At 35.6% G+C, this 56879-nt stretch carries 64 protein-coding genes (1 of these 64 running past the window's edge); 20 read left to right on the top strand and 44 right to left on the bottom strand.

Translation table 11 applies throughout. The features are described from left to right. From ABIQ27_RS06690 to ABIQ27_RS06705, 4 genes are all read right to left on the bottom strand, one after another. The coding region (locus tag ABIQ27_RS06690; protein ID WP_348033008.1) for an SRPBCC domain-containing protein at positions 1-465 on the bottom strand (465 nt) is incomplete at its 3' end. Between the two features lie 22 nt (positions 466-487). Continuing rightward, positions 488-928, bottom strand: a complete 441-nt coding sequence (locus ABIQ27_RS06695) for an SRPBCC domain-containing protein (RefSeq protein ID WP_348033009.1) — start codon at positions 926-928, stop codon at positions 488-490. 8 nt (positions 929-936) lie between these two features. Beyond that, positions 937-1416: a DinB family protein gene (locus ABIQ27_RS06700; protein ID WP_348033010.1), complete on the bottom strand. Its 480-nt coding sequence runs from the start codon at positions 1414-1416 to the stop codon at positions 937-939. Positions 1417-1443: 27 nt separating this feature from the next. Further along, the gene (locus ABIQ27_RS06705) at positions 1444-1746 is read right to left on the bottom strand and encodes an EthD family reductase (protein WP_348033011.1); all 303 of its coding nucleotides are present in this window, start codon (positions 1744-1746) and stop codon (positions 1444-1446) included. A gap of 149 nt (positions 1747-1895) precedes the next feature. Here ABIQ27_RS06705 and ABIQ27_RS06710 point away from each other — a divergent pair, with 149 nt between their 5' ends. Continuing rightward, entirely contained in the window at positions 1896-2870 is a 975-nt protein-coding gene (locus tag ABIQ27_RS06710; protein WP_348033012.1) for a helix-turn-helix domain-containing protein, read from the top strand. Here the strand turns inward: ABIQ27_RS06710 and ABIQ27_RS06715 are convergent, their stop codons facing one another. The 9 genes from ABIQ27_RS06715 to ABIQ27_RS06755 form a co-directional block, all read right to left on the bottom strand. Next, entirely contained in the window at positions 2871-3041 is a 171-nt protein-coding gene (locus ABIQ27_RS06715) for a hypothetical protein (RefSeq protein ID WP_348033013.1), read from the bottom strand. 78 nt (positions 3042-3119) lie between these two features. Beyond that, entirely contained in the window at positions 3120-3287 is a 168-nt protein-coding gene (locus ABIQ27_RS06720; protein WP_348033014.1) for a hypothetical protein, read from the bottom strand. A gap of 107 nt (positions 3288-3394) precedes the next feature. Next, positions 3395-5041 carry a PAS domain-containing protein gene (locus ABIQ27_RS06725; RefSeq protein ID WP_348033015.1) on the bottom strand — a complete coding sequence of 549 codons (1647 nt, stop codon included), beginning with the start codon at positions 5039-5041 and terminating at the stop codon, positions 3395-3397. 83 nt (positions 5042-5124) lie between these two features. Then, positions 5125-5625: a GNAT family protein gene (locus ABIQ27_RS06730; RefSeq protein WP_348033016.1), complete on the bottom strand. Its 501-nt coding sequence runs from the start codon at positions 5623-5625 to the stop codon at positions 5125-5127. A gap of 15 nt (positions 5626-5640) precedes the next feature. Beyond that, on the bottom strand, positions 5641-6072 hold the full coding sequence (locus ABIQ27_RS06735; RefSeq protein WP_348033017.1) for an SRPBCC domain-containing protein: 432 nt from the start codon (positions 6070-6072) through the stop codon (positions 5641-5643). A gap of 92 nt (positions 6073-6164) precedes the next feature. Continuing rightward, positions 6165-6761 (bottom strand): hypothetical protein, encoded by a 597-nt coding sequence (locus ABIQ27_RS06740; protein WP_348033018.1) that lies wholly within the window; start codon positions 6759-6761, stop codon positions 6165-6167. Between the two features lie 104 nt (positions 6762-6865). Next, a complete protein-coding gene (locus tag ABIQ27_RS06745) occupies positions 6866-7408 on the bottom strand; it encodes a hypothetical protein (protein ID WP_348033019.1) in 543 nt (180 codons plus the stop codon). Positions 7409-7414: 6 nt separating this feature from the next. Next, positions 7415-8890: an alpha/beta hydrolase-fold protein gene (locus tag ABIQ27_RS06750; protein WP_348033020.1), complete on the bottom strand. Its 1476-nt coding sequence runs from the start codon at positions 8888-8890 to the stop codon at positions 7415-7417. A 124-nt stretch (positions 8891-9014) separates the two neighbouring features. Further along, positions 9015-10082: a branched-chain amino acid aminotransferase gene (locus ABIQ27_RS06755; RefSeq protein ID WP_348033021.1), complete on the bottom strand. Its 1068-nt coding sequence runs from the start codon at positions 10080-10082 to the stop codon at positions 9015-9017. Between the two features lie 281 nt (positions 10083-10363). On the opposite strand from ABIQ27_RS06755, the gene ABIQ27_RS06760 reads away from it, so the two are divergent. The 6 genes from ABIQ27_RS06760 to ABIQ27_RS06785 all read left to right on the top strand — a co-directional run bounded on the left by ABIQ27_RS06760 (position 10364) and on the right by ABIQ27_RS06785 (position 13057). After that, on the top strand, positions 10364-10906 hold the full coding sequence (locus ABIQ27_RS06760) for a DUF4920 domain-containing protein (protein ID WP_348033022.1): 543 nt from the start codon (positions 10364-10366) through the stop codon (positions 10904-10906). Positions 10907-10958: 52 nt separating this feature from the next. Beyond that, entirely contained in the window at positions 10959-11399 is a 441-nt protein-coding gene (locus tag ABIQ27_RS06765; RefSeq protein WP_348033023.1) for a hypothetical protein, read from the top strand. A 2-nt stretch (positions 11400-11401) separates the two neighbouring features. Beyond that, entirely contained in the window at positions 11402-12064 is a 663-nt protein-coding gene (mnmD, locus tag ABIQ27_RS06770; RefSeq protein ID WP_348033024.1) for a tRNA (5-methylaminomethyl-2-thiouridine)(34)-methyltransferase MnmD, read from the top strand. A 125-nt stretch (positions 12065-12189) separates the two neighbouring features. Beyond that, on the top strand, positions 12190-12390 hold the full coding sequence (locus ABIQ27_RS06775) for a hypothetical protein (protein WP_348033025.1): 201 nt from the start codon (positions 12190-12192) through the stop codon (positions 12388-12390). Between the two features lie 107 nt (positions 12391-12497). Next, positions 12498-12713, top strand: a complete 216-nt coding sequence (locus ABIQ27_RS06780; protein WP_348033026.1) for a hypothetical protein — start codon at positions 12498-12500, stop codon at positions 12711-12713. A 149-nt stretch (positions 12714-12862) separates the two neighbouring features. Beyond that, positions 12863-13057: a hypothetical protein gene (locus tag ABIQ27_RS06785; RefSeq protein ID WP_348033027.1), complete on the top strand. Its 195-nt coding sequence runs from the start codon at positions 12863-12865 to the stop codon at positions 13055-13057. A 34-nt stretch (positions 13058-13091) separates the two neighbouring features. On the opposite strand, the gene ABIQ27_RS06790 is transcribed toward ABIQ27_RS06785, so the two are convergent. Continuing rightward, positions 13092-14033, bottom strand: coding sequence for a LysR substrate-binding domain-containing protein (locus tag ABIQ27_RS06790; RefSeq protein WP_348033028.1), 942 nt, complete (start codon positions 14031-14033; stop codon positions 13092-13094). Positions 14034-14147: 114 nt separating this feature from the next. Here ABIQ27_RS06790 and ABIQ27_RS06795 point away from each other — a divergent pair, with 114 nt between their 5' ends. The 3 genes from ABIQ27_RS06795 to can all read left to right on the top strand — a co-directional run bounded on the left by ABIQ27_RS06795 (position 14148) and on the right by can (position 16869). Continuing rightward, positions 14148-14435, top strand: a complete 288-nt coding sequence (locus ABIQ27_RS06795; RefSeq protein WP_348033029.1) for a hypothetical protein — start codon at positions 14148-14150, stop codon at positions 14433-14435. Positions 14436-14490: 55 nt separating this feature from the next. Further along, on the top strand, positions 14491-16146 hold the full coding sequence (locus ABIQ27_RS06800) for a SulP family inorganic anion transporter (protein WP_348033030.1): 1656 nt from the start codon (positions 14491-14493) through the stop codon (positions 16144-16146). A gap of 87 nt (positions 16147-16233) precedes the next feature. Then, the gene (gene can / locus ABIQ27_RS06805; RefSeq protein ID WP_348033031.1) at positions 16234-16869 is read left to right on the top strand and encodes a carbonate dehydratase; all 636 of its coding nucleotides are present in this window, start codon (positions 16234-16236) and stop codon (positions 16867-16869) included. A 42-nt stretch (positions 16870-16911) separates the two neighbouring features. Here the strand turns inward: can and ABIQ27_RS06810 are convergent, their stop codons facing one another. The 4 genes from ABIQ27_RS06810 to ABIQ27_RS06825 all read right to left on the bottom strand — a co-directional run bounded on the left by ABIQ27_RS06810 (position 16912) and on the right by ABIQ27_RS06825 (position 19878). Then, entirely contained in the window at positions 16912-18117 is a 1206-nt protein-coding gene (locus tag ABIQ27_RS06810) for an LETM1-related biofilm-associated protein (protein WP_348033032.1), read from the bottom strand. 55 nt (positions 18118-18172) lie between these two features. Next, positions 18173-18748, bottom strand: coding sequence for a YdeI/OmpD-associated family protein (locus ABIQ27_RS06815; RefSeq protein WP_348033033.1), 576 nt, complete (start codon positions 18746-18748; stop codon positions 18173-18175). Between the two features lie 6 nt (positions 18749-18754). Continuing rightward, positions 18755-19285: a superoxide dismutase family protein gene (locus ABIQ27_RS06820; RefSeq protein WP_348033034.1), complete on the bottom strand. Its 531-nt coding sequence runs from the start codon at positions 19283-19285 to the stop codon at positions 18755-18757. A gap of 68 nt (positions 19286-19353) precedes the next feature. Beyond that, entirely contained in the window at positions 19354-19878 is a 525-nt protein-coding gene (locus ABIQ27_RS06825) for a hypothetical protein (RefSeq protein ID WP_348033035.1), read from the bottom strand. A gap of 113 nt (positions 19879-19991) precedes the next feature. Here ABIQ27_RS06825 and ABIQ27_RS06830 point away from each other — a divergent pair, with 113 nt between their 5' ends. Next, positions 19992-21248 (top strand): hypothetical protein, encoded by a 1257-nt coding sequence (locus ABIQ27_RS06830; protein WP_348033036.1) that lies wholly within the window; start codon positions 19992-19994, stop codon positions 21246-21248. Here the strand turns inward: ABIQ27_RS06830 and ABIQ27_RS06835 are convergent. From ABIQ27_RS06835 to ABIQ27_RS06850, 4 genes are all read right to left on the bottom strand, one after another. Continuing rightward, positions 21245-21715, bottom strand: coding sequence for a nuclear transport factor 2 family protein (locus ABIQ27_RS06835; protein ID WP_348033037.1), 471 nt, complete (start codon positions 21713-21715; stop codon positions 21245-21247). The two genes, ABIQ27_RS06830 and ABIQ27_RS06835, sit on opposite strands and share 4 nt — an antisense overlap. An 18-nt stretch (positions 21716-21733) precedes the next feature. Further along, positions 21734-22198: a hypothetical protein gene (locus ABIQ27_RS06840; RefSeq protein WP_348033038.1), complete on the bottom strand. Its 465-nt coding sequence runs from the start codon at positions 22196-22198 to the stop codon at positions 21734-21736. Between the two features lie 4 nt (positions 22199-22202). After that, entirely contained in the window at positions 22203-23177 is a 975-nt protein-coding gene (locus ABIQ27_RS06845; RefSeq protein ID WP_348033039.1) for a YitT family protein, read from the bottom strand. Positions 23178-23254: 77 nt separating this feature from the next. After that, complete coding sequence (locus tag ABIQ27_RS06850) at positions 23255-23734, bottom strand: hypothetical protein (protein WP_348033040.1); 480 nt, start codon at positions 23732-23734, stop codon at positions 23255-23257. Between the two features lie 190 nt (positions 23735-23924). On the opposite strand from ABIQ27_RS06850, the gene yaaA reads away from it, so the two are divergent. Then, positions 23925-24683 (top strand): peroxide stress protein YaaA, encoded by a 759-nt coding sequence (gene yaaA / locus ABIQ27_RS06855; RefSeq protein ID WP_348033041.1) that lies wholly within the window; start codon positions 23925-23927, stop codon positions 24681-24683. Positions 24684-24742: 59 nt separating this feature from the next. Here yaaA and ABIQ27_RS06860 read toward each other — a convergent pair whose 3' ends face one another. Beyond that, positions 24743-25168, bottom strand: coding sequence for a response regulator (locus tag ABIQ27_RS06860; protein WP_348033042.1), 426 nt, complete (start codon positions 25166-25168; stop codon positions 24743-24745). Between the two features lie 191 nt (positions 25169-25359). On the opposite strand from ABIQ27_RS06860, the gene ABIQ27_RS06865 reads away from it, so the two are divergent. After that, positions 25360-26091: a hypothetical protein gene (locus ABIQ27_RS06865; RefSeq protein WP_348033043.1), complete on the top strand. Its 732-nt coding sequence runs from the start codon at positions 25360-25362 to the stop codon at positions 26089-26091. Between the two features lie 162 nt (positions 26092-26253). On the opposite strand, the gene ABIQ27_RS06870 is transcribed toward ABIQ27_RS06865, so the two are convergent. The 15 genes from ABIQ27_RS06870 to ABIQ27_RS06940 all read right to left on the bottom strand — a co-directional run bounded on the left by ABIQ27_RS06870 (position 26254) and on the right by ABIQ27_RS06940 (position 41767). Next, complete coding sequence (locus ABIQ27_RS06870; protein WP_348033044.1) at positions 26254-28596, bottom strand: mechanosensitive ion channel domain-containing protein; 2343 nt, start codon at positions 28594-28596, stop codon at positions 26254-26256. Positions 28597-28712: 116 nt separating this feature from the next. After that, positions 28713-29063, bottom strand: a complete 351-nt coding sequence (locus tag ABIQ27_RS06875; RefSeq protein WP_348033045.1) for a hypothetical protein — start codon at positions 29061-29063, stop codon at positions 28713-28715. Between the two features lie 100 nt (positions 29064-29163). Further along, positions 29164-30750: an MDR family MFS transporter gene (locus ABIQ27_RS06880; RefSeq protein WP_348033046.1), complete on the bottom strand. Its 1587-nt coding sequence runs from the start codon at positions 30748-30750 to the stop codon at positions 29164-29166. 63 nt (positions 30751-30813) lie between these two features. Beyond that, entirely contained in the window at positions 30814-31896 is a 1083-nt protein-coding gene (locus ABIQ27_RS06885; protein WP_348033047.1) for an HlyD family secretion protein, read from the bottom strand. A gap of 13 nt (positions 31897-31909) precedes the next feature. After that, complete coding sequence (locus tag ABIQ27_RS06890; protein WP_348033048.1) at positions 31910-33238, bottom strand: TolC family protein; 1329 nt, start codon at positions 33236-33238, stop codon at positions 31910-31912. Further along, positions 33228-33851, bottom strand: a complete 624-nt coding sequence (locus ABIQ27_RS06895; RefSeq protein WP_348033049.1) for a TetR family transcriptional regulator — start codon at positions 33849-33851, stop codon at positions 33228-33230. The genes ABIQ27_RS06890 and ABIQ27_RS06895 overlap by 11 nt, the downstream gene beginning before the upstream one ends. A gap of 159 nt (positions 33852-34010) precedes the next feature. Continuing rightward, entirely contained in the window at positions 34011-34772 is a 762-nt protein-coding gene (gene trpA / locus ABIQ27_RS06900) for a tryptophan synthase subunit alpha (RefSeq protein WP_348033050.1), read from the bottom strand. Positions 34773-34774: 2 nt separating this feature from the next. Continuing rightward, the gene (gene trpB, locus ABIQ27_RS06905) at positions 34775-35962 is read right to left on the bottom strand and encodes a tryptophan synthase subunit beta (RefSeq protein WP_348033051.1); all 1188 of its coding nucleotides are present in this window, start codon (positions 35960-35962) and stop codon (positions 34775-34777) included. 3 nt (positions 35963-35965) lie between these two features. Continuing rightward, the gene (locus tag ABIQ27_RS06910) at positions 35966-36592 is read right to left on the bottom strand and encodes a phosphoribosylanthranilate isomerase (protein WP_348033052.1); all 627 of its coding nucleotides are present in this window, start codon (positions 36590-36592) and stop codon (positions 35966-35968) included. Continuing rightward, the gene (gene trpC, locus ABIQ27_RS06915) at positions 36592-37377 is read right to left on the bottom strand and encodes an indole-3-glycerol phosphate synthase TrpC (RefSeq protein ID WP_348033053.1); all 786 of its coding nucleotides are present in this window, start codon (positions 37375-37377) and stop codon (positions 36592-36594) included. Before trpC ends, ABIQ27_RS06910 begins: the two co-directional genes overlap by 1 nt. Then, the gene (gene trpD, locus ABIQ27_RS06920) at positions 37374-38372 is read right to left on the bottom strand and encodes an anthranilate phosphoribosyltransferase (RefSeq protein WP_348033054.1); all 999 of its coding nucleotides are present in this window, start codon (positions 38370-38372) and stop codon (positions 37374-37376) included. Before trpD ends, trpC begins: the two co-directional genes overlap by 4 nt. A gap of 5 nt (positions 38373-38377) precedes the next feature. After that, positions 38378-38947, bottom strand: coding sequence for an aminodeoxychorismate/anthranilate synthase component II (locus ABIQ27_RS06925; protein WP_348033055.1), 570 nt, complete (start codon positions 38945-38947; stop codon positions 38378-38380). 44 nt (positions 38948-38991) lie between these two features. Beyond that, positions 38992-40386, bottom strand: coding sequence for an anthranilate synthase component I family protein (locus tag ABIQ27_RS06930; protein WP_348033056.1), 1395 nt, complete (start codon positions 40384-40386; stop codon positions 38992-38994). 278 nt (positions 40387-40664) lie between these two features. Further along, positions 40665-41231: a YceI family protein gene (locus ABIQ27_RS06935; RefSeq protein WP_348033057.1), complete on the bottom strand. Its 567-nt coding sequence runs from the start codon at positions 41229-41231 to the stop codon at positions 40665-40667. Positions 41232-41311: 80 nt separating this feature from the next. After that, on the bottom strand, positions 41312-41767 hold the full coding sequence (locus ABIQ27_RS06940) for a MarR family transcriptional regulator (protein WP_348033058.1): 456 nt from the start codon (positions 41765-41767) through the stop codon (positions 41312-41314). Positions 41768-41933: 166 nt separating this feature from the next. On the opposite strand from ABIQ27_RS06940, the gene ABIQ27_RS06945 reads away from it, so the two are divergent. Genes ABIQ27_RS06945 through ABIQ27_RS06955 form a run of 3 tightly spaced genes read left to right on the top strand, consistent with a single transcriptional unit; the run spans position 41934 to position 44257 of the window. Continuing rightward, positions 41934-42254, top strand: a complete 321-nt coding sequence (locus tag ABIQ27_RS06945; RefSeq protein ID WP_348033059.1) for a rhodanese-like domain-containing protein — start codon at positions 41934-41936, stop codon at positions 42252-42254. A 10-nt stretch (positions 42255-42264) separates the two neighbouring features. After that, positions 42265-43569 carry an NAD(P)/FAD-dependent oxidoreductase gene (locus ABIQ27_RS06950; RefSeq protein WP_348033060.1) on the top strand — a complete coding sequence of 435 codons (1305 nt, stop codon included), beginning with the start codon at positions 42265-42267 and terminating at the stop codon, positions 43567-43569. Positions 43570-43573: 4 nt separating this feature from the next. Further along, the gene (locus tag ABIQ27_RS06955) at positions 43574-44257 is read left to right on the top strand and encodes a M15 family metallopeptidase (RefSeq protein ID WP_348033061.1); all 684 of its coding nucleotides are present in this window, start codon (positions 43574-43576) and stop codon (positions 44255-44257) included. Here the strand turns inward: ABIQ27_RS06955 and ABIQ27_RS06960 are convergent. From ABIQ27_RS06960 to tsaD, 6 genes are all read right to left on the bottom strand, one after another. Beyond that, a complete protein-coding gene (locus ABIQ27_RS06960; RefSeq protein WP_348033062.1) occupies positions 44254-44823 on the bottom strand; it encodes a hypothetical protein in 570 nt (189 codons plus the stop codon). The genes ABIQ27_RS06955 and ABIQ27_RS06960 overlap by 4 nt on opposite strands. A gap of 3 nt (positions 44824-44826) precedes the next feature. Continuing rightward, complete coding sequence (locus ABIQ27_RS06965) at positions 44827-46005, bottom strand: class I SAM-dependent methyltransferase (RefSeq protein WP_348033063.1); 1179 nt, start codon at positions 46003-46005, stop codon at positions 44827-44829. 88 nt (positions 46006-46093) lie between these two features. Next, complete coding sequence (locus ABIQ27_RS06970; protein WP_348033064.1) at positions 46094-47053, bottom strand: zinc metalloprotease; 960 nt, start codon at positions 47051-47053, stop codon at positions 46094-46096. A gap of 159 nt (positions 47054-47212) precedes the next feature. Further along, complete coding sequence (locus ABIQ27_RS06975) at positions 47213-47851, bottom strand: DUF4159 domain-containing protein (RefSeq protein WP_348033065.1); 639 nt, start codon at positions 47849-47851, stop codon at positions 47213-47215. Between the two features lie 13 nt (positions 47852-47864). Continuing rightward, positions 47865-48572 carry a 16S rRNA (uracil(1498)-N(3))-methyltransferase gene (locus tag ABIQ27_RS06980; protein ID WP_348033066.1) on the bottom strand — a complete coding sequence of 236 codons (708 nt, stop codon included), beginning with the start codon at positions 48570-48572 and terminating at the stop codon, positions 47865-47867. A gap of 5 nt (positions 48573-48577) precedes the next feature. Continuing rightward, positions 48578-49600: a tRNA (adenosine(37)-N6)-threonylcarbamoyltransferase complex transferase subunit TsaD gene (gene tsaD, locus ABIQ27_RS06985; RefSeq protein ID WP_348033067.1), complete on the bottom strand. Its 1023-nt coding sequence runs from the start codon at positions 49598-49600 to the stop codon at positions 48578-48580. 100 nt (positions 49601-49700) lie between these two features. Between tsaD and ABIQ27_RS06990 the strand changes: the two genes are divergently transcribed. The 4 genes from ABIQ27_RS06990 to ABIQ27_RS07005 form a co-directional block, all read left to right on the top strand. Beyond that, on the top strand, positions 49701-54221 hold the full coding sequence (locus ABIQ27_RS06990; protein ID WP_348033068.1) for a translocation/assembly module TamB domain-containing protein: 4521 nt from the start codon (positions 49701-49703) through the stop codon (positions 54219-54221). Between the two features lie 141 nt (positions 54222-54362). Next, a complete protein-coding gene (gene pfkA, locus ABIQ27_RS06995; protein ID WP_348033069.1) occupies positions 54363-55349 on the top strand; it encodes a 6-phosphofructokinase in 987 nt (328 codons plus the stop codon). 93 nt (positions 55350-55442) lie between these two features. Continuing rightward, positions 55443-56453, top strand: coding sequence for a type I glyceraldehyde-3-phosphate dehydrogenase (gene gap, locus ABIQ27_RS07000; RefSeq protein ID WP_348033070.1), 1011 nt, complete (start codon positions 55443-55445; stop codon positions 56451-56453). Between the two features lie 58 nt (positions 56454-56511). Then, positions 56512-56879 carry the 5' end (the start) of a BadF/BadG/BcrA/BcrD ATPase family protein gene (locus ABIQ27_RS07005; protein WP_348033071.1) on the top strand. Its footprint extends 484 nt past the window's final position, so 368 of the gene's 852 nt are visible here — the first part of the coding sequence; it begins with the start codon at positions 56512-56514; its stop codon lies off the right edge, out of view.

Below are 56879 nucleotides of genomic sequence, written 5' to 3' on the forward strand. Positions count from 1 at the left end.
TACTATTTCGGCATTAAAGCCCTCGGTATCTTTTGGATTAGGATTTCCTTTACCGGTAGTAATAAGATTGAAAAGGCTTTTTTTGATATAATTAGTCCACGAATCATTGCAGATATGATAGCATTCATATTCAGGCACCAAACCTTCATGAGTGAATTTTACTTTTGTTTTGTTGGCTTCTGTCGAAATCTCAAAAATAAGTTTCGTATTTATCCACTCTGTTTTGTCTTCAGTAAAACTGAATTCATTTTCCAGAACTAGGTACACTAATTTTTGGTTGGGTACGATTTCAATAAGTTTGATTTTGCACAGATGTACATCTCTGTAATGATAAAAAAATACTTCATCAAGTTTGTCTGTGTTGCCTTCAATTTCTTCTGACCACCAGCCACGAAAGTTTTTAATTGCATTGAATGCTTCTGTTGGTGTGTTATCAACCAATATGGTTGCTGTGTAATTGTCCATGGTTTTATTTTTTATGGTTTGACTATTTGCTCATTAATTGTAATGGCATTAGAAATTTTTGCATATACTGGCTCCATGCAGAAGAACAAGAATCGTAACATTCAATTTCGGGTGTTAAACCAATATGAGTAAACGCTACTTGTGTTTTATTATCTTGTTTTGAAATCTCAAAACAAATCTTCGTTCCGGTCCATTCGCTTTTATCTTCAAGGAAAGATAGATTACTTTCGGTAACCAACCAAACGATTTTTTGATTAGGAATCAATTCTACTAATTTATGTTTTGTATAGTGCAAACCACCACCAGCACTAAAAGTAAACTCATCATTGAGCTTGTCGAAGTTTCCTTTAATTTCTTCTGCATATAATCCTGACCACCAGGCAGGGACATTTAAGATAGTATTGAATATTTCAGATGGAGATTGGTCTATTAGATAAGTCGTGGTAAAATTTGATGCTGCCATTTAAATAATTATTTAAGTAGTACTAATTGCCCCATATGGTATTGCAAGTGGGAAGTTCTTGTTATGATTATATTTAATTTATTGCGATGTGGCTCTTTTGCAAAATCTTCGGCAGAAACAGCAGTATGTCTTTCAAACCATTGTTCAGGTTTCAAACTGTCAAATTTTTGTTTTAATACCTCACATTGGTTAGTCCAAAAACTTCTCAATTCAGCTGCCAGTGGAAGTTGCACTACTGCTTTATCCGGTGATTTTATAAACGGCTCATTTAATTCAGGATATAGTTTTTCGCCCAAATCCAGTAGTATCAGCATATCATCATGTACAGCGATAAGATGTCCTAATAAATAAATTCCTCTGTTCTTGCCCGGAGCAATTTCTTTTTGCAGATTTTCATTACTCAAATTATCAAGCAGCGTATCGCAACTTTTTATCGATGCATACCAACGGTCGAATACCATTTTTAAGCTAATTTCTGTGGTTGTCATTTTTTTGTTTTTTAATGGTTATGAAAATTAAACATTTTTTGTGTCATACAAATAAATCTGAACTTCTTCATCACTTGCTAAAATTCTTCTGTCGACAGTGCATTGTTGTCCTATTTCTGAACGAAAAGCGGTCATCATTGTTTCAAGAGATTCAAAATACAAGTTGGCTATGCGATAAGGTTCTGGATGATCTGTTATTGAGGCAATTGGACCATCATTTATTTCATATTTTAATAAACCAGGTAATTGGTTTGCTAATGGGATGTGTACTTCAAAATAGTGTTTTTCAAAAAAATCTTTGTCTTTAGGTGTTTTGTATATCACAGTCATTTTTGCCATTTGAATCATAGTTTAAGAAGTTGTTATCTTTTACAATACAAATCTAGTGTCTAAATATTACTTATGTAGGGTGTGAAATAGACTTTTTAATGGGTTGATTTGGACATATTATTTGTATATTTTTGTAAAAAATATTTAGTATGAAATCAATAATCATTTTGATTCCCGAAGGAGAAAATAATTTAAGCAGTATTGCAGGCGCTTATGAAATTTTCAGCAAAGCAAATCAGTATTGGAAACAAATTGGCAAAAAAGAAATCTATACCATTCAATTAGTTGGTGTTTCTAAAGAAGTGTCATTGCAAAATGGTTTATTTTCTATTACACCACATTCTACTATTTCGGATGTTACTAAAGCTGACTTAATTATCATTCCTTCAATGAATCATAATTATGAGAAGGTTCTTAAAACTAATAAAGTATTGGCTGATTGGGTAGCAAAGCAATATAAAAATGGTGCTGAAATTGCAAGCATTTGCACTGGTTCTTTTTTGTTGGCATCCACAGGTTTGTTAGATGGTAAAAGCTGTTCCACTCATTGGGCTGCTGTTGCTAATTTTAAAACCATGTTTCCAAAAGTTAATGTACAAGCGGATTACTTGATTACGGATGAAAATGGAATTTATACTAATGGTGGGGCCTATTCTTTCTTGAATTTGATGATTTATTTAATTGAAAAATATTTTGACAGACAAACAGCAATCTATTGTTCCAAAATATTTCAAATTGAAATGGATCGCAACAGCCAATCAGAATTTATCATCTTTACCGGCCAGAAGCAACATGGTGATGATATGGTATTGCAAGCGCAAGCCTATATCGAAAGCAACCTTGACGAAAAAATATCTGTGGAAAATTTGTCTGACAGATTTGCTATTGGCAGACGGACTTTTGACAGGCGATTTATAAAAGCTACCGGAAATACGCCTTTAGAATATTCGCAACGGGTAAAGATTGAATCAGCCAAAAAAGCTTTGGAAACTACACGCAAAACCATCCATGAAGCTATGTATGATGTTGGTTATTCTGATGTAAAAGCATTTCGGGAAGTCTTTAGAAAGATCACTGGAATATCACCATTGGAATACAAATCAAAATACAACAAGGAAAGCTAATTAATATTCATCTTCAAAAATATCATAATCATTCTTTAATAGAGGGTTGTATTCCCTTTTTAAAGAATCATTAAATTCTTTTTCCTTTTTATAAGCGATCTCCTGTTTAATAACCATCACAATTAAAGCGATTCCAATTAGTATAAAAATACCTGTAATTATCAAATTCATAGCGGTCTGTTTTAAAATCAAGGTAAAAATACACCACATTAAAATCACAAACGTTTTGTAAATGTTATAATAAGATTACTATTTATTATCATTGAGTTCGCCTTCGTCGTCTTTTTGATATTCGGGTTCCTGATTGAAAAATTCCGTTACCTCTTTTTCGTCTTTTAAATTTTTAATAATAAGGTAAGCAACCAAAGCGATTGCTGCAATCACAACAATTCCTATAATCATCCAGTTAGTTTCCATGATTTACTATTTTACTTAAAAATAAGGTAAACATTTTAAAATGAGCAATATGGTAAATTACCAAATTGTTATTTCTTAGTTTTCAGGAGATATAAAAGAAAACAAAATCACTTAAATAAAGCACTTCTTTTATCGAGTAACGAAGACACATCAATATTGAGATTTGTATTTTGTCTTTTCTGATTATAAACCATGTTTAGCTCAATCATAAACCTGTCCATTTCTTCTGAAATTTGATGTAGTTTTTTGGAGATTTCCCTAACCTCATTCTCGCTAAGTTCGTGGTCAATAATCAGAATAGATAGTCCCATCATCGTGGAAATTGGCCTGCGGATGACATGACTGATATCAAAGATGATTTGCTCAATGGAGGCGATATAATCTACTAAAGGAGTGATGTCCTGAGTTGCTCCGTACCATATCATTTTTCCATCATCGCTTTTTTCGGGGACAGCCTGTAACCAACGCCATCTCACTTGTCCTTTAACAAGCATTCGATATTGAATGCTAATTAGTGACTGTGTCAGAGAAGCTTCTTTCATGTGAGCCTTGAATTTAGCTTTATCGTCCTCATGGATTATTTCTCTGAGTTTTCCTGGTAGTTCTTCGAGATCCTCCAAACCGATGGAATGATTAAAATTGTCCGTTCCACGGTTCATAAAAAGCATATTGGCCTCTCCGTTCTCATCTAATTCAAACATATAGGTATTACCAGGAACCTGACTGGTGACTTTTTTTAATAATTGTTCACTTTGTCTGATTTTTTCCTCAGCATTTATCCGTTCGGAAATATCAATGTGACTGCCAAGGGTTATATTGGTTAAATTTCCATTGGTATCCCGAAGCCTTCTGGCACGTGACCAAATCCAGACCCAATCCCCATTTTGATGCAGCATGCGAAAATAATTTTCGTATAACCCCATTGAACCACCTTTTAAAAATTCATCGAAAAACTTTGTGGCAGACTCACGGTCATCGGGATGGAGCCTTTCAATCCAAGTGGTAGCCATAGTGTCATCCCAGGCGCCATCTGGACGGTCAAGCCCAAGCATCGCAAAATATTGTGAACTATACCATACGCGATTTGTATCGAGATGGTATTCCCACGCTCCTGTATTTGAAACTGTAATAATTGATTTATATCGCTCTTCGCTTTCTTTCAAGTTCTCTAATGCTTCCTCTTTTTTTAATATTTCCTTTTGCATAGCTGTTAAACCGTTACGCAGGTGATTCGTTGCATAATATTGCAAAGCCAGGATGGTACCAAAAGGAATGATGGTGCCAATCCACCGGGTTATTGGTGTATGTACCACAGATGGAGTTGGTAATTGACCGATGGATTCCAGATAAGCCAGCCAAAAGTCTGTCCCCAGCGATAATAAACCAATAGCCAATCCGCCTCTCCAGCCCAATAAAAAACCGGCTGTTAGGATGACACTCATTTGCGAGAGTATGCCTGGCGCAAATATTCCTCCGGCAGTGTAACAGGGAATAGTCATATAGAGCCATACCATAATGGTTAGCGACCAGCTTGCCTGACGCGTATAGCCAAAACGGTTTAAGCTTAGATTAAAAACAGCTATAAAGAATGAAACACAAAGAAATGTCAGCCATCGATACCATACCTGAGGATAGTAAATAAATCCTGCCGAAACAATTACACCAGTTACTACTGACCATATTATTGTCAGTACATATACCATATAACTTTGGTAGTCCTTTTCCTTGTTGGGTATGGTAAAAACGTTGGTCATAAAACGGTTTAGGATAGCTTAGTTGTGCTTTGTAAAGTTAAAAAAAAATTCGGCTATTCTACATATCCGACATTGTAACTCAATTATATACTTCGCTTCAATTCATAGTCAACACTATCATCGTCAAATTCAGAAATTTTTGTAAAGCTAAGTCTTTCCAGAAGCTTGATTGCGCTTTTGTTTTCCTGATTTGTTTTTGCCCAAATGCGTTTGAGTAGAACCGTATTCAAACCAAAGTCAATTGCCAATAACATTGCAGAAGTCATATAACCTTGTCCTCGGAATTGAGCTAACAGAATGCAGCCCAATTCGCCTTCACCTTTGTCGAGTCCACGATAGTAACCACAGGTTCCGACTATTTTATTGGTTGTGTTGTCGGCAATTCCCCAGTGAATAGAGTTGCCATCATTATAATCATTTATGATTTTGGTATTCATTGCAACTGCTTGTTCCAATGTTGTAGCCTGAACTCCATCATAAAAGGAAATTTCGATGAGGTCAACAATGTCGGAAGCTGTGATTTCACGCAGCGTTATTTTGTCGCCAGCAATAGTGGGGAAGTTTTTGTAGGGTGGAAGTTTCATTTAGCGAAGTTATGCTCAATTTTCAGATTCAACAAGTTCTTTTAAGCCTTTTAGGATTTTGTCCCAGCCTTTTACGGATTTTTTATAGCGCTTTTCGGCGCCTTCTTCTTTACCAACATCGTCAGTTATAGATAAGGTGGTTTTGCCATCTTTATATTCCAGCGTATCCGTTACCGTTGAATGACCCGGAGAACCATGATTGGCTAAGGTATATTGCAACAATTTCTCTGGCTCAATTTTTAGTATTTCGCCTTTTAGTTCAATCTTGAAGAAGAAGAACATTCTGCCTTTAAACGTTATGGGGCTTCCGGATTTCCATTGAGAAATAACCCTGCAGTTAAAAAAGTATTGCTGTGTTTTCTCGGGATTAGTCAGCGCATCCCAAACCGCTGAAGGTTCTGCTTTTATTACAATATGTTTCTTTACGATGTGATTAACATTTTTCATTTTTTTCTTAAAGTTAAAAAACTTTGAGTAATAAATGTTACAAGATTATAAGGTGGTTTAATTAGCACAGATTATAAATCAGCGCCATCATTTTATAAATTTAGTTCTTTCTTTTGTCTTTTAATCTCATTTACATATTCATTACTGTATTTCTTTGCTCTCAAGTAAAAAATCAATAAAAGGAAAATGCTAATCACTAAATAGTACCAATCCAATTTATAAATTGTAAGAAGAATTATAATCAGTTCTATTATTACTAAACCTTTAAATGAATCTGATAGCACATAATATCTGTCTGCATGTTCAATTTTTCCAGCATTTCTAATCTTAACGCATATCTCATTGAAATCTCCATCTGTTTTTGCCCATTTTATATCTCGGACTCCAACAATCCTATCTCCAAATATTAATATATGAATCCATTTAAATTTTTTAGACTTAGACAATTTTTGCCTGAATTTTTTAGAGAATAAATTCATAAATATCAAATTGTCAATGCTCAATATCACATGACCAATTATATAGCAAATTGGAATGGAAAGAAAAAGTAATAATCCTTCATTATGAATATCTTCTGCGAAAAGAAATCTTTTCAAATCTTCTCTAAAGACTAGGGAAATTAAGACTAGTCCAATTAGTCCATTGAAGGTATAAACTATTAAGTCCCGATATGTAAGTTTGTCATTCATTGATTGGTATTTGGTTTATTGGTTACGTGATAAATAATTGGTGATAACTCGTGCATTGGTCTCCGTCTTTTAAAGTTTCAGTAGTATTGGTTTTCATAGTTACGTTATTTAATTTTTGACATATACATATACCAGTTCCATTCCCAGGTTTTTCCATTGTCATCAGAAAACGCCTGACTCCAAACAGGATTCTCAACATCTCTTGCATCCCAACGGAAAATAACCAATATAGGTTTGTCGTTAAAGGTGTCTTTGGTAACAAAATGCCCAACCTTATTTTCAAACGAACCAAGAACCGGCGGATCTAATTTTCCTAAGTTGGAATCTGCCCAATAAATGCTCCATAACTTTGTTTCGGGGCTGAAAAGCCTAACGGTCATTCCTTCAAAAGGTTTTCCGTCAAAGCTTGCGAGGAAATTGTCGATATTCCCGAGTCCGTTGAGGATGCGATACATTTCCTGTGTCGATTCAAATTCTATCCATTCGGTGCAATTCGATAACCGACTTTTTAATTTTTTGTTTTTGAGATTCCATTTACCTTCAAAGAAATCAAAGTCGTGTTTTGATGAGGTAGTGCTTGGTGTGATAAGTAAATCTCCATTGGAAGTGAAGTTTATTTTCGGGATTTCTAGGTCTTTCGTGGCCATAATATTTTATTTTTTACCTGCATTAACTTTCGCAATCCATTCCATATATTTCTGCTTCAGAAAGGTAAAACCCTCTTTTCTATACTCTGGTGTATGAATGGTAAAGTGATCTCCCGGATAATAAGCAAACTGAAAATCAGCTTTCAACTCATTCATTTGTGTTTCCAATAGTTTTACGGCATGGTTTAAAAGGAAATTATCTCCATTACCAACTGTTACTCTGATTTTTCCCTGTAAGTTGGGTTTTAGTATTTCCCAATCTCTTTTTAGGTTAGCCGAAATATCATACTTTTTCCAATGTTCGAAAACTTTGGAATCTATTTCTCCTGTTGAGGTGTTGCATATCCTTTCAGGTTTGCCGTCTATTCCTTTCTTACTAAAGACAGCATTAAAAGAATGTATTTGTTCGCCTCTATAAACCACCTCTTCCATTTGATAAATAGTTTTCATAGTTCCCCACGGAATAAAACCAGCTACAGTTGCAACTAATCGTTGGTTTCCATCATTGTCATAAAACATGTTTTTGTCTTCGTATAAGTTTATCTTTTGAAAATTTCTAAAGTCAACCGGATCCGGTGAACTCGACCAACAGCCATCAAAGACTTTTGGATATTGTGTCTGAAGCCATAAAACTGTCCAGCCGCCACTGCTATGTCCGGTTAATAATCGGGCACCGTTGCATCGGAATTTATTTTCTAAAGCTGGAATGAATTCGGTTGTTAAAGCATCGCCCCAAGGACCATTGTTATCACTATTGGCATACACACTATGACCTAACGGACAATTTCCATCCAAAAAAACTGAGATAACAGATTCATCTACAAGCTCTGGTGCCGTAGTTTCTTGTCCTGAAAAATAATGATAATCTGCGCCATAACCAAAAACAGTAAACACCACTGGGAATTTCCTATCGGGTTGGGTGTAATATTCATTTGGAAGCACCACCGCTGCATCGACCGTCATCGGTTTATTATGAAAACTACTAAGTAATGCCGAACTTACTTTAAGCTCTTTTACATGTTCGGTTTCTTTGAAAGTCTGCTCGGGAACGACTTTATCCGCTACGACGCTGAAAGTTTTTTTGATGTCTTTGGTAAGCTCAACCTTTATAGTTTCATTATACAAATTGCCTGGACTATCGGCTATTGAGCGACCTCCAAGATTTCTGTCCCATACTATCTGAATGTAGTATTCACCTCGTTCAATATCGGACAGCGCAGTAGGGTAGGAAACCGCTTTGTCATCTATGATGATGTCTTGTCCCGGTTGTATGTTTTTTACGGCAACTGCAAAGCAGGGAAACTTATCCAAACCAACTGAACCTGTTCTGGGTTCTTTGTTTTCTTTTGATAAATAGGCAATGACATTTCCGGTAAATGGTTTGTTATAAACGGCAGCGGTGTAACTGACTTTGAATTGTTGACTATAGCCATTGGTTACAAATAAGAATACGATTAAAAGAGAGCAAAATGATTTTTTCATGATTGTGATTTTTGATTGTGAATTTCTTGTTTTGTAAATGTAGCTAAAATAATAATGCACAAAAAAACTCCGGGTTTCCCCGAAGTCTTTATATATTCTGTAAACTGCAAACTGTGACTGAATACTAAACCTTCACTGTCCAGTCAAAAGTATCTTCGGCAAGGTTGTATTGAATTTTAGTTAGTTTTTCTTTTAACTGCAAAGCAATAGAGTTTTCAATTTTTGGCAACTCATAATAATGTTCCTGATATTGGAAACCTACAATTGGGCTAACCACAGCGGCGGTTCCTGCTCCAAAGATTTCTTTTAAGCTTCCGTTTTTAGCACCTTCAATTAATTCAGAAACCAAAACCGAACGTTCTTCCACTTTGATACCGTCGCGCTTGGCGATAGCAATCAAACTCTTGCGTGTTACACCATCCAGAATTCTTTCGCTTGTTGGTGCGGTGCAAATTGTATCATTAAACCTAAAGAAAACATTCATTGTTCCTGCTTCTTCCAGTTTGGTATGCGTTGCATCGTCTGTCCAGATGATTTGTTGGAATCCTTGTTCCTGTGCTAATTTTTGAGGATAAAATTGAGCCGAATAATTTCCGGCCGCTTTTGCAGCACCAATTCCACCATTTGCAGCACGGCTGTAATGTTCAGCTATAATCACTTTCACTTCACCCGAATAATACGAACGGGCAGGCGAGAGGATAATCATAAATCTGTATTGTGTTGATGGTTGTGCAATAACGCCCGAACCAATCGCAATCATAAATGGTCTGATATATAAAGTATTTCCCAATCCTTTCTTTACCCAGTCTCTTTCCATATCGACTATGGTTTTTAAACCTCCGAGAAAAATGTCTTCAGGAACTTCGGGCATTGCCATTCTCACTGCAGATTTGTTGAAGCGATCCAGATTTTGGTCTGGTCTGAAAAGCCAAACATCATCGTTTTCGTCTTTATAAGCTTTCATTCCTTCAAAAATGGCCTGAGCATAGTGGAATACTTTTGCTGAAGGATCAATTAAGAAAGGTTCGTAAGGTTTGATAACTGGTTTTTGCCATTTTCCATCTTTGAAATCACAAATCAGCATGTGGTCTGTAAATATGTTTCCGAAAGCAATGTTTTCAAAATCGACTTCGCTAATTTTAGAAGAATTTGCTCTAACTATATCGATTTCGCTGGTAGTTTTTAACATCATTTAATAATAGGTTTTACTTCAGAAAACAATTCAAAATATTCATAATCAATCTGTTACAATTAGTTCTCTGAAAATTATAATTGTGTTGTTAGTTTTTGTAAAACTAATAAAAATATGGTTGCATTTTGCATCACTAAAAAAAATTGAAAACTTTTTTCAAAATGGCATTTTTTTGACTATTTGAGGGATTGATTTCACAATGAAAACTTAAAATAATTGTTAATTTAGTAATTGAATTTTGCTAAACTTCTTATATTCGCAACACTTTAAAAACCACTCTCATGAAATCAACGATTCACGAATACCAACTAAACAATAATTTAATAATGAGTAAAAAATTAAACATTATCCTGGTTATGCTATTGCTATGCGTTGGAACCACAGTAATGGCCCAGAAAAAAGCCAAAGCTTTTAATAGCAAAGAATACGCTTTATTTGGCGACAATTTCAAAGTAACCAAAATTTATACTAAAGACCAAATGTTGAAAAAGTATAAAACATTAAAAAAAGGTGATACAATCAACGTGCAATTTCAATCTAACATTAAAGCTGTCTGCAAAAAGAAAGGCTGTTGGATGAAAATGGGATTAGCCGGTGATGATGAATCATTCGTAAAATTTAAAGATTATGGTTTCTTCGTTCCGTTGAATGCCGATAACAGCGAAGCCATTGTAAACGGTAAAGCATTTGTTGATGTTGAATCTGTTGAATCATTGAGACATTATGCTAAAGATGGCGGAAAATCTGCAGCTGAAATTGCAAAAATCACTAAGCCGGAAGTAACTTATTCGTTTTTGGCGGATGGTGTTTACATCAAGAAATAGATAAGTGAGATGAGATGCTGAAATAAATTCAGCATAAATAAATTCAGCATAAATGAAAAAAATAATCGCGATTGTTCTGGTTTTTGGTTTGTTTTCCTGTCAAAAGAAAGAAGAGAAAGTTAAAGAAGAGAAATGTTCTCCGGGCAAAGAAAAGAAACTTGAAATGTATCAGATGTCAGAAATGGCAGCTTTGATGGAACAAATGTACGTTGATAATAAACGACTGAAGGAACGTATTCAAAAAGGGGATACTCTTGGACAATTTCCCAAACATTTCTTGAATATTTATAATGCTAAATTTACAGATGAAACAGATAATGATTTGTTCTTTAAAGAAAAGGCTAAAGAATTTATAATCACACAACAGTTAATTTACAGCGATCCTAAAAATGCGGAAAAACATTTCAATGCTGGAGTTGATGCTTGTTTGAAATGCCACGAAAGTAAATGTGGCGGACCAATTCCTAGAATCAAGAAATTGTATATAAAATAATTTTGAAACGCGAAATTATCCAAACCAATGATGGTTCTACAACCATTCATCTGCCGGAATGGAATGAAAGTTATCATTCAAAACACGGCGCCATTCAGGAAGCATATCATGTATTCATAAAAAATGGGTTTTCACTCTTCGGAGGAAAACCCATTGCTGTTTTGGAAATTGGTTTTGGCACAGGCTTGAATTGTTTTATCACGTATTTAGAATCCAAAAAAAATAAGCAACAGATTGATTATGTTGGGTTAGAAGCGTATCCGGTTGATTTGGAGGAAGCGATGCAAATGAATTATCCTGAAGAAATTGATGCAGATGAGACAGTAATTTTTAAACAAATGCACGAATGTCTTTGGGAACAGAAGAATACAATTTCGGAAAATTTTACGCTAACCAAGCGTAAACAGTTCTTTCAGGATATTGAGAATGTGGCTACTTTTGATTTGATTTACTTTGATGCCTTTGGTTTTAGGGTGCAGCCCGAGCTTTGGTCGGAAGAAATATTTGTAGCTATGTTCAAAGCATTAAAACCAAATGGTGTTTTGGTAACTTATGCTTGTCGTACTTCTATAAAAAAAGCGATGTTATCGGCAGGTTTTTCTGTAGAAAAATTGCCAGGAGCTCCAGGCAAAAGAGAGATGTTGCGCGCCACTAAAGCACTTTAAAATTTTAACAGTTTTAGAGTAGTAAATTTAACCTCAATTTTGGTTTGTGAAAAACAATATTCTTTACATTTGATACACCAAACCGTTCTTACATTATTATTTTAACTTAAATCTAATATTTTTTTATGTCTAAATCTATGTTAGACCACACTAAGAATGTGTTGAAAAGAGTAAGCTTTGATGTTTCTCTTTTCTGCAAAGAACTTGAAAAAGCATGTAAAGTTTTGCTACCTTTTGAAATAGAAGAATTAGCTTCATGGCTTTCAAAATTTATCAAGGAAAAACCAGAACTGCAGCATTGTATGTTGCTCATTGATAATAAATAAAACTAAAAGGAACTTAAACGGTTCCTTTTTTTATTTTTTTAACTTTTTATAAAAACTATTCCCCTTTTTATTTCGTAACTTTAAGTACACATTTAATACTTATTGCTATGGGACAGATGATGTATGATTACACGAAATCTTCGATTGCTAAGGTTAGTAAAAACAAAGACCTTTTTGTGAAAGAACTAGTTAGGGCATCCAAAACGCTTTTACCATACGAAAGGGATAATCTAATCAATTGGTTGTTTTATTTTACTGCTGATAAACCTGAAGCTCAAAAATGGCTTTATGAACTGTTAGACAAAAACATTTTAGTAAGTTAAAACCTTAAAAATATTCTAATACTTGCATTTCGTCGATTAAAATAGTGTTTTGACGATAATTTAAGGCGTTTTATTTTGTTTGAGAACTTTTTTTAATATACATTTACTAAACGTTCTTACAATAAGATAACCCCAAATCTTAACCAACTATGCCTAGAATGATCTACGATTACACGAAATCTGTGCTTGAAAGAGTAAGCTTCGATCCGGTACTTTTTGCCAAAGAGCTTAAAAAAGCCATTAAAAATTTATTGCCGTACGAAGTTGAACAGTTAAAAAAATGGCTGCAATTCTTTACGAGTGAGCATCCCGAATTAAAACAATGTTTGTCTGTAGTTAGTTAGCAGAAAGAAAATAAGGAGTTTGTGCAAAGGCTCCTTATTTTTTTTGTAGTGGACTTATGATTTGTACATTCTGAAAAACAATTGCGCCTTTTACGACTCCGGAGATAGTACTTCTCAAGGCATCAATTATGTGAATTTTCAATTCGTTTTTAGGAAAAATTAAACTAACTTCTCTTGCTGGTTTTGGTTCTTTAAAATGACGCAGTTTAAGTTGGTCTTTTTCTTTTAAATCCAAAGTATGCAAATAGGGAAGAAGTGTCGTTCCCAAACCTTCATCAGCCAGTTTTATCAAAGTTTCAAAACTTCCGCTTTCAATTTGAAAATGCGCTTTTTCATTGGCAGCCACATTCTTGCACAAGTTCAAAATACCGTCTCTAAAACAATGTCCGTCCTGAAGCAATAAGATATCATCTATATTCAAATCATCGACTTCAATTTCCTGTTTTTGAAAATTGCTGTGACCTTCGGGTATATAAGCAACAAAAGGTTCAAAATAAAGGACAACTTCTTTTATTTTTTCTTCTTCCAAAGGCGTTGCGGCAATCGCAGCATCTAAATGACCGTTATTGAGTTTTAGTATGATTTCATCCGTGTTCAGCTCTTCGATGATGAGTTTTACTTTTGGATATTTTTTGATAAAATTATTGAGAAACATCGGTAACAATGTCGGCATTATCGTTGGTATAATTCCCAAACGGAATTCACCGCCAATAAATCCTTTTTGCTGGTCTACAATATCCTGGATTCTATCTGCTTCGTTAACGATATTCTTGGATTGATTGACAATCTTTTGCCCGATTTCTGTAAGCTGAATTGGTTTTTTGGTTCTGTCAAAAATCTGAATCCCAAGTTCTTCTTCTATCTTCTGAATTTGCATGCTTAGCGTAGGCTGCGTAACAAAACATTTTTCAGCAGCTAGTGTAAAATTCTTGTATTCGGCTACTGCCAAAACATATTTTAGTTGTGTAATTGTCATTATATAGTAAAATTTGATACAAATATAAAAACTATAAGTTTAATTTATAGTTAATGAATGTTAAATATTTTATAATCCTTTTTCAAACCTATTTTGAATAGTTACTTTTGTGGCATGAAATTACTTTCAAGACTATTATTAATCGTGTTTATTGCTTTTCTTTCAACACCAACCTTGGTTACGTTGATTAAGAAAAATACAGACACATCTATATTTTATAGTTTTGCTGAAGAAGAAATCCATAAACAGGTAAAAGAGGTTAAAGCAGAACTAAAACAACAGTTTGACTATCCTTTTTTAGATTTAAAAATCGATAAAAATACCACAATCATTTCTGAAAACTTATCACGACACGATAACGTTGCTTCAGAAATCATCTCGCCACCGCCTGATTTAGCTTAATAATTTCGAGCCATCAACTTTTGATGGAACATTTTTATTAAACTAAATTATAGGTATGACAAAAAAAATCAATCTTTTTGCGAACCTCAAATCTGATTTTGCTTCAGGTTTAGTGGTTTTCTTAGTAGCACTTCCGTTATGTTTGGGAATTGCTCTGGCTTCCGGCGCGCCATTATTCGCCGGTATTATTTCAGGAGTTGTTGGCGGATTAGTAGTAGGTTATCTTAGCCAATCCCATCTTAGTGTTTCCGGTCCGGCTGCGGGTTTAACAGCTATAGTGCTAACCGCAATTAGCGACTTAGGAACATTTAATGCGTTTCTGCTTGCGGGTTTAATTGCCGGAATTATTCAATTGGCGCTCGGTTTTATCAAAGCAGGAAGTATTTCCAATTATTTTCCGACTAATGTTATCGAAGGTATGCTGGCCGGAATTGGAGTGATTATTTTTCTGAAGCAAATTCCACATGCTTTTGGATATGATCCAGATCATGAAGGTGATTTTGGCTTCTTTCAACCCGATGGAGAAAATACTTTTTCTGAAATTTTTCATATGGTAAATCACGTTCAGCCAGGTTCAATAATCATTACGTTGATTTCATTAGCGATTTTGATTGCGTGGACAAAAGTCAAGTTTTTAAAAGAGCTGAAATTGGTCCCAGCCGCTTTAATTGCGGTTGTAGTTGGTATTCTCTTGAATGAACTTTTCATCCAAACCGGAAGCAGTTTGGCTATTGGAAGCGCACATTTGGTTGGATTGCCGGTGCCAGGTTCGTTTGAAGAATTCGCCAGTGTTTTTGTAGCTCCCGATTTCTCAGCCGTTACCAATAGCAAAGTTTGGATTGTCGGAATCACCATTGCTGTTGTGGCATCGATAGAAACACTATTGTGCATCGAAGCTTCGGATAGGATGGATGTGCAAAAAAGATATACGGACACTAATATGGAATTGAAAGCGCAAGGTGTCGGAAATATTATCAGTTCATTGCTTGGCGGCTTGCCAATGACTTCAGTAGTCGTTAGAACTTCGGCTAACAACAATGCAGGAGCTAAATCTAAAATGTCAGCGATTATTCATGGCGCTTTGTTATTGATTAGTGTTTTGGCAATTCCGGCACTTTTGAATAAAATTCCGTTGGCGACTTTGGCTGCGATTTTATTATTAGTTGGTTATAAATTGGCCAATCCAAAAATCATTAAGCACTTTTGGGAAAAAGGAAAGTATCAGTTTGTCCCGTTTGCTGCGACTTTTATTGGAGTGGTTTTTACCGATTTGCTAAAAGGTGTGGCTTTGGGAATTGTAATCAGTATTATTTTTGTTTTGAAAGGCAATTTAAAGCGAGCTTATAATTTCAGAAAAGAAGAGTATGCCGACGGCGATGTAATCCACATCGATTTGGCACAGGAAGTTTCGTTCCTGAACAAAGCCGCTATTAAATCCACTTTAAGTGAAATCCCGGAGAATTCCAGAGTAATTATCAATGCTCACGATACCGTTTATATTGCTCATGATATTCTGGATTTGCTTCGCGAATTTAAAACAACAAGAGCCAAGGATGAAAATATCAAAGTAAAGCTCAAAGGTTTCAAAAAAGCATATCAGCTTGAAAACAGTAAAGAAACGCCCAACAAAGTTACCATTGAGCATTATTATGATGCGATGAAAAGAAAAACGGTGAAGAGAGAATTGCCAACAGAAGATTTTAACGATTAAAAAAATTAGTAAACCTAAATTGTAATTACTTACTTTTATAATCTAATTGTAAAAGGGTTTTTTGCAATTAAAAAACAACAAAAAACAATGGAAGATTTTTATAAAAAGATATTAGACAACAACAAAGAATGGGTTGAAAGAACCTTAGAAAAAGACCCAAATTATTTCAAGGATTTAGCGAAAGGACAAACGCCACCATTATTGTGGATTGGTTGTTCTGACAGCCGTGTTCCTGCAAATGAAATCATTGGTGCCAAGCCGGGAGAAGTTTTTGTACACAGAAACATTGCCAATATGGTTGTCCATTCTGATATGAATATGTTGAGTGTTCTGGATTATGCAGTGAATGTTTTGAAAGTAAAACACGTGATTGTTTGTGGCCATTATGGTTGCGGTGGAGTTAAGGCTGCGATGGGAAATGATTCCATTGGGATTATTGACAACTGGATTCGTCACATCAAAGATGTATATCGCCTGCACGATACTTATTTGGATTCTATTCTGAATGAAGATGATCGTTTCAATGCTTTTGTGGAATTGAATGCAAAAGAGCAGGTTTTTGATTTGGCCAAAACATCAATCGTCCAGTCGGCATGGAAAAGCGGGCAGGAGCTTACTTTACACGGTTGGGTTTATGGTTTGAATTCAGGATACGTAACCGATTTAAAAGTCAACATCAGTTCCAACAAAGATTTGGATGAAGTATATCAACTAAAATTCTAAAAACAAAAAATCGCCTTCGGGCGATTTTTTTATTTATTCTGTCTATGGAATTGGATCTCTTTCTTCATTTTCGTTAAAAGCTGATGGCAATAACTGTGGAATGAACTTTATCAGAATTGGCAGCAATAAAGCTCCGCCAGGCAAAAGAAAAATAGTCAATGACGGCACCGATTTACAAATGTCAAGCAGCTGGATTTTGATTTTTTTCTTTTCTTCCTTATCCAAATCCTTATGAGTTGATTTGGCTAACAGATGCATTAATTCTTTGCTTTGCGACAATTCTTTGACTAATCTTTTTTTGTTTCTGTTGATTAGGATTTGTACGCTTTCCGTAGTGTGGTCGTAGAAGTTTTTAACAGGATTGGAATTGTTGAAATACGGAATCTCCTTCTTATACTTTACAATGAAATTATTAATAAAATGAATGCTTTCGATAGTAAATGCTTCGGAAATGTTTAATTTTTCTCCAAGCTTGAACAGAAAATAACGCTCTTCATTTTCCACTTTTGCATCGCTCCACAAACTGATTCCGGCCAAGTCAACCATATAGAATTTTTCTAAATCATTGCTCAGATAACTCAAATCCAAGTCATCAATCGTTTTAATTTTGTCATTGGAAAACTTATTGTAGCGAACGGATGATTCAAAAAGTTTAATCAATAAATCATCATGAACCGAAATTCCGGTTTTAGATTTCAGCGAAAGCGAAACGATGCTAATAACTATATCTTCAATCTTATTGAAATATTTTTCAGGAAGTGAACCTTTTTGCAAGTATTTTTTGAATGCCAAAACATCTACAAAAAGAAGCGCATTGGTAATCACATGAGAGAAGTTTTTGCTAAACAAATCTTCGTTAGTCTGGACTCTGTCGTGTATTATTTTCTCCAGTTTGCTTGAGTTTGAACTGCTTGGCAATATTTTTTGCAAAGGATTAAAACCTTTTGGCGTAAGCAAATTATAGAATGCAACAGCTTCGGCAATGAAATGATTGGCATCAGTATCATTTTTGGTCAGGCAATACATTTCATAAAGTGTATTGAGCATGCCAATTTTTGAAATTTCTTCAGGAAGTCTTTCTGTAAATGAAATTGGATTAGGAACGTCAAAGCTAACGATGTGTCCAAAAATAAAACCTGTAGCGCGTGTATGTATATAGAACTCTTCTTCAGAAAGCAGAATCTGATCCGCAGTTTTCTGTTCTATAAAGAATTTTTCAATCCAACCTGGTGCAGAAGGGTTAATCATTTGAGTTGCTTTTACAATGCAAAACTAAATCTTTTTTATGATTGTTCTATCAAATTTAGAATGTATCTCTGGATTTAATGTTTTGTTCACAAAAGCTTATAATTTGTGTAATACGTGAAGCTCGGGTTTCTTCTCTTTTGGCTTGATTGAGCCAGTACAGATAGCTTTTTCTGTAGGATGGACTAAATGAATTGTAATTGTTTAAAGCTGTTTTATTTTTGGCAAAAGCCGCTGCTAAATCTTTGGGCATTTCTAAATTCTCGACACCATCAAGTGTTGTCCACGAACCATTTTTCTTGGCAGTTTCAATCTTCTTTAAACCACTTTCGTGCATTAAATTATCATCGATAAGCTTTTCGATATAGGTTTTGTTGAGTTTGCTCCAAACGCTTTTGTCTTTGCGCGGCGTAAACATTTGTTTGCGTCTTTCTTCATCAATTTTTCTCACAGTAGAATCTATCCAGCCATAACAAATCGCCACCTGAACAGCGTCTTCCCAACGCATGCTTTCTTTGTCGCTGTTAACTCTATAAAAAATAAGGTGAACTCCTTTTGACGAATGATGATTGTCATGCAACCATTCGCGCCATTCCTGAGCATTTTTGAAGTATAAAAGTTCTTTTTCTTCCAAGGTAAATTATTGTATAATCGCCGTACAGGCAACTCTTGCACCAGCATTTCCAGATGGCTGTGAAACGAAATCATCCGGTTTGTCATGAACAATCAAACCTTTTCCTAAAATATCTTTGGTAGCATCACCACAACCAATACACCATTCATCTGTTTTGAAAAGCACGGTTGCATTTCCGTCTGTATCTGAAGTGAAATTCCCAATGTCGCCTTTATGATATTCGGCATCGCCCCATTTTCCGTGTTTTTTGAACGTTGGATTCCAGTGCCCACCAGCGGAAGCAGCGTCACCAGCAGAGCAATCTGCTTTTTCATGAATGTGGATTGCATGAACTCCGGGATTTAATCCGGTTAATTTAGCTTCCAAGTAAACTACACCATCTTTTTCAGTAAAGACGGCGTTTCCTTGTACCTTGCTGCCACTTTTTGATTCAAATTGAATACTGACTTTTTTTGATTTATCAACAGTGCTTGAACTTTTACAACTGAATATAATTACACCGAGGGCTAAGATTCCCAAAAATATTTTTGATTTCATGACGTTTGTTTTTTAGACCAATAAAATTAAACAATTTAAAAGCGTAATGTCTTAAAGAAAGTTTAAAGTTATTTTGTTTTTTCGCCTACAAAATAATCACTCTGCGATTTGAATAAAACGTTGAACGTTGTCAAACTACCATAAATACGGGTAATGTATTGTTGCAGTTCTACTTTTTCGATTTCTTCAATTTTGCTTGCATTGATTTTTTGTTCCATTACTCTAAGACGATCACGAAGCATTACGATTTTGTGAAAGAACACATCTATCGGCACATCTTTATGTGCTAATCCAGCTTGTCCCGGTTCCAGTTTCATATTGCCACCTTTCCATTTATCTCCAATAGCAACAGGCTCTCCAAGTCCGTTCCATTTTTTAAGAATCGAAAGCAAACTTTGCTCAACATCATAGAAACTAATCGTGTCAACTTCGTTTTCTGCTGCTTCGATTACTTCAAATTCGCTATTGAGATCTATCGTTTCTAATCCGCCCTCAATAAAGGTTACCCAATATTCTTTTGTGGATACATTTGTTACAACGCCTTTGCCATATTCTGCGTGATTTATTCTGGAGCCAATTCCGAGTAGTTTCATTTGTTTATATATTAAGCCACTAAAATAGAAATTTCTTCGAAATAAAAAACTCTAAAACTGTAATAAACAAATCATTTGTGCGTCATACCAACTACGCAACAAAACCCAACACTATGAAACATTGGTACATAATCCTAATAGTTCTTATGCTGAACAGTTCATTAACTATTGCCCAAACACAAAGAGAAATATACAACTCAAGTGTCAAAGCATACGAAAGCAAAGACTATAAAACCTTTCTGCAGCTTACCCAAAAATTAGACAGCCTGCGACCTTTTCATCCTAATTACACCTATAATTTAGCTTCTGCCTTTGCTTTGAATGGCAATACGGAAAAAGCATTGACCACATTGCAAAAGCTGGTTATGATGAACAATACCACTGCTTTTGAAACTGATGAGGATTTTAAATCATTACAGGAAACAGAAGGTTTTAGAACTGTTCTTGCATTAAAGAATGCTCAAAATACTATTGTGGCGAATTCCAAACTAGTAGTAACCTTAAGCGAAAAAGAATTGCATCCTGAAGGTTTGACTTATTTATCAAAATCCAAAACCTGGTTGGCATCAAGCATTCATAAAAGAAAGATTGTTGCTTTTGATTTTAAAACCGGTCAATGTAACGATTGGCTTTCCGCGAATAATATGCTTTCTGTTCTGGCTATGAAAGCTGATACTAAAGAAGCATTTCTTTGGGTTGCCACTGCTGCTTTCCCTGAAATGGAAAACTTTACTAAAAACATGAACGGAAATGCAGAGATTTTGAAAGTAAACATAAAAACCAAACAAATAGTAAATCGATTTGCAATACCAGGCAATCATGTTTTTGGCGATTTGATTCTCGATAGGAATGGCGTTGTGTATGTTTCCGATAGCGGAAAGCCGATGGTTTACAAAATTGAAAAGGATGTAATGACCGAATTTGTTTCGTTTGAAAACGATGGTTACAATATGCAGGGATTGGCATTCAATGATAATCAAAGCAAACTCTTTATCGCCGATTATTTAAAAGGAATTACAATGATTGATATGCAAACTAAAGCGAAAACTTCACTGATTTTTCCGGAAGGCACAACAGCCAAAGGAATTGACGGTTTGGTATTTTATAACAACACTTTGATTGCCATACAAAACGGAGTAAAACCGATTAGAGTGACAGCGCTAAAACTCAATGAGCAGCAAAATCAAATCAGCAGTTTTAAAATACTGGATAATAACAGACCCGAGTTTGATGAACCTGCCTTGGGAACAGTTGTTGGAGACAAAGTGTATTTCTTTGCTAATTGTCCGTGGAAAGCTTATGACCAAAATGGCGTTATGGATGCGGGTAAGGTAAGTAATCCAATACTATTTGGTTGTAAACTGGATTAATGATCATAGCTGATAACTCTGGAAATTCTCCATTTTCCGTCTTTCTTTTCCCAAATCATCAGGAATTTAAAAGTTCCAATTTCTTCTTTTCCGTTTTCGATATGGCGGAATTGATGGCTGCCGATTTCTATCGCGCCATAATCTTTAATTGGATGAACTTCGAGAGTTCCTTTGACTAATGTCCGCGTAAGTTTATATTCTTTATGAAACATCGTGTCAAAGTTTTTAAACACGGTTTCATAGTTAAGCAATCCGCCATTATCCTGAAACCATTCTAAATCTTCGCTAAAGTATGCTTTAAAAACTGGCATGTTTTGGGTATTGAAAGCATCAAATACAACAGCATCCATTTTTTCAATTTCATTGAATAATTCGGATGATGTCGGTGCGACTTTCTTTTCCTGCGCCTGGCAAATGATAGTAAAAAAGAATACTAGAAACAGGCTGATTATTGGATTGTTTTTCATGATGATTTGGTTTTTGATTTATTCAGGACAAGCAACTTTATCCAACGGCATAGTTGAACTGAACTCTAGTTTGGAAACATCTTTAAAACGTGTTCCGTCTTCGTTCATTTCGCCATAACCTTCAACTAGTTTATCGCCCTGTAACTGAAAGGCAATCTGACGTACACTTTCTGTACCTTCTGATTGAAAAGTATAGTCTAACAAAAGAATATTGTTTTCAAACGTACCGGTAAAAGTCCCTTTATTACTATCTTTTTCAGCAATAACATAATTCAGTGTTCCAGTTACATCATTTCCGTTGTACTGAATCTGCATTTCAATTTTGTTTCCGGTTGCATTATAAGCATAACATTCTTTCTTTAAAACTTCAGTTTTTGTTTCTTCAGTAACGGTTGTAACTGTTGTTGCTTCTACCGGAGTTTCTTTTTTACAGCTTATAAAAAGCATTGCAAAAACTATGGAAAATAAGATTCTTGTTTTCATGATATTAATGTTTTAATGGTCTTTTTTTAATCATCCCGCCTTTTGTGTCTTTGATACTGTTCATTACGACAAAGGCTGTTGGTTCTATTTTTTCAATTTCGGTGTTGAGTTTGTTGAGTTCTAATCGGGTGATTACGGTATAAATAATATCTACTTCTTTGGTTTCACCACGTTTTCCATAGCCTCCTTTTCCACTGTAAATCGTTACGCCACGACCCATTTTATTTACAATCATTTCCCGCATTTTTTCGCTTCGTGAAGAAACTATCGTCACACCAATATATTCGTCTATACCTTCTACAATAAAGTCGAGTGTTTTGGATGCAGCCAAATACGTAATCATCGAATAAAGCGCGACTTCAATACCGAGAAAATAAGCTGCCGCTCCAAAAATAACTACATTAATAACTACGATGATGTCGCCAATGGTTGTTCCAAATTTCCGACTGAGATAAATGGCCAAAACTTCCGTTCCGTCAATCACTGCGCCACCACGAACAGAAAGTCCAATTCCAGCACCAAGAAAGAAACCTCCGAAAACTGCAACCAGCAAATTGTCGGTAGTTACATCGGGGAAACTCACCGTTGCCAAACAAACAGAAAGTCCGGTAATAGCTAAAGCTGTTTTGATAGCAAACGCTTGTCCCATAATTCGGTAACCCAAAATAATAAAAGGAATATTAACTCCAATAATTAAAAGATACAAAGGAATATCAGTCAGCGCGGAAATCAGCAACGAAATTCCGGTTGCGCCGCCATCAATAAAATGGTTGGTCAGCAGAAAACCTTTGAATCCGAACGTAGCCGAAAAAATCCCCAGTGTGATTAAGAAGAAATCTTTGACATGACGCTTTGCCAGAATTGCAAACTCACGATAGCCTTTAGCCAAAGCATAATTTGAATAATCAGAATCTTCACCACTTTTTAAAGGTTTATGAAATATGGTTCTGATTATTATTTTCTGCCAAAATGAATTCATACAATTGTTGTTTTAGACTCGTTAACGCTTGGTCAATATACAACATTTTACCCGAATTCCAGCGCCTAATTTGGTTTTTACAATGGTTTAGCCGGAACTTCTTTTGTGGAAATGGCAGAAACCTTATTCTCGGCATTAATCGTTACAAAGAGCTCTCTTTTATAAAGTTTCTTTTCATAATCAATACTGTATCGAAAAAGATACTCATCAGTCTTTTTATTATAGGTAATCTCAACGATATCGATTCCACGGAATCTTCCATTTCGTTGATTGATTTTTTGGCAAACGTTAGAGATTTTTTCTTTGGTAGCATTTTGCCGAACCTTATCGGTAGCTTCATTTGAGCTGAAACCTCTGAATCTGGAAACATTACAGGTTTCCAATAATCGTGTTCCCAAATCATCGGCTCGTTTTTTCTTAACTATTTCCGCGTCAGTTAGTTTTAGTAAAGTGATATTTGTGATTTCAGTGGCTGGCTTTTTGTAGACAACTGCCGGCTTTTTGCTTTTACACGACACTATGAGTAATACGCAGCAAAATAAAACAATTCTTCTCATAAGGTTTGGTTTTAGAAAATAGGCGATATAGATTCGGGTGTTACAAAATTAGAATAGACAAGAATTCAAATGTTATAGAATTTTGCAGAATCGTTATAAAATTTAACAATTGTTTCATGGTAATAATTCATTTTCCCGTAGATGGTTTTCAATATTGAATTTGTATTTTTGGGACTGAAACAAGTACAAAATGAAAATCGTCATATCGCCAGCCAAATCGTTGAATTTTGAAAAAGAACTGCCAACCACAACTTTCTCAGAACCGCAGTTTTTAAAACAGTCTGCAACCATTCAGCGTACGTTGAAAAAGAAAAAACCAAAAGCATTATCGCAGCTAATGGATATTTCTGAAAAGCTGGCCGATCTAAACTGGCAACGCAATCAGGATTGGAAAACACCTTTTACAACATCAAATGCGCGTCCTGCGGTTTATACTTTTGATGGCGATGTATATCATGGTTTGGATGCATATAGTTTGCCCTTGGATAAATTAGGCGATTTGCAGGACAAACTCCGAATCCTTTCGGGTTTGTATGGTTTATTGAAACCGTTGGATTTAATGCAGGCGTATCGTTTGGAAATGGGAACTTCATTACCAATTGGAAAAAACAAAAACCTGTATGAGTTTTGGAAAAAGACAATCACCAAAGAATTAAACAACGAATTGAAGAAAGGCGAGTTGTTTATCAACTTGGCAAGCAATGAATATTTCCATGCGGTTGATGTCAAAGCGTTGAAAGTTCCTGTAATTACGCCCGAGTTTAAAGATTACAAAGACGGCAACTTAAAGATGATAAGTTTTTTTGCCAAAAAGGCGAGAGGCATGATGGTGCGTTATATCATTGATACGAATGCCGAAACGATTGACGACCTAAAAGGATTCAACTTTGAAGGGTATGGGTTTGATGCGAATTTGAGTAAAGGGAATACGTTAGTTTTTACGAGGTAGAAAAGCACGGATTGTAAATCCGCGCTATCGGGTATATATTAAACTGTTATTTGTTGTTCTTATTTAACATACTTAGGAGAAACGCATTTTTGCCAATATTCTATAATCGTTTTCATGGTTTCTCTAATGTCATTATAGTTTCTTGGTTTTACAAAAAATCCCTGAATTGATTTTGAGTAGGCATCTATTACATTTTCCTGTTCAGCACTTGTAGAAAAAAACAAGTAGGGGATGGATTTCAATCTCAAATCTTCATTTTCATGTATTTTGGCCCGCAATTCCATACCGCCTAACTTAGGCATGTTGATATCTGAAAAAACTATAAAAGGTTTTTCCTTCGTTTTAATAAGATATTCTAAAGCTAATTCTCCATCTTTAAAAAAAAGGACTTCATTTTTATAAGCTAAATCTATAAAAACATCCCGAAAGATATCCTGATCATCCATATCATCTTCAATCATTACTATTGGACCTGCCTTATTCATTATAAATTATTTATTGTTATCGGGTGAAGGTAGGTGTTTAATACTTACCATTTTGTTTATTCTGCAATACTTGTTGTTAATGCAAAAAAGACACTCTTTTTAGGCATGGATCATAAATCCGCGCTATTGGGAATACGTTGGTTTTACGAGGTAGTTATTTGTATCTTAGTACGCTAATCTACAAAACTGCAATGAAGTCATTTGCTATTCTTTTTCTTGTCTTTTTATTTCAGCATCCCGTTTTTGCTCAGCAGGATAGTGTACGCGATTTACGTCAGCTGACTTCGCTTACGATAAAGGGTGTTGTGCAGAACATTGAAGACGATTCTATTCTGAAAAAGATTATAAAGATTGAACTTATTGATAAAAAAACCTTTCTGGCAAAAAAGAAGCTCGCAGTAGGTGATTACCTGACGGCTAAAAAAGCTGTAAAAAAAGTAAAAGGAAAAATAAAACTGCCACTCCTAAAAGGGGCTTTGACTTTGACAGACAGGCATCCTCTAGATGAATCAAGAGAGAATTACGAATATTTAGGATGTATTGATTTCCTGGATGTATATGTTATTTTAGGCTCTTACTGGGAAGACCTTGATTATAAATTCATAAGCAGAAAGAGTGGGAAGGAAGTTCAGAGCTTTTCCTATTTTCCCTATATATCGGCAGGCAAAAAGAATATCATTTCCATTTATGATTATGTTTATGATAATGAGGCTTATTTTGATTTATATAAAATAGTGAATAAGAAACCCGTTAGTATTTTGGGAGCCACTTTTAAAAATTGGATTCCGGCAACGGAAAAGGAAAGGATGTTTTGGGGTGATGATGGCAATTTTTATGTTCCTATTTTGTATTCAGATAATTATCTCAACAAAGATGGTAATTACAGCACCGATTATAAATACATCCGGATTTCGATGTTGTGATTCCGCTCCCGCACGAATCGCTGCTCCCGCGCGAATCCTTTTGCGTGGTTCTTATAATTTAAAATATTAAAAACTCCGCTACCGCACGAATCCTTTCGTGTGGTAATTGTTATCCTTATAATGAAATAGAACCACGCAAAAGGATTCGCGCGGGAGCGGGGGCTAATTTGCATCCGAATATCCCGGTTGTATACCAGCGGCTTTCAGGGCTTCATAAATTTCTAACATCATGTGGCTTCGCACCGATGTTGCTGTTGATAAATCGGGTACCCAGAACAGCACTTTTATTTCTACGTTTTTTTCGGTGAATTCATTTAAGACTATTTCGGGTGAAGGGGTCTGTAGAATCCGGTCGTTTTTTGAAATGGTTTCTTTTATTATTTTCCGCACTTGTACAATATCGGAATCAAAGGATAAACCAATGGCAAATTCAACCCTTCTGTTCCTGTCCTGAAGTGTCCAGTTTATTAAATGCTGTGACAGTAAATCGCCATTAGGGATAATGATATCGGCACCGCTTGAACTTTTAATCGTACTGCTGCGAACGCCGATTTCTTTAACAACACCGCTTTTATTTCCCACTTCTATCTGATCTCCAACCTGAATTGGCCGCTCAAAAGCAATGATGATACCCGATACCAGATTATTTACAATTGTCTGTAAACCAAACCCAATACCAACACTCAAAGCGCCAATCATAATAGAGAGCTTGTCTAAAGGAATGCCCGATGCCGCAACGGCTACAAAAAAACCAACAGTCCAAATGGACAATCGGATCAACAATAGCATGGAGCCCAGAGAACTTCGTTTTCCTGTTGTTTTTTCGACCGTCTGACCAAAGAAGAAATTGATAAAACCGGATAGTAAAGTTGAAACCCAAATGATGAGAAAGAAAACCCCAACATTTTTAAAATTGAACGCAAGACTGCCAATCCGGCGCCCTTTACTAAGGAAATCATTAAGCATGCTTTTAAAGAATTCGTATAATGCTAAATCCCTTGCGAGATAAACTGCCCAGACTACCAGGGCAATAATCAATAAGACGTGTTTGAGTTTATGCTGTAGTTCCTTAAAATTAATGTAGGCTGAAAACCGGCTTTGCTGATAGGCTTCCGATTGTATATAGATGGCTTCTGTAACAATGGTGCAGAATACTTTTAATGCCAGTGCCAATTGTAAAGTCTGTATGGCAGTTACCCCGCATATCTTGGCAAGGGTCACGCGTCCTAAAAGATTGAACAGGACGGACAGCGATGCCAAAAACAGTGTAAACAGTACCACATATTTTATCATTGGAGATTCTTCTAGACCAATAAAGAAATTCTCTTTCCTGAAAATCAGTGGTAAACAAACTACTATTAAAACAACCGCCATAATTAAAAGCCACCAACGTTCTCCGTATGCCGACTGTAACAGCAAATCATCTACAGCATATAAAAACCACAGTGTACATAGGATGAAGAAAATTGGTTTACAGGATTTAGCAATAAAGGGCGTTACTAAAAATATCAGTGAAAGCAGCCTGAAAAGCTCGAATGTGTGCAGGAAGGACATCGTAGGACTTGGAAAAAAGAACGGCGCATAGGTAAAAAAGCCAAATAAATTGACAAGGATAATGCTTCGTCTGTATAAAAATATGTTGTGTAATTCTAATGGTGCAACCGGTAAATTTTTAAGGTTCCTCATATTTATAAAACTCCAGACCAGCATAAAAATAAAGAGCAATAACGTGAGTGCTAAAACGTCGAAATTGTTTTTATAGTAGCGCTTTAATGATTTATTAAGCCTTTTAAATGCTTCTTCAATAACGGTTGCAAAGGATTTTTTATAGGAAGACGCTTTTGAAGTAAGTAATGGTGCTTCTTCCGGTCCCCACATATTTCTTTTTTCGGCAAGGCTCTTTTCCGCAAGATCTGAAATGATGTCATTGGCCTGAAGCAAAGCAATAGTAACCCTGTTCCGCAATATATTCACGCTGGTCAAAACCTTTTTTTGATTGCTGTCCAGAACAATGGATTCTTCCTGGATATCCTGCAATTGCATATTCAGGATTGAATCCTGCAGCGATGCCTGCATTAAAGGATCTTTAAGGATTTTTTTTAATTCGGCACTGTTCTTAGTTAGCGTGGTACTGTAAGTAGTAAGGGTGTTTTTATACTCTTTTAAATCGGAAGCTGTACCTTTCAATAAGATAGAGGTGCTGTTCAGTCCCCTTAAATTCCAGCTTCTTTTGCCACTATCCAGCGAGCCTTTAATTCGTTTTACCAGTTTCTCAACACCCGGAATGGTAGTGATTATTTCATTTAATTTTATTCTTTTTTCTAAGTAGGCTGTATTCTTATCTATAATTATGGTGTAAGTCCCAATCTTGTCTACCAGTTCAGGAATCATTGCTGCGTTATTGGAAGAATTATGCTGGATAGAATCCAAAATCATTTTTTGTTTGTCCTGCGCATGGAGATGAATGGTTATGGTTATTATCAAAAAGAGGAGCAGGTTCTTCATAGTATAAGTTTATGATAAAGGTAAGTGTTTTTTTGTGAATTAGAAATAGGTTCCCGCCATCACGGGAATGACAAATATGACAAATAAAAAAGCCCCAATTCCCGGGGCTTTATATTTTATTTTGCGTAGAAATATTCTTCATATTCCATCCTGGTTTCACTCGTGACTTTGCGCTGGTCGCGTGCCAATTCTCTCATGGCCTCAACGCCTTTTTTAGCACAGCGTTTTACTTTATTTAATCGTGATGAAAAGTCCATCAGTTTGTGTGCATCTTCCGGACTAAGTTTTGTTTTAATCTCATCTACGAACGAAGAAAATTCGTTGATTACTTCATCGTTTTCATCGTAGTCTGTTCTCAAATCGTCTAACAGCTCATTTATTTCTTTGCTGATTTCCTTGCAATGATCTTCACTTTTCTTGTGAAGGTCTTCGATGATTTTCTTCTTGTTATTTCCAAAAAGTCCCATAGCGATTGATTTAACGGTTTATTTTAAATAGACAGAAATCAAATTTAGGAAATTGTTTTTAAAAAGTATGCAAATTGTTAATAACTTGCAAATCTGTTAATTAGTGCATGGCTTCGCTAATGTCGACTTTCTTTTTCCCTTTCTTAACCAGCAGTATAAACGGAATACAGAACAAAAATAGTAAGCCTAAGTATAGGAAAATATCCATGTATGAAAGTACAGAACTTTGTTTGGTAATGCCAAAATCTAAAACCTTATACGCTTTTTGCAACGCCACATCAGGACTAAATCCTTTCGACATAAACCCTCGTTGCAATCCATGCAATCTGTTTTGAACTTCCACTCGTGTTGGGTCTAAATGCGCAATTAGATTCACTCTGTGTGATTGTCCAAAACGGGCAATAAGCGTAGTAATAATTGCGATTCCAAATGAACCACCAAGCTGACGCATCATTCCGGTGAAAGCGGCTCCTTCGCCAATGCTTTTTCCTTTAAGATTAGAAAGCGACAGCGTAGTAATAGGTACAAACAATAATCCCAAACCAATACCACGGACAATGAGTGGCCAAAACATATGCTCGGCACCAGTATCCGGTGTCATGATGTTGTGCATCCAATAGGTGAAGATAAAGAACGATAGGAATCCGAGCGCTACCAAATAGGTTTGAGGCACGCCGTTTTGTATCATCTTACCAATAAACGGCATAAAAATAGCGACTGTTATTGAACTCGGAACTAATAGTAAACCAGCATCAGTAGCTGTCCAGCCCAAAATGGATTGGGTATAAATCGGAACAATGAATGTAGTTCCGTACAAACCAAATCCCATGATAAAACTCATGATGACACCAACTTTCAGATTGCTGTCTTTGAGGACGCTTAGATTTACAATTGGATATTTATACGTGAGCTCCCGCCAAATGAAAAAGAATAAGCCAAGGAAACTAATTACAGCTAAGGTGGAAATGGTTGAATCATTAAACCAATCGTCTTGTTGTCCGTGCTCCAAAATGTATTGCAGCGCACCAATAAAGGCTGCTAATAAACCAATTCCGAGCCAGTCAACCTGATTGGCTTTTAGTTTTTCACCGTATTTCGGGCTTCTGACGAATGTTAATGTCAGTAGTGTTGCTACAACTCCGATTGGCACATTGATATAGAAAATATAAGGCCAGGAGAAGTGATCCACAATATAACCACCCAAAGGCGGACCAAGTGTTGGGCCAACGATAACTCCCATTCCGTAAATAGCCTGAGCCATTCCACGTTTTTCGAGCGGATAACTTTCGGTGATGATGGTTTGTGCTGTAACTAAAAGCGCTCCACCACCCAAACCCTGTATGAATCGGAATGCTACTAATTCCCAAATGTTATCGGCGTTCCCACACATGAATGAGGCAACGGTAAAAATGATAATCGAAGCGGCAAAGTAATTTCTACGACCAAATTGCTGTGACAGCCAGCTCGTCATCGGAATCACAATTACGTTCGCAATTGCATAAGCGGTAATTACCCAGGCAACATCAGTCAGCGTTGCGCCAAGGCTTCCACGCATATTGTTTAGTGCAACGTTTACAATCGTTGTATCTACAATTTCAAGCAATGCACAAAGCACAGCCGTAATCGTAATGATTGTCCGGCGAAAACCATATTCTACTAAATCTTCCTGAACTACTGGTTTTGACATTTTGTTATTTTAAATTTTAAATTCTAAATTTTGAATTTGTAATCTTGAATTTGTAATTCGTAATTATTTCAAAATCACATCTACATCTGCATTCATTCCTGAACGCAATAATTGCAGCTTGTCTTTCGGATTGTTTTCTGTGAAATTAATTCTAACAGGAAGTCTTTGCACGGTTTTTACAAAGTTTCCACTGGCATTATCTGGAGGCAAAAGAGAGAATTTAGAACCGGTAGCCGGAGAAAACGAAGTAATTTCGCCTTCAAATTCAGCACCTGGAAACGCGTCGATTTTTAGTTTTACTTTTTGACCAGCGCGCATTTTGTCTAATTGTGTTTCTTTGAAATTAGCAATTACCCACGTTTCCTGATTATTGATGATATAAAATAACGATTGTCCGGCCTGCACTAATTGTCCAGGCTGAATGTCAACTGTAGAAACCTGTCCGTCAATAGAAGCAGTAACAACAGTGTAACCCAAATTCAGATTTGCTGCGTCTAATGCGGCCTGAGCTCTTTTGATATTCGCATTCGCCACGCCAACTTGTTTGTTACTTACGTTAGTTCTTGCAGCAGCAACATTCTTTTGAAAAGAAGATGCTTTTTGTTGGTCAATCAGAATATTCAATTGGCTTTGTGCTTCCTGTTTTGCAGCTTCGGCTTGCTCGTATTGTTGTTTTGTAATCGAATGATTATTGTACAAATTGCTGTACCGCTCAAAATCGGCTGAGGCTCTTCGTAATCTGATTCGGGCAGTTTCAATGTTTCCGCCTGCAGATTGTACATTCGCTTCAGAAACAGAAACTCCTGCTTGAGAAGTTCCGATGTCGGCTTTGGCTACTTCAGCATTGTTTTCGGCTGCAGCCAAATTAGCTTTCGCTTCTTCCACTTTTACGATATAATCGTTGTTATCGATTACGAAAAGTGTATCGCCTTTCTTAACGATGTCGTTATCTTTTACCAAAACTTTGGTGACATAACCGGCAACTCTTGGGATTATTGGATTCATTTTCTTTGCAACCTGAGCGTCATCAGTCGTTTCGTGCGACAAAGAATGAATGTATTTATAACCACCGTAGACTACTCCTAAAACCGCAAGGGCAATGAATATCAAACGGAATTTTGTATTTGTTTTTTCTTTATTTTCCATAGTTTTGAATATTTTATTTTTGATTGATGTTTAATGATGCCGTTAATTTTCCTGAGGCAAATTGTAATTCGTAATATTTTTGAGCGACATCGGCTTTTGATAATGCTTCATTGATTTTAGCCTGCAATTGTTGATAATCCGCTTCCAATAAATCATTGGTATCCGAAAGGCTGTTGTCATATTTGTCTTTTACGATTCTGTAATTCTCTGTCGATTGAATTACCGCTTTGTCATAAACCAAACTTTGTTTCAATGAAAGATTATAATTTTCCTGCGCCTGAAATACTTCTTCTCGGATATCGTCATTAAGTTGCGATATGGCGAGTTCTGTTTGTTTAACGCGGCTTTGTGCCAGTTTTACATTTTTGCTGTTTTTGAAAATACTTGATAAATCGTATGACACGCCAACACCAAAATTCATAGCATTGGTAACCGTTATCACATTATGCAAATCCATAGCGATATAACCACCACTTAAAGCTAATGAAGGATAATAGTCTGCTTTGGCAATTTTGATTCCACTTTCGGCTGCTTGTTTCTTAAGTTCCAGTGATTTCAAATCGTTTCTTTCGCCTTCACCAGAATTGCCCTGATTGCTCATCATATCTCTTTTTATGGCTTCAATATCGATTTCAATCTGAGTACTTTCAGGTAATTTTAGCAGCGTTATCAATTTATGATTGGCGATAGCTGCATTTTTTTTTGCGTTGTCCAATGATAATTGCACGTTAGATTGTTGCAGTTGTGATTTCAGCAAATCATTTCTGGCAATCAAACCGTTTTCTTCCATCGCGGTAAAATCTTTTACACGTTGGTCAGCCGATTTCAAATTGTCTTCGATTAAGGCAACCATTTGCTGTGCTTTGTAAAGATTGGAAAACAGTTCAACGACTTCAAGCCCAATTTGCTCTTTAGAATGCTTCTCAGAGAACGTTTCTGCTTTATACATACTTTCGGACTCTTTGATGCTGTTCTTTAGCTTAAATCCGTTAAAAATCGGCATCGATGCATTTACTTGTCCCAAAGCCAGCCAATCTACTTTCAAAGGTTTTGCCGGTTCAGCAGACGGATCATCGTTGGATTGCAGATTCGAATCAACATTAGCACTTGATAATCTCAGGTATTGCGCTGATGCTTTTACGCTAGGATAGCGATTGTTTTTGGTAACGTCTAATTCGAGTCTAGCCGTTTCTACTTTGGCTTTGGCTGATGAAGCTGGACCGCTGTTGGTCACAGCCATTTCAACGGCTTCTTTCAAAGTAAGTAGTTTTTTTTCTTGCGCCTGATTTTGGTTAAATGCCAAAAGGAGCAAAGCGAGGATAATTATTTTATTAATCTGCATAAACTAAAAGTGCTTTTATGGTTTTTTGAATGTGTTGTGTGAGTGTAGTAGCAACATAATTCTCGTATTCTTCTTCCGTTTTCAAATCAAATATTTTCATATATAAAGGCTTGTTCATGTGGAATTGGAAATACGTTCCCATGATAATAGGAGGAAGCAGGGCTACATTGATGTCTTGTTGGAATTCGCCAGTATCTTGTCCTTCTTTGATGATTTTTTTGAAAGTCTCTAAATTGCTTTTCTTCATTTCAGTGAAACCTTCAAAGTTCAGTTCTCTTTTTTTTGTCGAAAACTCAAAGTGTAGAATTTGATAGATGCAACGGTTTTTGTTGATACGGCTGATATAAAGGTCAACCATTTTGTCAACTTTGGCGAAAGGCGGGATGTTTTCGTGATACAGGCTTTCCAATTGCAGACGCATGATGGAAATCCTATTAAGTACTAAAGCCTCCAACATTTTTTCTTTGGAACCAAAATAATAAGATATCATGGCAATGTTGACATTTGCTTTTTTAGCAATATCCCTAACCGAAGTCCCATCAAAACCTTCTTCTGCAAATAGCTGTTCGGCTACCTGAAGAATCTCTAATTGTTTTTCATTAAATTCAGTCATGATTATGTTTCTTGTAAATCGAATGCAAAGTTAAACACTTGTTTAAATTAAACGTTTGTTTAATTTAATTTTAACATAAAATTAACAAAAAAGTTGTCATAGATAAATTCTATATTGAGTATTTATAAAATTAATTATCAATACTATATTGAAAATTATCTAAAGTATATTTTGGATAAATGTAGAAATGCTTGAAATTGGGTTGTTTGCAATAAACTGGATAAAACTGCTGCCGATGATGGCTCCTTTTTGGTGTTTTGTTGCTTGTTCGAAAGTTGTTTTGTTGCTGATTCCGAAGCCAATTATCTGTGGATTTTTTAAATTCATAGCTGCTATTCTTTCGAAATATGCCAATTGGTTGTCGTTAAAACTATCCCTGCTTCCGGTTACGCTGGAACTGCTAACCATATAAATAAATGCATTGGAGTTTTCGTCTATCAAACGGATTCGTTCTTCAGAAGTTTGTGGTGTAATCAGGAAAATCATCGCAATACCGTAGCTTTCAAAGAGTTGTTTGTATTCTGAAAGGTAAATTTCTAAAGGTAAATCGGGAATTATCAAGCCGTCGATTCCGGTTTCCTGGCATTTCTTCAGAAAGTTTTCGATACCAAATTGCAAAATCGGATTGAAGTAGCCCATTATGATTAACGGAATTTCTACCGTTTTCCGAATGTCTTTGATTTGATTAAACAGGATTTCAGTTTTCATTCCGTTTTTTAATGCCTGAGTTGAGCTTGCCTGAATGGTCGGTCCATCGGCTAAAGGATCACTAAAAGGCAAACCGATTTCAATCATATCAACATTATTTTTAGCTAAATTTTCAATTAAACTTTTAGTGTCGTTTAAGTTTGGAAAACCTGCTGAAAAATAAATAGATAGGATTTTTTTATTTTCTTTTAATTTGGTTTGGATTCTATTCATTTTTATAGGTTGAAATAATTAATATATGTATTCAAATCTTTATCACCACGGCCTGATAAATTAATCACAACAACATCTTCAGGCTTGAATTTTTTCTGATGCAAAACTGCTAAAGCATGTGCACTTTCAATCGCTGGAATAATACCTTCTGTTTTGGCTAATGCAATTCCGGCTTTCATTGCGTCATCATCAGTAATGGCAATGAATTCGGCTCTTTTGGTTTGAAATAAATGAGAATGCATTGGTCCAACACCAGGATAATCCAATCCGGCGGAAATAGAGTAGGGTTCGGTGATTTGACCATCTGGAGTTTGCATCAAAAGTGTTTTGCTTCCGTGGATTACGCCAATTTTTCCGAGGATAGAAGTCGCTGCGCTTTCGCCCGAATCAACGCCTTTTCCGGCAGCTTCAACGGCAATAAGTTTGACAATCTCATTATCCAAAAAGTGATAGAAAGCACCGGCAGCATTGCTTCCGCCACCAACACAGGCAATTACATAATTGGGATTTGCTCTATTTTCATGTTCCAAAAGCTGCTTCTGGATTTCCTCCGAAATCACACTCTGAAACCTTGCTACCATATCAGGATAAGGATGAGGTCCAACTACGGAACCGATGATATAAAAAGTATCAACCGGGTTGTTAATCCAATCGCGAATGGCTTCGTTTGTAGCGTCTTTGAGGGTTTTGGATCCCGATGTGGCTGGACGAACTTCGGCGCCAAGCATTTTCATTCGGGCAACATTCGGTGCTTGTCGCTCAATATCTATTTCGCCCATATAGACAATACATTGCAAACCCATAAGCGCACAAACAGTTGCAGTTGCAACTCCGTGTTGTCCAGCGCCGGTTTCGGCTATGATTCTTGTTTTGCCTAATCTTTTGGCTAATAACATTTGCCCAATCGTATTGTTGATTTTATGAGCGCCGGTATGACACAAGTCTTCGCGCTTTAGATAAATCTTTGTATTGAATTGCTCTGATAAACGCTTCGCAAAGTACAAAGGTGTTGGTCTGCCGACATATTCTTTCAAAAGCGAATGGAATTCAGCTTGAAATGAAGGTTCTGCAGTTATTGATAAATACTGTTGTCGTAACTCTTCCACATTCGGATATAGCATTTCTGGAATGAATGCGCCACCAAATTCGCCGTAAAATCCGTTTTCGTCTACATTGTAGGTCGTTTTCATACTTTATTCTTTAAAAGCGTTTATAAGCTGTTTTGTTTTTTCTGTTGATTTTAATGCTGGTGAAATTTCCAGTTTGCTATTGCAGTCGACTGCGATGCAATTCTTCGCGTAAGCTTTTGTTTGAAATGATTTTACTTCTTCTATGTTTTCTGCGCCGATTCCGCCGCTCAGAAAGTAGGGTTTGTCTAAATGATAGTTTTCTAAAACTGTCCAATCGAAAGTAATTCCGTTTCCGCCATACTTCGTTCCTTTTGTATCAAAAAGAAAGTAATCGCAATAGTTATTATAATTATTTAATGCGCTAAAATTAAAATGGTTATCGATGCTAAATGCTTTTATCACTTTAAATTTATTTTGCTGTAGCAAATAACAAAATTCCGGACTTTCATCGCCATGTAATTGAATCAAATCCAATTCGTATTGAGTTACTTTTTCTTCAATTTCTTCCAAAGAAGCATTGACAAAAACACCAACTTTTTGGATTGATTCTGGCAAATTCGGAATCACATTTTCAAAATTACGCGGTGATTTTTCATAGAAAATAAAACCCATAAAATCAGGTTGCAATGAAGCAATTTCGCTGATGTTATCAGGGAATTTCATTCCGCATATTTTTACTTTGATTCCCATTATGCTTTTAATTGATTGATGAATTGCTCCAGACTTTTTCCTGGATTATCGGTTTTCATAAAGTTCTCACCAATCAAAAAACCATGGAAATCGTGGCTTCTCAATAGTTTTATATCATCTGCTGATGTTAATCCGCTTTCGGAAATCTTGACAAAATCATTCGGAATATGGTTAGCCAAGTCAATACTATTCTGCAGACTCACTTCAAATGTTTTTAAGTTTCGGTTGTTTACGCCAATCAAATCAAGGCTTGGCATAACACTTTTTTCCAATTCTTGCTGATTATGAACTTCCAATAAAACCTCTAAAGCCAATGATTGTGCAAACTCAGATAGCTGTTTGATTTCTTCTCTTGATAAAACCGCAGCAATTAATAAAATTGCATCAGCACCAAAGGCTTTGGCTTCCAATAATTGATATTCATCCACAATAAATTCCTTGCGCAATAATGGAATTCCAACCGAAGCTCTTGCCAAAAGTAAATCTTCCAACGAACCGCCAAAGTACTGCATGTCAGTTAAAACTGAAATTCCCGAAGCACCAGCATTTTGATAGCCCTTAACGACTTCTTCTACTGAAAAACTATTGTTGATTGTGGTTTTAGAAGGTGAGCGACGCTTATGTTCGGCAATGATTCCGAATGGTGAATTTATAATTGACTTGCTTAGTGAACTCGTTTTTTTGTTGAACAAATCTGAATTTTCTAACTGTGCAACAGAAACCACGCTTTTCTTTAAAGCGACTTCCTTCTTCTTACTGGCAATTATTTGATCTAAAATACTCATGCGTTTTGGCTGATTTGCTGTAGTTTTTGTAATTTTTCTAAAGCTTTTCCGGATTGTAAACTCTCTTTCGCTTTCGCAAAGGCATTAATTATAGATGAGTTTTCAACTGTAGAAATTGCTAGAGCAGCATTGGCACAAACAACATTCTGTTGTGCTTCAGTTCCTTTTCCTGAAATGATATTCATGAATATTTGCGCTGATTCTTCAATGGTTTCCCCGCCTTTTATATCTTCAAAATACAATTTTGATAACTGATAATCATCAGCATTGACAATGCTTTCGGAGTTTTTGGTAATCATTTTAGCATCTGCAGTCAGCGAAATTTCATCATAACCATCCAAAGCGTGGAGAATCGTATAATTCACATTGGTGTTTTGATATAAATAAGCATACATTCGGGCCAATTCCAAACTAAAAACACCAACCAATTGGTTCTTTGGAAACGATGGATTTACCATTGGACCAAGCATATTGAAGAAAGTTTTAACACCTAATTCTTTTCTAATCGGGCCAACATTCTTCATTGCAGGATGAAATAGCGGCGCGTGAAGTATGGCAATATTGGCTTCTTCCATGCATTTGGCTAAAAAATCTTTCTCATTGCTGAATTTCACGCCCAACGTTTCCATCACATTACTGGAACCCGAAATAGAAGAAACTCCATAGTTTCCATGCTTTGCGACATGAATTCCGGTGCCGGCAACTACAAAGGATGCCAAAGTCGAAATGTTGAAAGTGTCTTTTCCATCGCCGCCGGTTCCGCATAAATCGATAGTGTTATAGGCTGAAAAATCTACAGCAATGCAAAGTTCTAAAAGCGCTTCACGAAAACCAGAAAGCTCTTCAATGGTAATGTTTCGCATCATATAAACCGTCAGAAACGAGGCAATCTGACTTGGATTGTATTGCCCTGAAGAAATATTTACTAAAACTTCTTTGGCTTCCGTTTTTGAAAGCGTTTCGTGATTTATTAATCGGTTGAGTATTGTTTTCATAAGCGTTAGGCATTAACCCAATTTTCTAAAATTTGTTTACCAAAAGGCGTTAAAACGCTTTCAGGATGGAATTGAACTCCTTTTACGTCGAGTGTTTTGTGGCGCAAAGACATGATTTGACCATTTTCATCTGTTGAAGTGATTTCCAAAACAGTTGGAAAATCAGCATTGGCAATAACCCAGGAATGATAACGCCCGACTTCAAAATCATTTGGCAAACCATTGAAAAGACTTTCGTCAGTAACTGTCTGTGTTACATTTGTGGCAACTCCGTGATATACTTTATCAAGGTTTATAAGGCTTCCGCCAAAAACTTCTCCGATTGCCTGTTGACCCAAACAAACTCCGAGTATGCTTTTACTTTCGGCATATTTTGAAATCACAGCTTTGAGCAAACCAGCTTCATCGGGAATTCCAGGACCTGGTGAAAGCAGAATTTTGTCGAAAGCTTGTAATTCTTCCAATTCAAATTCGTCGTTTCTGTAAACGGTAACTTGTGCGTTCAAATCTTCTAAATAGTGAACCAAGTTGTAGGTGAAACTGTCGTAATTATCTATAACGGCTATTTTTTTCATGATGTTTTATTAAATCCTAATTCCTAAATCTCAAATCCTAAATTTTAAATCGTTTCTGCTAATTCGAGCGCTTTGTTTAGTGCTCCTAATTTATTATAAACTTCCTGCATTTCGCTTTCTTCCGAAGAACTTTCTACGATTCCGGCGCCAGCCTGATAATGCAATTGATGGTTTTTGGAAAGGAAAGTCCGAATCATAATTGCGTGATTGAAATTGCCTTCAAAATCCATGAAGCCAATCGCACCGCCATAAAATGTTCGGTTTGTGTTTTCGATTTCTTCAATCAATTGCATCGCTTTGTGTTTTGGCGCACCGCTTAATGTTCCGGCGGGAAAAGTATTCGCAACCAAATTCATTGAGCTTCCGTTTAGTTTTCCTGTGACTTTGGAAACCAAATGAATCACATGCGAAAAAAACTGTACTTCTTTGTATTTCTCAACTTTTACTTCAGTACAATTCCGGCTTAAATCGTTTCGGGCTAAGTCGACTAACATTACATGTTCACTGTTTTCTTTGGCGTCTTCAGATAATTTTTTTGCTAATTCGGCATCTTGTTCGTCATTTCCTGTTCTTTTAAAAGTTCCGGCAATTGGGTGAATTTCGGCATGCTTATTAGAAATGACTAGTTGTGCTTCGGGCGAAGACCCAAAAATCTTGAAATTTCCATAATCAAAAAAGAACAAATAGGGTGAAGGATTGATATTTCGCAAAGCTCGATACACATTGAATTCGTCGCCTTTAAATGCTTGTGAAAATCGTCGCGACAAAACCAATTGGAACACATCGCCACGATGACAATGTTTTTTGGCTAAAGCCACATTTGATTTGAATTCGACATCAGTTAAGTTTGAAATAGAATTTCCTTCTTTGGTAAAACGATAACTCGCAAAGGTTTTGGTTTGCAATAATTGTTCAATTTCCTTGATGTTATTGGTGTTGTCAATGCTATGACAAAAGATATACGCTTCGTTTTTGAAATGATTGATGGCGATTATATTCTGGTAAACCGCATAGTATAAATCCGGAATCGCTAAATCATCAGTTCGTTTTTGGATGCTTACTTTTTCAAAATATTGCACCGCATCGTAATTGATATAACCAAACAAACCGTTGTTGATGAATTTAAAATTGTTCTTTTCGGGTTTGAAATTGGAGGCGAATTCTTCAATTACTTTCGGGACATTAACATCAACAGAAAGCTCTATTCTCTCCGAAGTTCCATCAGGGAAAGCTTTTACAATACTATTATTTTCGATTTTTATCGAAGCGATAGGATTGCAACAGATATACGAGAAACTGTTATCGGCAGTGTGATAGTCGCTACTTTCAAGTAAAATGCTATTCGGAAACTTATCCCTGATTTTGAGATAAATGCTAACCGGCGTAATCGTATCCGCAAGGATTTGTTTGTGCTGTGTATGTAATTGAAACTGTTGCATGTTGATTTTTTTTTAATTAGATGCTGAAATAAATTCAGCATAAAAAAAAGGCTTGTCGTGAATGACAAGCCTTTATATTATTTGGATAAATGACACCAATAATGGACTATTTCACGACGACTGACGTAAACTATTCCACCACCAAGTATTATTTAAAATGTTCATCATTTTTGTAATTGATTAAAACAAATGTAGTGATGTGTTTTTAATTTTCAAACAAAAAATAAAAAAACCTCGAAAATTTCTTTCCGAGGTCTTTCTTTTCATAGCAAGTATTATTAGAACTGTAGGTTCACATTTAATTCAAAATCATCATAGATTGCTTTGTCTCCAATGCTGTCAAAAAAGCTTTTTGAGTTGTATTTAATACCATATTTAGTTCTGTCGATAGTTAATTTTGTTGCTGCTGTATTTCCTTTTACAGCTAAGTCAAAAGTTACTGGATTTGTAATTCCTTTAATAGTCAAATCAGCAGTTACTGTGTATAAACCAGCTGATTTAGTAGCTATTTTTTTGAATACTAAAGTTGAAGTTGGGAATTTTTCAGTTCCGAAAAAGTCTTCTGACTTCAAATGACCATCTAATTTAGTTTTCCATTCGCCAGAAACATCAGTTCCGGTTAATGATGTCATGTCTACAGTAAAATTTCCGCCAGCTACTTTTCCTTTTTTGAAAATTAAATTTCCTTCTTTCAAATTAACAGTTCCTGTATGTTCACCAGTTACTTTTTTACCAACCCAGGTAATGGTGCTCTTTTCTACATTGATTTTTTTACTTTGTGCTGTAGCTACTGTTGTTCCAAAAGCTACTAATAATGCGATTGCGATTGTTTTTAAATTTTTCATTGTTTTTAATATTAAGTATTGATTATAAATTTATTATTAATTCTTCTTTTGTATTGCACACTTTAACATTCCGTAAACGTTTATATACTTCGGTATTTTTCCAATAAAGTGTTTAATTGTCCTAATTCCTGTTGCGTCAAATTATTAGCGAACAGTTGTTCGTGTTCAATCACAATCGGATCAAGTTCGGTTAGAATATCTAATCCTTTTTGGGTTATAAGCACTTCAATTTTTCTGCGGTTATCCGGACAAACTTCACGTGTGACATAATCTTTTAGCAATAATTTGTCAATCAGTCGGGTAGTGTTACTGTTTTTAGACAACATTCGTTCCTGAATGATGCACAAATTAGCAGGGCAACCTTTTTGCCCACGTAAAATTCGCAGCACATTATACTGCTCTCTTGAAATGTCGTATGGTTTTAATATTTCGTGAAACTTATCTCCAATAACAATTTGAGTATAGGTAAAGTTCAAAATGATTTTTTTGGCATCATTTAAAGGAACTGTAGATTTTATCACGTCTTCTATTTTCATAATTGTTAGTACAATATTTGTAGGTACAAATGTAATACGTTTTTTCATTTGTATATACAAGTGTCTGTTATTTTTTTGTTAATTTTTTAATAGGATGGAAGTTTACCCTTTTCTCAATGGGATTTGAATTAACAATGAAGTATATTTGTTATTCAAATACCAAACAATGAATTTATCACAAGAAGACTGGAAAACAAAATTAGAAAACGATCCTAATGCTGTTATTCTGGATGTTAGAACAGAAGACGAATGGAATGAGGGAATTATTCCAAATGCCATTTTAAACGATATATATAAAGGTCAGGGATTCATTTATAAATTAGATGAATTAGACAAATCCAAAAATTATTATGTCTATTGTAAATCCGGAGGAAGAAGCGGGCAAGCTTGCGCGATTATGAACCAAATGGGTTTTGAAACTGCTTACAACCTTGAAGGTGGTTTTATGAAATGGAAAGGTGATGTTGCTTTTCGGGATGAAAATTAATTAATGCCAGATGAACATTCCAACTTCAGAAAAACCTCGTGTGGTTATTATTGGTGGCGGTTTTGCCGGTCTGGCAATATCCAAAAAATTAAGAAACAGGAATGTTCAGGTTGTATTGATTGACAAACACAATTACCATACATTTCAGCCTTTATTATATCAAGTTGCGACTGGCGGATTAGAAGCCGGTTCTATTGCTTATCCGATTCGGAAAGTTATTCAGGAATATAAGGATTTTTATTTTCGACTGACTTCAGTAAAAGAAATAGACACGAATAGTCAAAAGATAATCACCGAAATAGGCGATTTGCATTATGATTATTTGGTTATAGCCACAGGTTCCAAAACCAATTATTTTGGCAACAAAGAAATTGAGCGCAATGTAATGTCAATGAAAACGATTCCGCAATCATTGAATATCCGCAGTTTGATTTTGGAAAATTTCGAACAAGCGGTTTTGACAAAAAATGAAGGTGATAGAAATACATTAATCAATTTTGTTTTGGTTGGTGGCGGACCAACAGGTGTTGAGCTCGCTGGTGCTTTGGCAGAAATGAAAAAAGCCATTCTTCAAAAAGACTATCCCGATTTAGATATTAATAAAATGCAGATCAATCTTATTCAAAGTGGTGACAGAATTTTGAATACGATGACCGTGAAGTCTTCACAAGCAGCCGAAAAATTCCTGTTGAATTTAGGAGTGAAAATCTGGAAGAATGTCCGCGTAACAAATTACGACGGAAGAACTATTACAACAAACACAGACTTAACTTTTGATTCTGCCACAGTGATATGGACTGCCGGAGTTCAAGGCGCAAAAATAGCAGGATTAGATTCGAAATCTTTGATTGAAAAAGTGGAGAGAATTCGGGTGAACCGATATAACCAGGTTGTTGGTTATCAAAATATATTTGCCATTGGCGATATTTGTTCGATGGAAACCGATAAATATCCGGAAGGTCATCCTATGATGGCACAGCCTGCAATTCAGCAAGGCAAATTATTAGGCGAAAATCTGATTAAGTTAATCCATAAAAAAACCATGAACGCTTTTGAATACAATGATAAAGGTTCGATGGCAACTATTGGACGAAACTTAGCAGTAGTTGATTTGCCACATTATCATTTCAGCGGAATTTTTGCCTGGTTTGTATGGATGTTTGTGCATTTGTTTTCATTGATTGGTTTCAAAAACAAAGCAGTTGTTTTCTTAAATTGGGTATATAATTATATTCGTTTTGACCGCGAAGGCCGATTAATCATCAGACCATTCAAAAAGAAAAGTTTCACTACGTTTACAAGTGATGAAGTTTAAAATCATGAAAAAAATAGTACTCTTATTTGTTATAACTCTGTTTTGTTTCGCCAGTTCGCTTACGCTCGTGTCCTGCAAATCAACTTATCTCGATTCAAAGAAATCCCCAGCTTTACTGGATATCACAAAGGAAGTTGACAGCAACGCTTTTGTCAATCTTAGGAATTACAGCAATGATTTTGTGTTTGATATGAAATATGCCACAGCTGATAATTTCCTAAAAGAAAAAGTATATCCTTGTGATGAATGCTTTCTCCGTGCGAAAACTGTCAAAGCATTATTGGAAGCAAATAAATCATTTTTGACCCAAGGTTTTAGAATTAAACTCTACGATTGTTACCGACCAAAAGCGATTCAGAAAAAGATGTGGAAAATTGTTCCCGATGCTAACTTTGTTGCCAATCCAAAGAAAGGCTCGATTCACAATCGAGGTGGTGCAGTCGATATTTCGCTGGTTGATTCGCTTGGCGTAGAAGTCAATATGGGAACCAAATTTGATTTTTTTGGAGAAGAAGCAAGCCATAATTATCAAAACCTTTCAGAGGAAATTTTGGCAAACCGGAAGTTTTTAAAGGAAATTATGCTCGAGCACAATTTTAAATCATTCGATTCAGAATGGTGGCATTATAATTTAAATGGAAGCAATAAAGACAAAATTTCTAACCAGAGCTGGCGTTGCGCCGATTAATTCTCAATGCACTTTAGATAATCGATAAAGTAATTTTCGGGTTGATAGGTTTTTTTATCTAACTCAGATGTGAATTCTGTTTTAAAAGGATAATCGACCGTTTCACCAGAGAATTTTATTCTCATAAACGTTACCTGCGATACTTTTAAGTCTTCATAATTCTCTTTCGAAAACACAAATGAACCACTCATAATTCTGCTGTTTGGACTATTCTCATTGCGAATTAATGTTCCACAGGTTTCATTTCCTATATAAAGCAAAGTGACAATTTTGCCATTGTTTAACTGAAGATAAATTCTGGAATTGTTGTCAAAACAATTGGCTTTGATAAAACCGCTGCTTCTTCTTATTATTTGTGTTTCAAGACCTAAAACCGCATTGTTGCTCGACAAGGAAAAAAAGATATCAGTTGAGTTACCCGCAAAGCTTCTTTCAAAAATGATGAATTGTTTTGTCGATTTATAAGTGCCTACAGTATCGGTAATATTAACGTCAATTTCGCAGGGTTTTTGAGCAAATGCAGTTAAGTTAACAAAAAGGAATAAAGCTAAAACTATCTTGTTCATGGTCTATTTTAATTTGGTGCAAAGTAAAACTATTTTATTATTATTTATATCAGTTGTGAAAAAACAATACACATTTCCGCCATCTTTTATTTTCCACTTTTTGCGAATGTTTTCTACCGTTTCCGGAAAATTCCGTGTGGTTATGTTGGCTTTTTTGTTTTCCAAAAAGGATTTCATGTTTTGTTTGTTGTATTCAAATTGATTTTCAATTTCAAAAGCTCTTCCAGGAAATTCACTCAAAGCATCGGATGTGTAAAGATGCGAATGCTGATGCAGTTTTTCAACTTTAAAAGATGCTGTGATTTCATCAAATCCACCAGATTTCATTATCGCAGCGTTGGGTTCAAACAAATATTTTTTAGGCAGGCTGTAATTTGAAACTGTCGAATCCCCTAGTTCAAAGGTAAATTCTTCAGCTGTGTCTTTGATTAGGTTACAGGTAACAATTTGAATTGCTTTGGAATAGTTTTTTTCTAAAATCCAAAGCAGTTCCTTGACTTCATTTTCTAAGGCAACTACATGAATTGCTTTTACATTTTTCAATTCTGATAATCCAGCGGAAATGTCAAGTATTGGAGCCGTTTTCATCATGATATTATCGGTAAATCCAAAATAGAAATCCAATAAATCAGGAACATTTGGCAAGCAATCTTTAAGCATAAATACTTTGCCTTTGGCATCGTTTCTTCTCGAAGGGTCAATATAAATCCAATCAAATTTTTGATTTAGGTTTTTTAGGATTTCAGAACTGTCACCAGAAATGCAATCAATATTTGTTACGCCAAGTTGTTCAAAATTATGCTTCACAATCTTTGACAATTCCAGATTGATTTCGCAATGAGTAACCTGATTTATTTTTTTAGCAAAATAAAAATCATCAACACCAAAGCCGCCGGTCAAATCAATTAGTCTGTCACCAGTAACCAACTCTGACTTGTGTGCTGCTGTTTTTTCAGAAGAAGTTTGCTCAATGGAAATTTTAGTGGGATAATAAATATTTGAAGTGTTGAACCAAGTTGGAAGTTTGGTTCTGGCTTTTTGTTTGGCCGCAATTTGATTTAGAATCGCTGTCCAGTCAGTTGCCGGAAATTGTTTTTTTTGCAACGCCAAAACAGCAACAGCTGCATCCAGATTTTTGGTAATAAAGGTTTGAATTTCTTCAGATAAAATGGATTTATCCATGCGTAAAAATTTCATTAAAAATAAAAAAAAACTCGTCTGGTTATGATTAACGAGACGAGTTTTTAGCAAATCTATGTAAAATAATTTATTATGGCTGTGCGAAAGAAACTCTTGGTCCACCTGAAAGGAAGATAGCATCCATTCTGGTTTTTTGACCTAATGAGAACATATACATTCCTCTGTCATCGGTATAATCCATATAGTTCATAGTCATTTCAACCGGAGTTCCTGAACAAGTACTATAATGAGGATAAGCCGGAACGCCAAAGTTTGCAGCATTATGAGATGGTGTATCAGAAACTAAATCATTTCCACAAGTGGCATCACCCCAAATATGACGAAGGTTTAGCCAGTGACCAACTTCGTGAGTAGCAGTTCTTCCTAAGTTATATGGATAAGCCGAGCCTGAATTACTGGTAACACCAAAATACAATGGGTCAATTACAACTCCGTCAGTCGCTGATGAACCACCAGGAAACTGAGCATAACCCAGGATTCCGCCACCAATAGTTCCAACCCAAAGATTCAATTTTGTAGTTGGGCTTGTTGGATCTAATCCACCTTGTTTAGATTTTTTAATAGCATCTCTTGTTCCCCAAGAAGATTTAGTTGTTGCTTTTCTAATTACCTGATCTAAAACAAATGTAATTCCAACATTCGCTTTTACACCAGAGAATAAAGCCGGTACACTATTGTAATCAGAGTTTTGAGCGTTGAAATCTTTATTCAAAACATCAATCTGAGATTGAATTTGGGCTAAAGAAATATTTCCAGCAGTTGTTTTATATAGAACATTTACAACAACCGGAATTTCAATTTTCCCATTAACCAAACGGTTGTGGCTTTGATTTAATACGGCATTTTCAGTGAACGCTTCAATTTGCGCCATTTTTGTAGCCAATTCAGGATTTTCTTTTAATTGTCTTTCAAGCACTTCCTGAGAAGCACAAATTCTTCTGGACGCTTTTGTAGTAGTTTGTGCATCATCTTCTTTTTGACAAGAAAACAAAGCCATCATAATGGCTAATGATAAACAGATTTTTTTCATTTTTTATTTGGGTTTTGTTAATTAATTATTACAATTTTATGAAATATTTTAGCAGGTTGTTAATAAATTAAGGCTACTTATTAACAAATCGATGAACAACATCTTATTTTAAGATTTTGTTTCAACTTATGCAAAAAAAGAAAGAAATAAACTATAGGTTTAGTTATTGAAGATATAATTCAAAATATTGGCACCCATTTTTAGTGCTTTTTCACGAACTTCTTTGGGATCGTTATGCACTTCAGGATCTTCCCATCCATCGCCTAAATCACACTCATAAGTGTAAAGCAACACCAATCGGTTGTCAATGAAAATCCCAAATGCCTGCGGACGTTTGCCATCATGTTCATGGATTTTTGGTAATCCGTTGGCAAAAAGATTTGGTTTTTGAAAAATAGGGTGATTTGCAGGCACTTCAACTAAATCATTGTTAGGGAAAATGCGCTTTATCTCTCTGCGAATGTATTGATCCATGCCATAATTGTCATCAGCATGAAGAAATCCACCCGAAAGCAGATAGTTTCTCAAATTGATTATTTCCGCGTCGCTAAAAACCACATTGCCATGGCCAGTCATGTGTACAAAAGGGTAGGAGAAAATTTCAGAACTTCCAGGTTCAACTGTAGCAGCTTTTGATTTGATATTGGTATTAATCGTTTGATTGGCGTATTTTATAAGATTGGGTAACGAAGTTGGATTGGCATACCAATCGCCACCACCGCTGTATTTTAGCAAAGCAATTTCCTGGGAAAAACTTAGCGTTGAAATCAATAAAAAAAGAAAAAACAGTCTTTTCATAAATTTAATATAGTTACTCTTCATTCTTAAAAACCACGCTGTGGCAGGCTACAATAGCAGCAGTTTCTGTGCGCAATCGAGTTGCTCCCAAAGATACAGGAATAAAATTAGCAGCAATAGCTAGTTGGATTTCTTTAACAGAAAAATCGCCTTCAGGACCAATTAAAATAGTGACATCTTTATTGGCTTCCAATTCATTTTTTAAGGATTTTTTCTCGGTTTCTTCACAATGCGCAATAAACAACTGTCCAGATGTTTGAGTTTTGACAAAATCTTTAAAGCTGATAGGTTCGTTTAATTTTGGCAAATAATAATGCAAAGATTGCTTCATAGCTGATTCCAGAATCTTTTGAAACCTATCGGTTTTGATTACTTTTCTTTCTGAATGATCACATAGAATTGGCGTGATTTCCTGAATACCAATTTCGGTAGCTTTTTCCAAAAACCATTCGTAGCGTTCGTTCATTTTGGTCGGAGCAACGGCTAAATGCAAATGAAATTTTGGCGCTTCCTGTTTTTCAAATGAATTGATTTTCACAGTGCATTTATTATCAGAAGCAATTGTAATTTCTGTTGTAAATAAAAAACCTAAACCATTTGTAACGTGAAGAATATCGCTTTCTTTTTTACGGAGAACTTTAATGACATGCTTGCTTTCTTCTTTGTCAAAAACAAAAGAAGTCTGGGTTTCATTTATGGTTGGATTATAGAATAGCTGCATAGTTTTTAAAATTCTATTCTTGCTTTAGAAACCACATTCGCATCCGAAAATTTATCGTGCAAATATTTTTGATAACCCACAATTCCAATCATCGCTGCATTATCTGTAGTGTATTCAAATTTTGGCACAAAAGTTTTCCAGCCGTATTTGTTTTCGGCATCTTTTAACGTTTGCCTGATTCCCGTATTAGCTGAAACTCCGCCACCAATGGCAATTTGCCTGATACCGGTTTCGGCAACAGCCAACTTCAGCTTGTCCATCAGAATTTCAATGATGGTGTGTTGTACAGAAGCACAAATATCGGCTTTATTTTCTTCGATAAAATTTGGATTTTCGAGCACATTTTTCTGAACAAAATAGAGAATCTGTGTTTTCAAACCCGAAAAACTAAAATTCAATCCTGGTATTCTTGGTTTGGTAAACGCAAACTTTTTTGGATTGCCATCTTTGGCATATTGGTCAATCAATGGTCCGCCCGGATAAGGAAATCCTAGTATTTTTGCGGTTTTATCAAAGGCTTCTCCAACTGCATCATCGGTGGTTTCGCCAATGATTTCCATATTGAAAAAGTCATTGACTTTCACAATTTGTGTGTGTCCACCAGAAATGGTCAACGCCAAAAAAGGAAATTCAGGTTTGTCAAAACCTTCTTCATCAATAAAATGTGCCAGAATATGAGCATGCATATGATTCACAGCAATCAAAGGAATATTCAAAGCCATAGCCAATGATTTTGCAAAAGAAGAACCAACTAAAAGTGAGCCCATTAATCCCGGACCCTGAGTAAAAGCAATAGCTGACAATTGATTTTTAGTGATATTAGCTTTCTTCAAAGCGACATCAATTACCGGAACAATATTCTGTTGGTGAGCTCTTGAAGCTAATTCAGGAACGACACCACCATATTCTTCATGAATACTTTGCCTTGCGACAACATTTGAAAGCACAACATCATTTCTTAAAACCGCAGCTGCAGTATCGTCACACGAACTTTCAATAGCCAGTATAAAAACTTCTTCACTATGCATAAAAGGCGCAAATTTTGATTTATATTTGACAGTCGATCTGAGAAAATCAAATGTAAAGATTTTTACAAAGGTAATTTTCTTTCCCAAGTCAAAAGAATAATTGGAAAAAATTAAAACAAATAACGGTTTTAAAAAATTTCGAAAGATACTTCTTCGCACTATTGTTGTACTAATTCTACTTTTATTATTAGTCAGCATAGCGTTGTCGTTGCCTGTGGTACAAACCAAAATCGCGCGTTATGCAACCGACAAAATCAACACAGAATACGGAACCAATATCAGCATAGATGAAGTTGCCATAACTTTTTTTGGTGGAGTCAAGCTCAAAAAAGTTCTTGTTTTGGATAATCATAACGACACTTTAATTTTTTCCGACAGAATCAGAACAAGCGTTTTAGATTTCAAACAATTCATTGACGGGCAGTTGCTTTTCGGCGACTTATACATGGATGATTTTTATCTTCAGATAAAGAGTTATAAAGGTGATAAGGACACCAATCTGGATAAATTCATTGCGGCTTTTGACGATGGAAAAAAGAGTAGCGGGAAGTTTTTGATGACATCAAATAATATTTATCTCAAAAACAGCCGTTTGGTGATGATTGATTTAAACAGGCCACACCCAAAAGATATTGATTTTACTAAGCTCAATGCACATCTGAAAGATTTTAAAATTCAGGGGCCAAATGTTATGAGCATGATAAAAACGATGAGCTTCCTTGATCACCGCGGTGTTCTGATTGAAAATCTGACTTCAGATTTTAAGTACACCAAAAAAGATATTACGCTGAATAAGCTGGAAGTAACTACCAAAGAATCCTTTTTGAAAGGCAATATCATTCTGAAATACAACAAAGAAAATCACGATTTCAGCGATTTTAACAACCGAGTAAAATTTGATGTAACGATTGATAGCGCTACATTAGCAACCAATGACATTCGCTTTTTTTATAAAGAATTTGATAAAAATCAAAAGTTTTCTTTAAAGTCAAAACTCAAAGGAACACTGAACAATTTTTATGCTACTAATCTCGATTTAAAAGATTATAAGTTTTCGACTATTAGAGGCGATGTTAATTTTAAAAACCTATTTCCACGTGCTCCGGGCAAGTTTTACATGAAAGGACAATTCAAAAGAATTTCTTCCAATTATGTTGATTTGACTAAGCTATTGCCAAATATTCTCGGAAAAAAATTACCATCATCGTTGCAAAAATTAGGGCAATTTAATTTTACCGGAGATGTTGAAGTTACACAGCAATACATCAATTCCGATTTTGTAATGAATACCGCTCTGGGTATCATCGAATCTGATTTACATATATCAGATTTGAATAATATAGACAACGCAAAATATCACGGAAGCCTTATTTTGGATGATTTTGATGTGGGTGCCATGATGAATGACAAGGATATCGGAAAAGTGAGCATGAACCTCGATGTCGACGGAAAAGGATTTACTCAGAAATACATCAATACTTCTTTTGCAGGCGATGTCTTTGAGGTAAAATACAATGGTTATAATTACACCAAAATCATTGTTGACGGAAGCTTTAAACAGCCTATATTTAAAGGGCAGTTTTATATAAATGATCCAAATTTATTTATGGATTTCAGTGGAGTTTTGGATTTATCCAAAAAAGAAAATATTTATGATTTCCACTCCAAAATTGATTATGCCAATTTGGTGAAACTAAATTTCATTAAAGATTCAATTTCCGTTTTTAAAGGTGATATTGTGGTTAAGGCAACCGGAAATTCTCTCGATAATCTCAAAGGGAATTTATTGCTTACTAATGCTTCGTACCAAAATAAAAAGGATTTATACTTTGTGGATTATCTGAACTTAAATTCGAGTTTTGATGCCAATGGAGAAAGAGCGATTACAATAGATTCCCCTGATGCGATTGAAGGTTCCGTGGTTGGAAAATATAAATTCAACCAATTGCAGAAAATGGTGGAGAATTCGTTGGGAAGTTTTTATTCCAATTACAAAGCCAATAAAGTACTGCCTAATCAATATTTAAAATTTGATTTTGATTTGCACAGCAAAATTATAGAAATATTCAATCCTGATATTTCTCTAGCCAAAAACACAAAACTGAAAGGAAACATTGCCTCGGAAAGCAAGGATTTCAAATTAGATTTCAGTTCACCGCAGATTGTTGCCTATGACAATACTTTTGACAATATTATGGTTCAGGTGGATAATAAAAATCCTCTGTATAATGCTTATGTTCAGTTAGATTCTATAAAAACGAAGCATTATAAAATCAGGGATTTTAGTATGATTAATACGTTTTCGAAAGACACGTTACACTTTAGAACTGAGTTTAAAGGCGGAAAACACGGTAATGACTTTTATAATCTGAATTTTTATCACACGATAAATGATGAGAATAATAATGTTGTTGGATTTAACAAATCAGAACTTCAATTCAAGGATTATTTATGGTTTTTAAATGAAAATGAAAACCCGGAAAAAAGTAAGATTGTCTTTGATAAAAAGCTTAGTAATTTTTCATTCAATGATTTAGTCCTGTCACACGGAAATCAGAGCATCAATTTTATTGGTGTGTTGAATGGCAGGCAGAATAAGGATTTGCAGCTCACATTTGATAATGTCAATTTGAATAAAGTCACGCCCGATGTCGAGAAATTTAAGTTTGACGGAAACCTTAACGGAAAGATTAATTTCAAACAAAGCAATGCGATTTTTCAGCCTACGTCAACTTTGACGATTGATAGTTTGAAAGTTAATGATCTTGCATTGGGGAAAATGAATTTAGATATTCAGGGTGATGAAACATTGCGTAAATTCCATTTGAATTCCAATTTGGAAAACCAAAATGTAGAAGCTTTTAACGCCAATGGAGATATTCAGATTATTGATGATAAAACGTTATTAGATATTGATTTGAATTTTGACAGATTCAACCTTGGAGTTTTAGGAAAAATAGGAGGAGATGTCATTACCAATATTCGAGGATTTGCTTCTGGAACTGCCAGAATTGACGGAGAAATAAATGAGCTGGATTATAATGGAAGGTTGTTTATCAATGATGCCGGACTTACGATTCCGTATCTAAACACCGATTATGTTTTTGATAAAAACTCTGTAGTTGATGTTACCGAAAACAAATTCATAATCAGGGAAACCAATATTAGCGACACTAAATTTGATACTAAAGGAAGCATCAGCGGATTTATCAAACACAAGCAATTTGGCGATTGGCAATTGGATTTGTCTATTTATACAAAACGTCTTTTAGCTTTAGACACTGTTGATGAGGAAGACGCGGCCTATTATGGAAAAGCTTTTATGAATGGTACGGCAAGCATAAAAGGGCCAACCGGCAATTTGATGATAAAAGTCGATGCTGAATCTGCCAAAGGAACAGATATTAAAATCCCGATTAACGATGCCGAAGCAGTTGAAGATAGCAAATTCATACGTTTTAGAACTCCGGAAGAAAAGAAGAAAAAGAAAGGCGACAAAGTAATCCAGCATAATAATTACAACGGACTTGAACTGGCATTTAATTTTGATATAACCGAAATTGCCAATATTGAAGTAATCCTTAACAGGGAATCTGGCCACGGAATGAAAGGAAAAGGAAACGGAACGCTGCTCTTCAGAATTAACACTTTGGGGAAATTTGAAATGTTTGGAGATTTCTCAGTAGTTTCCGGTTCGTATAATTTTAAATATGGAGGATTAATCGATAAGAAATTTGATGTAAAAAAAGGCGGTTCCATAACATGGACAGGTGATCCAATGGCTGCGGTTTTAAATCTGGAAGCTGTGTATAAAACTACTGCAAATCCTGCCGTTTTAATTGATAATCCATCTTTCAATAAGAAAGTAGATGTTGAAGTTGTTATTGGTGTCAAAGGGAATTTGAGTAGCCCTGAACCTGATTTTAATATTAATTTCCCAACAATTGGAAGTTCATTAAAATCTGAAATCCAATATAAACTGGATGATAAAGATACCAGACAAACCCAGGCTTTATACCTGCTTTCTACAGGTAGTTTCCTGAGCCAGGATGGTGTTAGTCAAAGCCAGTTGTCCAATAATTTATTTGAAAAAGCGAGTAGCCTTTTTAGTGATATATTCTCTGGTGATAATGATAAGATTTCAATTGCTCCTGAATATATAGTTGCTGACAGAACTCCGGGACAACAAACAGACGGGCGATTTGGCGTTACCGTTTCTTCCCGAATAAATGATCGAATTACGGTTAACGGAAAAGTCGGAGTACCAGTAGGAGGAATTACCGAAACAGCTATTGTTGGTGACCTTGAAGTGCAATATCGTGTGAATAAAGATGGAACGCTTAATTTGAGAGTATTCAATAAAGAAAACGATATCACATATATTGGTCAGGGAATTGGCTATACGCAAGGAGTAGGAATGTCTTATGAAGTCGACTTTGATACTTTTAAAGAATTGGTAAACAAGATTTTCAAAAAGATTGTATTAGAAAAAATTACTCCTGTAAATAACGACGTTCACGACTCAAGTTTGCCTCCGGATGGTATCCAAATCAAAGATAAACCTACCAAGAAAGATGACGACCCAAAGCCAAATAAAGAAGCAATTCCAACAGATGATTAACGTCTGAGCCTTTCCAAAACAATAATAACCAAAAAACTTATCAACGAAAACGATTGAATTTTCCCTGTTTTATTAATATAACAATAATATGGGTCAAACAATGGTTCTTGTTTGCTAATTTTACATTTTAATACTTAAAAAATGTCAAAAACCATAAAAAAAATAGGCGTACTAACTTCCGGTGGAGATTCTCCTGGTATGAATGCAGCCATCCGTTCCGTAGTTAGAACCTGTGCCTATCATAATATTGAATGTATTGGTATTTACAGAGGTTATCAGGGAATGATTGAAGGCGATTTCAAAGAAATGGGTCCAAGAAGTGTAAACAATATTGTAAACAAAGGCGGAACCATTCTAAAATCAGCGCGATCAAAAGAATTCATGACTGTTGAAGGCAGACAAAAAGCGCATCAGAATTTAGTAAATGCCGGGATTGATGCATTAGTTGTTATTGGTGGAGATGGAAGCTTTACCGGAGCAGAAGTTTTTAATAACGAATTTGGCTATCCTGTAATGGGAATTCCGGGGACAATTGATAATGACATTTTCGGAACAAGCCACACTTTAGGGTTTGACACCGCTTTGAATACAGTTGTAGAATGCATCGATAAAATTCGAGATACTGCCAGTTCACATAACCGTCTTTTTCTTGTTGAAGTTATGGGAAGAGATGCTGGTCATATTGCTTTGAATGCCGGAATTGGCGCAGGAGCAGAAGAAATTCTGATTCCGGAACAGGATTTAGGCTTGGAACGTCTTTTAGAATCGTTGCGCAAAAGCAAAGCCTCAGGAAAATCATCAAGCATTGTAGTGATTGCCGAAGGTGATAAAATTGGCAAAAGCGTATTTGAATTAAAAGACTATATCGAAGAACATTTTCCTGAATACGATATTCGTGTTTCTGTATTAGGTCATATGCAACGTGGTGGTGCACCATCTTGTTTTGACAGGGTTTTAGCATCACGTCTTGGTGTAAAAGCAGTAGAATCTTTATTAGAAGGAAAATCAAATTTCATGGTGGGAATGCTAAGCGATAAAGTAGCGCTAACTCCGTTAGAACAAGCTATCAAAGGTCATTCAGAAATAGATAGAGAATTACTGAGAGTTTCTGATATCATGTCCACATAAAAAAGGGGATTCGGTTATTTGGTGATTCGGTGACTCGATGAGAAAACAAATAACCAAATCAACGAATAACCAAATTAACATAAAATAAAAAAAATGTCAAAAGTAAAATTAGGAATAAACGGTTTCGGAAGAATTGGAAGAATTGTATTCAGAGAAACCTATAACAGAGATAATGTAGAAGTAGTAGCCATCAACGATTTATTAGATGTAGATCATTTGGCTTACTTATTAAAATATGATTCAGTTCACGGACGTTTCAATGGAAAAGTAGAAGTGAAAGACGGAAAACTATATGTAAACGACAGGTTCATCAGAGTTACTGCCGAAAGAGATCCAAAGCTTATCAAATGGGATGATAAAGATGTTGATGTAGACGTAGTGGCTGAATGTACAGGTTTCTTTACTACAATTGAAACTGCAAAAGCTCACATTGATGGTGGTGCCAAAAAAGTAGTTATTTCTGCACCATCTGCAGATGCTCCAATGTTTGTAATGGGAGTCAACCACACAGAAGCTAAAGCTACTGATACTGTTGTGTCGAATGCATCATGTACCACAAACTGTTTAGCGCCATTGGCTAAAGTAATCAATGATAACTTCGGAATTGTTGAAGGTTTGATGACTACAGTTCACGCTACAACATCAACTCAAATGGTTGCTGACGGACCATCTAAAAAAGACTGGAGAGGCGGACGTGCTGCCAGCGTAAACATAATTCCATCTTCAACAGGAGCAGCAAAAGCTGTTGGAAAAGTTATTCCGGCATTGAACGGAAAATTGACTGGTATGTCTTTCCGTGTTCCTACGGTTGATGTTTCTGTAGTTGATTTAACTGTAAAAGTTGCCAAAGAAACTTCGTACGATGAAATCATGGCAGTGTTGAAAAAAGCTTCAGAAAATGAAATGAAAGGAATTATTGGATATACAGAAGACGATGTTGTATCTCAGGATTTTGTATCTGACACAAGAACTTCGATTATTGATGCTAAAGCCGGAATTGGTTTGAACTCAACATTCTTCAAATTAGTTTCCTGGTATGATAACGAATATGGTTATTCAAGTAAATTGATTGATTTATCTGTTTATATTGCTGGCTTAAAATAATAAATAAGAAGCAGGTTTTATAATTCGTAATTCCTAATTCGTAATTCCTAATTAATTTATGAAATTATTAGTTGATAGTGGCTCTACCAAAGCCGATTGGATTGCCATTGATGAAAACGGAAAAGTGCTTTTCACTACGCAGACACTTGGTTTAAATCCCGAAGTTTTAGATAAAGCAGAAGTCATCAATCGTCTTGACGATAAATTTGATATCGAACACAACAAAGACAAAGCAACACATCTTTATTTTTATGGAGCAGGTTGCGGAACGGATAGAATGAAAGAATTTTTGACCAAAGTGTTTCAGGAATATTTCACCAACGCTGTCGTTTCGGTTTATGAAGATACGTATGCAGCGGTTTATGCGACTACGCCAAAAGACGAAGAAGCGATAGTTTGCATCCTCGGAACAGGTTCTAACTGTAG

Source organism: Flavobacterium sp. (assembly GCF_039916025.1).
Classification (GTDB): domain Bacteria; phylum Bacteroidota; class Bacteroidia; order Flavobacteriales; family Flavobacteriaceae; genus Flavobacterium.

Excerpts from the sequence above, each read along its gene's own strand:
- ABIQ27_RS06790 (WP_348033028.1), bottom strand. The coding sequence starts at position 14,033 with ATGACAATTACACAACTAAAATATGTTTTGGCAGTAGCCGAATACAAG.
- ABIQ27_RS06860 (WP_348033042.1), bottom strand. The coding sequence starts at position 25,168 with ATGAATAAGGCAGGTCCAATAGTAATGATTGAAGATGATATGGATGAT.
- ABIQ27_RS06825 (WP_348033035.1), bottom strand. The coding sequence starts at position 19,878 with ATGAAACTACTCGGAATTGGCTCCAGAATAAATCACGCAGAATATGGC.
- ABIQ27_RS06750 (WP_348033020.1), bottom strand. The coding sequence starts at position 8,890 with ATGAAAAAATCATTTTGCTCTCTTTTAATCGTATTCTTATTTGTAACC.
- ABIQ27_RS06970 (WP_348033064.1), bottom strand. The coding sequence starts at position 47,053 with ATGAAAAAAATCTGTTTATCATTAGCCATTATGATGGCTTTGTTTTCT.
- trpD (WP_348033054.1), bottom strand. The coding sequence starts at position 38,372 with ATGAAAACAATACTCAACCGATTAATAAATCACGAAACGCTTTCAAAA.
- trpA (WP_348033050.1), bottom strand. The coding sequence starts at position 34,772 with ATGAATAGAATCCAAACCAAATTAAAAGAAAATAAAAAAATCCTATCT.
- ABIQ27_RS06810 (WP_348033032.1), bottom strand. The coding sequence starts at position 18,117 with ATGATTAACCCTTCTGCACCAGGTTGGATTGAAAAATTCTTTATAGAA.
- ABIQ27_RS06755 (WP_348033021.1), bottom strand. The coding sequence starts at position 10,082 with ATGATGTTAAAAACTACCAGCGAAATCGATATAGTTAGAGCAAATTCT.
- pfkA (WP_348033069.1), top strand. The coding sequence starts at position 54,363 with ATGTCAAAAACCATAAAAAAAATAGGCGTACTAACTTCCGGTGGAGAT.
- gap (WP_348033070.1), top strand. The coding sequence starts at position 55,443 with ATGTCAAAAGTAAAATTAGGAATAAACGGTTTCGGAAGAATTGGAAGA.
- ABIQ27_RS06885 (WP_348033047.1), bottom strand. The coding sequence starts at position 31,896 with ATGGAAAATAAAGAAAAAACAAATACAAAATTCCGTTTGATATTCATT.
- ABIQ27_RS06870 (WP_348033044.1), bottom strand. The coding sequence starts at position 28,596 with ATGAAGAACCTGCTCCTCTTTTTGATAATAACCATAACCATTCATCTC.
- ABIQ27_RS06930 (WP_348033056.1), bottom strand. The coding sequence starts at position 40,386 with ATGCAACAGTTTCAATTACATACACAGCACAAACAAATCCTTGCGGAT.
- yaaA (WP_348033041.1), top strand. The coding sequence starts at position 23,925 with ATGAAAATCGTCATATCGCCAGCCAAATCGTTGAATTTTGAAAAAGAA.
- ABIQ27_RS06845 (WP_348033039.1), bottom strand. The coding sequence starts at position 23,177 with ATGAATTCATTTTGGCAGAAAATAATAATCAGAACCATATTTCATAAA.
- ABIQ27_RS06720 (WP_348033014.1), bottom strand. The coding sequence starts at position 3,287 with ATGGAAACTAACTGGATGATTATAGGAATTGTTGTGATTGCAGCAATC.
- ABIQ27_RS06940 (WP_348033058.1), bottom strand. The coding sequence starts at position 41,767 with ATGAAAATAGAAGACGTGATAAAATCTACAGTTCCTTTAAATGATGCC.
- trpB (WP_348033051.1), bottom strand. The coding sequence starts at position 35,962 with ATGAAAACGACCTACAATGTAGACGAAAACGGATTTTACGGCGAATTT.
- ABIQ27_RS06830 (WP_348033036.1), top strand. The coding sequence starts at position 19,992 with ATGAAACATTGGTACATAATCCTAATAGTTCTTATGCTGAACAGTTCA.
- ABIQ27_RS06775 (WP_348033025.1), top strand. The coding sequence starts at position 12,190 with ATGTCTAAATCTATGTTAGACCACACTAAGAATGTGTTGAAAAGAGTA.
- ABIQ27_RS06785 (WP_348033027.1), top strand. The coding sequence starts at position 12,863 with ATGCCTAGAATGATCTACGATTACACGAAATCTGTGCTTGAAAGAGTA.
- ABIQ27_RS06965 (WP_348033063.1), bottom strand. The coding sequence starts at position 46,005 with ATGGATAAATCCATTTTATCTGAAGAAATTCAAACCTTTATTACCAAA.
- ABIQ27_RS06780 (WP_348033026.1), top strand. The coding sequence starts at position 12,498 with ATGGGACAGATGATGTATGATTACACGAAATCTTCGATTGCTAAGGTT.
- ABIQ27_RS06745 (WP_348033019.1), bottom strand. The coding sequence starts at position 7,408 with ATGGCCACGAAAGACCTAGAAATCCCGAAAATAAACTTCACTTCCAAT.
- ABIQ27_RS06935 (WP_348033057.1), bottom strand. The coding sequence starts at position 41,231 with ATGAAAAATTTAAAAACAATCGCAATCGCATTATTAGTAGCTTTTGGA.
- ABIQ27_RS06960 (WP_348033062.1), bottom strand. The coding sequence starts at position 44,823 with ATGAACAAGATAGTTTTAGCTTTATTCCTTTTTGTTAACTTAACTGCA.
- trpC (WP_348033053.1), bottom strand. The coding sequence starts at position 37,377 with ATGAGTATTTTAGATCAAATAATTGCCAGTAAGAAGAAGGAAGTCGCT.
- ABIQ27_RS06705 (WP_348033011.1), bottom strand. The coding sequence starts at position 1,746 with ATGACTGTGATATACAAAACACCTAAAGACAAAGATTTTTTTGAAAAA.
- ABIQ27_RS06695 (WP_348033009.1), bottom strand. The coding sequence starts at position 928 with ATGGCAGCATCAAATTTTACCACGACTTATCTAATAGACCAATCTCCA.
- ABIQ27_RS06980 (WP_348033066.1), bottom strand. The coding sequence starts at position 48,572 with ATGCAGCTATTCTATAATCCAACCATAAATGAAACCCAGACTTCTTTT.
- ABIQ27_RS06730 (WP_348033016.1), bottom strand. The coding sequence starts at position 5,625 with ATGAAACTTCCACCCTACAAAAACTTCCCCACTATTGCTGGCGACAAA.
- ABIQ27_RS06955 (WP_348033061.1), top strand. The coding sequence starts at position 43,574 with ATGAAAAAAATAGTACTCTTATTTGTTATAACTCTGTTTTGTTTCGCC.
- ABIQ27_RS06795 (WP_348033029.1), top strand. The coding sequence starts at position 14,148 with ATGAAATTACTTTCAAGACTATTATTAATCGTGTTTATTGCTTTTCTT.
- ABIQ27_RS06820 (WP_348033034.1), bottom strand. The coding sequence starts at position 19,285 with ATGAAATCAAAAATATTTTTGGGAATCTTAGCCCTCGGTGTAATTATA.
- ABIQ27_RS06945 (WP_348033059.1), top strand. The coding sequence starts at position 41,934 with ATGAATTTATCACAAGAAGACTGGAAAACAAAATTAGAAAACGATCCT.
- can (WP_348033031.1), top strand. The coding sequence starts at position 16,234 with ATGGAAGATTTTTATAAAAAGATATTAGACAACAACAAAGAATGGGTT.
- ABIQ27_RS06925 (WP_348033055.1), bottom strand. The coding sequence starts at position 38,947 with ATGAAAAAAATAGCCGTTATAGATAATTACGACAGTTTCACCTACAAC.
- ABIQ27_RS06740 (WP_348033018.1), bottom strand. The coding sequence starts at position 6,761 with ATGAATGACAAACTTACATATCGGGACTTAATAGTTTATACCTTCAAT.
- ABIQ27_RS06765 (WP_348033023.1), top strand. The coding sequence starts at position 10,959 with ATGAAAAAAATAATCGCGATTGTTCTGGTTTTTGGTTTGTTTTCCTGT.
- ABIQ27_RS06835 (WP_348033037.1), bottom strand. The coding sequence starts at position 21,715 with ATGAAAAACAATCCAATAATCAGCCTGTTTCTAGTATTCTTTTTTACT.
- ABIQ27_RS06910 (WP_348033052.1), bottom strand. The coding sequence starts at position 36,592 with ATGGGAATCAAAGTAAAAATATGCGGAATGAAATTCCCTGATAACATC.
- ABIQ27_RS06890 (WP_348033048.1), bottom strand. The coding sequence starts at position 33,238 with ATGCAGATTAATAAAATAATTATCCTCGCTTTGCTCCTTTTGGCATTT.
- ABIQ27_RS06880 (WP_348033046.1), bottom strand. The coding sequence starts at position 30,750 with ATGTCAAAACCAGTAGTTCAGGAAGATTTAGTAGAATATGGTTTTCGC.
- ABIQ27_RS06875 (WP_348033045.1), bottom strand. The coding sequence starts at position 29,063 with ATGGGACTTTTTGGAAATAACAAGAAGAAAATCATCGAAGACCTTCAC.
- ABIQ27_RS06950 (WP_348033060.1), top strand. The coding sequence starts at position 42,265 with ATGAACATTCCAACTTCAGAAAAACCTCGTGTGGTTATTATTGGTGGC.
- ABIQ27_RS06850 (WP_348033040.1), bottom strand. The coding sequence starts at position 23,734 with ATGAGAAGAATTGTTTTATTTTGCTGCGTATTACTCATAGTGTCGTGT.
- ABIQ27_RS06895 (WP_348033049.1), bottom strand. The coding sequence starts at position 33,851 with ATGACTGAATTTAATGAAAAACAATTAGAGATTCTTCAGGTAGCCGAA.
- ABIQ27_RS06700 (WP_348033010.1), bottom strand. The coding sequence starts at position 1,416 with ATGACAACCACAGAAATTAGCTTAAAAATGGTATTCGACCGTTGGTAT.
- ABIQ27_RS06975 (WP_348033065.1), bottom strand. The coding sequence starts at position 47,851 with ATGAAAAGACTGTTTTTTCTTTTTTTATTGATTTCAACGCTAAGTTTT.
- ABIQ27_RS06760 (WP_348033022.1), top strand. The coding sequence starts at position 10,364 with ATGAAATCAACGATTCACGAATACCAACTAAACAATAATTTAATAATG.
- ABIQ27_RS06735 (WP_348033017.1), bottom strand. The coding sequence starts at position 6,072 with ATGAAAAATGTTAATCACATCGTAAAGAAACATATTGTAATAAAAGCA.
- tsaD (WP_348033067.1), bottom strand. The coding sequence starts at position 49,600 with ATGCATAGTGAAGAAGTTTTTATACTGGCTATTGAAAGTTCGTGTGAC.
- ABIQ27_RS06840 (WP_348033038.1), bottom strand. The coding sequence starts at position 22,198 with ATGAAAACAAGAATCTTATTTTCCATAGTTTTTGCAATGCTTTTTATA.
- ABIQ27_RS06865 (WP_348033043.1), top strand. The coding sequence starts at position 25,360 with ATGAAGTCATTTGCTATTCTTTTTCTTGTCTTTTTATTTCAGCATCCC.
- ABIQ27_RS06710 (WP_348033012.1), top strand. The coding sequence starts at position 1,896 with ATGAAATCAATAATCATTTTGATTCCCGAAGGAGAAAATAATTTAAGC.
- ABIQ27_RS06800 (WP_348033030.1), top strand. The coding sequence starts at position 14,491 with ATGACAAAAAAAATCAATCTTTTTGCGAACCTCAAATCTGATTTTGCT.
- ABIQ27_RS06715 (WP_348033013.1), bottom strand. The coding sequence starts at position 3,041 with ATGAATTTGATAATTACAGGTATTTTTATACTAATTGGAATCGCTTTA.
- ABIQ27_RS06725 (WP_348033015.1), bottom strand. The coding sequence starts at position 5,041 with ATGACCAACGTTTTTACCATACCCAACAAGGAAAAGGACTACCAAAGT.